The organism is Pseudomonas sp. AC239 (assembly GCF_979258545.1).
Map to the genome: position 1 here is coordinate 3,125,123 of NZ_OZ409864.1, position 57,671 is coordinate 3,182,793.

Genomic DNA, 57,671 nt, shown 5'->3' on the forward strand with positions numbered 1-57,671 from the left:
CATCCTGCACGCCGTATTTGATCGTGCTGACCGCCGCGCCGAGCTTTTCGACGAACATGTCGTAGATGCCTTGCTGCGCGTAGATCCGGCACGCAGCGGTGCAATCCTGACCGGCGTTGTAGAAGCCGAAGGTACGTATACCTTCCACCGCCGCGTCGATATCGGCATCGTCAAAGATGATTACCGGCGCCTTGCCGCCGAGTTCCATGTGCATGCGTTTAACGCTATCGGCGGTGCTGGAAATGATGTTGGCGCCGGTGGCGATCGAACCGGTCAGGGAAACCATGCGCACTTTCGGATGATTCACCAGTGGACTGCCCACCGTAGGACCGCGACCGAATACCAGATTGAGCACGCCGGCCGGGAAGATTTCCGACGCCAGTTCGGCCAGACGCAACGCGGTCAGCGGAGTTTGTTCCGACGGTTTGAGCACCACCGTATTACCGGCAGCCAACGCCGGAGCGATTTTCCAGGCGACCATCATCAGCGGGTAGTTCCACGGTGCGATGGAGGCGATTACACCAACCGGATCGCGGCGAATCATCGAGGTATGCCCGGGCAAGTATTCGCCAGCGGCCGAACCGCCCATGCAACGACTGGCGCCGGCGAAGAAGCGGAACACGTCGGCAATCGCCGGAATCTCGTCGTTGAGCGCGGCGCTGTAGGGTTTGCCGCAGTTGTCGGATTCCAGTTTCGCCAGTTCCTCGCCATGGGCTTCGATGGCGTCGGCGAGTTTGAGCAGCAGCAGCGAGCGGTCTTTCGGAACAGTTTGTGACCACTCGGCGAAGGCGTTGTCGGCGGCACGCACGGCGGCATCGACCTGGGCTTCGCTGGCTTCGTTGATCTCCACCAGTATTTCGCCCCGCGCAGGATTGAGCACCGGCTGCGCCGGGCCTTCGCCGTCGACCAGTTGGCCGTTGATCAAGAGTCTGGTTTGCATGGGTTTGTCCTCTTTACAGCAACTGTTGTTTTCCTGAATAAACCGGGACCCTGTGGGAGCGAGCCTGCTCGCGAAAGCGCTGTGTCAGTCGACATCAACGTTGGATGTGCCGGCCACTTCGCGAGCGGGCTCGCTCCCACAAGGGAAAACGGTGTCTGTCAGATATTTATTTCCCGCCACTCCCCGCCACGCTCTCGCCCCCTCGCGTCAAGTAATACGCGCCGAGAATCGGCAACATCGTCACGATCATCACCAGCATCGCCACGACATTGGTCACCGGCACATCCCGTGGGCGGCTCAACTGATTGAGCAGCCACAACGGCAACGTGCGTTCATGCCCGGCGGTGAATGTGGTGACGATGATTTCATCGAACGACAACGCAAACGCCAGCATGCCACCCGCGAGCAACGCCGAACCGAGGTTCGGCAGGATGATGTAGCGGAAGGTCTGCCAGCCGTCGGCGCCGAGATCCATCGACGCTTCGATCAAACTGTGTGAAGTGCGGCGCAGGCGAGCGATAACGTTGTTGTAGACGATCACCACGCAGAAGGTCGCATGGCCGACGATGATGGTGAACATCCCCGGCTCGATGCCCAGCGACTTGAACGTCGCCAGCAAGGCGATCCCGGTGATGATCCCCGGCAACGCGATCGGCAAAATCAGCATCAGCGATATGCCTTGCTTGCCGAAGAAATCGCGCCGGTACAACGCGGCCGAGGCGAGTGTGCCGAGCACCATGGCGATCAACGTGGCGATGGCTGCGATCTGCAATGACAGCTTGATGGCTTCCAGTACATCCGGCCGGGAAAACGCCACGCTGAACCAGTGCAGCGTGAAGCCCTTCGGCGGAAAACTGAACGCCGCGTCTTCTGTGTTGAAGGCATAGAGGAAGATGATCAGGATCGGGAAATGCAAAAACACCAGCCCGCCCCAGGCTGCGACTCGCAAACCTGTAGAAGCATGCCCTTGGGATGAAGATTCAGAGCGCATCGAAGGCCCCCAGACGTTTGACGATGGCCAGGTAAATCGCAATCAGCACGATCGGCACCAGCGTAAACGCCGCCGCCATTGGCATATTGCCAATCGCCCCTTGCTGCGCGTACACCATGCTGCCAATGAAGTAGCCCGGCGGGCCGACCAGTTGCGGCACGATGAAGTCGCCCAGGGTCAGCGAAAAAGTGAAGATCGAACCCGCCGCAATTCCCGGAATCGACAAAGGCAAGATCACTTGCATAAAGGTCTGACGCGGTTTGGCGCCAAGGTCTGCGGAGGCCTGCAACAGCGACGGCGGCAAACGCTCCAGCGAGGCCTGGATTGGCAGGATCATGAACGGCAGCCAGATGTAGACGAACACCATGAACCGCCCCAGATGCGAGGTCGACAAGGTGCTGCCACCAACTCCGGGAATCCCCAGAACCATCTGCAACAGCGGCTCCAGACCCAGGTGCTGAACGAACCATTGCGCCACGCCGCCCTTGGCCAGCAGCAGCGTCCACGCGTAAGCCTTGACGATGTAACTGGCCCACATCGGCAGCATCACCGCGATGTAGAAAAACGCCTTGGTCTTGCCCGTGGTATAGCGCGCCATGTAGTAGGCGATCGGAAATGCAACGATGGCGCTGGCGATCGAGACGACGATGGCCATGCTCAGCGTGCGCAGGATGATGTCAAAGTTCGACGGCTGGAACAGCGCGGCAAAATTGGCCAGCGTCAGGTCCGGCGTGACCGCCATGGTGAAGTCGTCGAAGGTGTAGAAACCCTGCCACAACAGCATCAGCAACGAGCCCAGATAGATCGCCCCGAACCACAGCAGCGGCGGCACCAGCAACATCGACAGGTACAGGTTGGGCTTGCGATAGAGCAGGTTGGACAACCTGCGCAGCGGTGGCGAAGAAGTCATCGCGAGGGCGCTCATGTCACACCTCGCTCGCCACGTTGTCATGCAGTTCAACCATCGCTTGCCGCGCCCAGCGCGCACTCAGTCGCTGCCCCGTCTGATGTTGCGCGCTGTTGTCGAGCCATTGATTGTTGGCGTGGCTGATGCTCAGGTTCTGGCCGTTTTCCAGCTTCAGTTCATAGCGCGTGGCGCTGCCCTGATACTGGATGTCGTGGAGCAGGCCGCTGACTTCGACTTCATCACCGGCGAGCGGGCCGTCGGCGAAACGCACGTGTTCCGGGCGGATCGAAAACGCTTGCGAATGACCGCTGATGTGCAGCGCCAGATCGCCACGGATCACGTTCGATGTGCCGACGAATTCAGCGACGAAAGTGGTGGTCGGCTTCATGTACAAATTGCGCGGCGTGTCGACCTGTTCGATGCGGCCGTTGTTGAACACGGCGACGCGATCGGACATCGACAGCGCTTCGGTCTGATCATGGGTGACGAAGATGAAAGTGATGCCGAGCTGGCGTTGCAGTTTCTTCAGTTCGCTTTGCATCTGTTCGCGCAGTTTCAGATCCAGCGCACCGAGCGGCTCATCGAGCAACAGCACGCGCGGGCGATTGACCAGAGCGCGGGCGAGGGCGACTCGCTGGCGCTGGCCACCGGACAACTGCACCGGTTTTCGCGCACCGTAACCGCCGAGGGCGACCATGTCCAAGGCTTCTTCAGCACGTTTTTGACGCTCGTTTTTACCGACACCCTTGACCTTCAAACCGTAGGCGACGTTATCGAGCACGTTCATGTGCGGGAACAGCGCGTAGTCTTGAAACACTGTGTTTACGTCACGTTGATACGGCGGCAAACCGGCCGTTTCGGCGCCGTGGATGCGGATCGATCCGGCGCTCGGTTGCTCGAAACCGGCGATCAGGCGCAGGCAAGTGGTTTTGCCCGAGCCCGAGGGGCCGAGCATGGAAAAGAACTCGCCGTCCTCGATGTCGATGGAAATCCGGTCAACGGCCTTCACCTCACCGAACTGCCGAGACACGTTGGTGAACTGGACTGCAAGTGGCATGGTGTGGTGCTCCCCAAAGGCGAGGGCTGTCGCGCCTGCTCGGCCTGACTGCTGGAAAACCTGAATCTTGAAGAGCTTCGCGAGCAGGCTCGCTCCCACAGGAGGAATACAATCCAATGTGGGAGCGAGCCTGCTCGCGAAGAGACTTTAACGGCCGCCCATGATCGCGATGTAATCCTGCGTCCAGCGGCTATACGGCACGAACTTGCCGCCCTCAGCCTGCGGGGTTTTCCAGAAAGCGATCTTGTCGAACTGATCAAAACCATTGGTCTTGCAGCCCTCAGCGCCAAGCAGCTCGCTTCCCTTGCACGCCGCTGGCACCGCCGGCAACGAACCGAACCACGCCGCCACATCACCCTGGACTTTCGGCTTCAGCGACCAGTCCATCCACTTGTACGCGCAGTTCGGGTGCTTGGCCTCGGTGTGCAACATGGTGGTGTCGGCCCAGCCGGTGGCGCCTTCTTTGGGGATAGTCGAGGCAATCGGCTGTTTCTCGTTGATCAGGCCGTTGACCTGATACGGCCAGGCGCTCGATGCGACCACGCCTTCGTTTTTGAAATCGCTCATCTGCACCGTCGTGTCATGCCAGTAGCGGTGGATCAGCGGCTGCTGCGCGCGCAACAGATCGAGCACGGCTTTGTACTGCGCTTCGGTGAGCTGATACGGATCGTCGATGCCCAGCTCCGGCTGGGCGGTCTTCAGATACAACGCTGCGTCGGCGATATAGATCGGCCCGTCATACGCCTGCACACGACCCTTGTTCGGCTTGCCGTCGGGAAAATTCTGCGCGTCGAACAGCACGTTCCAACTGGTCGGCGGTGTCTTGAACACGTTGGTGTTGTACATCAACACGTTCGGACCCCACTGGTATGGAGTGCCGTAAGTCTGGCTGTTGACCACGTACCACGGCGCATCCTTGAGGCGCGGGTCGAGGGTGCTCCAGCTCGGGATCAACGCGGTATTGATCGGTTGCACACGCTTGCCGGCGATCAACCGCAGCGACGCATCGCCGGACGCAGTGACCAGGTCATACCCGCCCTTGGCCATCAGGCTGACCATTTCATCGGAGGTCGCCGCTGTCTTGACGTTGACCTTGCAGCCGGTTTCCTTCTCGAAACCGCTGACCCAGTCGTAGGCCTTGTCGCTCTCGCCACGTTCGATGTAACCCGGCCACGCCACGATATCCAGCTGACCTTCGCCAGCGCCGATAGCCTTCAACGGCTCGGCGGCCTGCAAACTGGCGCTGGCCAGGATGGCCGTGGTGATTGCACTAAGCAGTGCGGTCTTGTGCACAAACATGGTTGATCCCTCTTTTTCATATTATGGTCGGGGCAGTTGTGAACGCGGTGCAGCATGCCGTTGGCGGCTTGTTATCAGCGTAGTCAGAAGGCCGAAGCGGGGCGGGCGATCTCGATTACGGCGGCGGATATTGTTTCGCCCGGCTGAAGTGTAGATGGGTTTTTCCAAGGTCAGCTGCGCACTTCAATCCAGAGCGCGAGCAACATCTCGAAGCACACTCGCGGCGCGGGTTGGGGCACTTTCGAACTAGGCTGAGGGCCTTAGATCCGGATAACCCTTGTTTGGAGACGGAACATGAACACCCGTGGATTGCTCGATCAACTGCTCAAGTCCGGGCAGGAAATGCTGCAGAACAAGGCCGGCGGCGCTTCCAACAAGTCGGCTGCCGGCGGACTTGGCGGCTTGCTCGGTGGCTCGTCAGGCTCCAGCGGCCTCGGCGGCCTGCTCTCCGGCGCGGGTGGCGGCGCATTGGCCGCAGGCGCGATGGGCCTGCTGCTCGGCAATAAAAAGGTCCGCAAGGTCGGCGGCAAAGTCGCCCTCTACGGCGGCCTCGCCGCGCTGGGCGTACTGGCTTACAAGGCCTACGGCAACTACAACGCCCAAAAAGGCAGCGCACCCCAACGCGAACCGCAAACCCTCGACCGCTTGCCACCCGCTCAAGTCGAGCAGCACAGCCAGGCAATCCTCAAAGCCTTGGTCGCCGCCGCCAAAGCCGACGGCCACATCGACGAGCGCGAGCGCGAACTGATCGAAGGCGAATTCACAAAGCTCGACAACGATCAGGAACTGCAACACTGGCTCCACGCCGAACTCAACAAACCCCTCGACCCCACCGACGTCGCCCGCGCGGCGAGTACGCCGGAAATGGCGGCGGAGATGTACATCGCCAGTGTGATGCTGGTGGATGAGGAGAATTTTATGGAGAAGAGCTATCTGGATGAACTGGCACGGCAGTTGAAACTGGAGCCGGAATTGAAGGTGGAGTTGGAGAGGCAGGTACGGTTGGCGGGGGGGTGAAGTTCTGGGGGGAAATCGCAGCGTTGAGTTGCGATTTTCCTGTGTCGTTGAATTGGGGCTTAAACGGAGGCCGAAGTTTGTAATTCCCTTCTGAATCGGGTTCGATTGTAAATTACGAGGTGACCAATTTGTGGGGGGGGTTGTTTGGATCCTAGCGAGAGAGCGATTACATCTATATAAAACGCAGCGCTATAAGTGAGATGCAATGGCGGCTCGGATGTACCGTTAACAGCCTTTTAAATTGTTGGCTTTATGGGGGCGTAGACCATTATTTGGCTTTCACGCCTCGATCATGAATTCTTCAATTTTTTCAATAAATGCACTTTTGCTTTTAGTTCTGAACTCGCCTAAAAAAATTTCGGAGCCTCTGATGGGTTCGCCTCTTTTGTCATATTGGATCGTTAGCATATCAATGACAAAATCTCCGCTGGGGTCCCCTTCAGGCTCGACTCTAGTGTCAAAGCAATGCCCGGTGCTTCGGCGAACTCCTCCAATCAGTACCGAGCTGGAAAACCAGTCGATGGTCTCCGGTGTTAGCTCAACCTCGAACAGATTGTTGATTGTTATAGTCCAGCCGCTTGGCACTCGGATTGGCTGGAGGTGGTATTTGAGTTTCTTTCTCATTTGGTTGTTTTGGATCTCTACGCCTAGGAGCGCTCCGATCTACGCTGCTGACAGTTTCGAGATTGCGCATCGGAAATAAAACAATACGCCGCAAAGTATAGTTTTTTTCATTTCAATTTGTAGTCAAATTTTTCGTCTAATCCTAGAGAAATGTCTTGGGCTTTTGTTCTTTCGAATATAGATATTATTTTCTTATAGGTTTCGCCCATGCTTTCTTCGGAATGTTTTGAGTTTTTCCATATGATTACAGTGGGACGCTGAATGTCTGTGCTGAGCAGGTCCCACAAAGCGTTTAGGTTGTTTCCGAAGTTTTGTGTTACGGAAAAGGCTGAAGCTATCCGCTTATGGAAATCCCGCTCCGTTAAAATTGATAAGCCATCAAGTTCAATAATCATTAGGTGTTCTTTCGCTTTGGTTGGCCTGTCATTTCACGCTCCGTGACATAATGTTGCTGATGTCGACGTCTGCTTCGTACGAAGTTAGGCCATGCGCGGAAATTATCGCCAAATTTTTGTTTTGTTCGCTTTTTTATTCAATCTAGTGGGTAATCGCAAGTCCAAGGAGGAGTGAACAGTTCTGGGTCGATGTGGTTCTTCTCCAGAAAAGCATTGATTTCATCCTCTGTATCCATTGTTTGGAGTTTTGTAATTGTGGTGTCGTTAGCACCAATACTATCCCTAGTTTCCAGTATGTGGATTGATAAAGTGAATTCAATAAAGACATATTTGAAGTCTTTTGAATCCTCTAAAAAGCTGTAATAGCGTTCTCCGGGATGTCTGTCGTCAAAGTTTAGGTGGTATACAGCGTAAATGGCGGCCCACTTTCGAAGCGAACTATCATGCGATGGCAGTTCTTGCGCAATTTCTGTGTAGGATTTTGCTTCCAGTCCCCACCATACTTTTCTAGGTATTATTTTTTGAGAGCTCATTTTTGACCTTCAAATTGGTTTGGCCAGTAGATGCGTATTACTTCACCTTTTACTGGGTGAAGCTGTAAGTGTGGGTTCGCGCCATGGGGGTCACTTGGGTCATGATTTGCCATCGTGACTTTCCTTGTTTGAATATCTGAAACAGGAGTGTCATCCCAATGGTAATATTTTTCAGGGTCTTTGACTTTTCTAAAATGCGTCTTAGCCGTTGCTGAGTTGAATTCTTCAGCGTTTCTATAGCCTTGTCCGACATATTTGCCCAAGAACAATTCTTCAGCTTCCGCTCTGCTATTAACGGTAACAGAAGTAGCACCTCTATCCAGTGCTTCTGAGGCTCGTTTTACTGAGCTATTTGACCAAGGAATTTCTGGTGCTGACGATTCATTGGTATCGACTTTTGCATTTTTAGTGGGTTCCGTTGAATTTCCTTTTCCATCCCCATCTGGCGGACATCCATTCAACCCCAACGGATCCACCCACCCCGTAGGGTTAGGCACGTACTGGTAGCTATTCAACCCACCCGCAAGCTTGATCGGATCCGGCGTCAAGAACCGTCCAGTCCCTGGATTGTAGTAGCGGTGGCGGTTGTAATGTAACCCTGTCTCGGCGTCGAAATACTGACCTTGGAAGCGCAGCGGGTTATCGATTTCGCTGACGTCCAGCGCTGCTAGGTTGCCATAGGCACGGTACTTCGCCGACCACATGATTTCGCCGCTGTAGTCGGTCAGTTCCTGCGGTGTGCCGAGGTGGTCGAGTTGGTAGTAGAACGGGGCCGCTTTTAGCGGGCCTTCGCCGTCGAGCATTGCCAGCGGGCGGAAAGTGCCCGGTTCGTAGATGTAGCTGCGGTAGCGGTTCTCGGCGCTTTCAGCGATGAGGCGTTCGCCTTGCCATAGAAATTCAGTGGTATGGCCGTCGACGGTTTTCTCGATGCGGCGGCCAAAGGCGTCGTATTTGTAGCTTGCGGTGCTGCCACCCGGCAGGCTGACGCCGATCAGGCGGTGCTGGCAGTCGTAGCGGTACTCGGTGACGAGCTTTTGGCCGGTGCCACGGCGTTCGCGGATCAAGTTGCCGTAGGCGTCGTAATCGTAATGGCGGTCGCCTTGCATCAGTAGGCGGTTGCCTTTGACGTTTGCGAGGTTCGCAACGGGCAGGTCATTTTGTCCGAGGAGGTTGCCTGCCGGGTCGTGAGCGAAGCTCTCTGGCATGGCGCCGCGTACGCTGATCAGGCGATCCAGTGGATCGTAGTGATAGCTGCGGTTGCCTTTGCGGCTGTCGTTAATGCCGGCGAGATTCCCGTTGGCATCGTAGTTATAACGACGCTGGAACAGGTGTTTTTCCCGCTGGCTGACGCTATGCGCTTGCAGTCGGCCCTGTTCATCGTATTGGTATTGGCTGAGTAACAAACCTTGCTGACGCTGCTGCTCGCGACCGGCATTGAACTGGTGGCTAGTCAGGCGAGAGCCGTTGAGGTCGATGCTGCTCAGCCGTCCACCGGACAAATGACGGTAATCGAGCGTGCAGCCATCGGGCAGACGGCAGTGGCTGAGCTGACCGACGTTGTCGTGTTCGTAGCGCAAGGTTCCCCAGACTTGGTGTTCCTCGATGAGCGGTCTTGCAGGTCGTATTTTTTGTAGGCGAGCGGCCAATGGTCGTCGTAAGCGCTTTTATAAGCCGGTCCAAAACGTCGTAGTGCAAATGAATATCTTCGAAATTATTAAACGTTATCACTAGCGGGCGGCCAAACTTATCGCATTGGCATTCGGTAGCGAACTCCCTGCTAGTGTTGTCTAACTATTTTTTGATAATAGTCGTTGATGTTATATTTTTTGCGCGTACGGAAATGGGCGGCGCAAATTTGTTTTGTTAGATTTTTTTGAATGGGTATGTATCGCCGGAAATTACCATTGATTTACCTTCTATATGGATGTCTTTTATATTGTTTATAACTAGCTTTAGATTTTCTGAGTTTGGGAATAAATAGTAAAATAGTTCGAAGTATAAGTAGTCTTTGATTAAGTGGGTCGCTAGATTTTCATGGTTTTCCAAAAGCTCGCTGAATGTCGGATAATTGATTTTTGCAAGCGCTGGGATGTCCGCATATCCCTGCTCTGCATCGTCAATCCTGCACTCGGAGATGAATGTATCGGCATAGATCATGAATTCTTCTGGAAAATCGCAGGGGTTGATTATGAGTTCATATGCCTGCGTATCGAGTATGGCAGCCTCGCCAAACCCGAGGCTTCTATAAGTTACGATGTTTGGGTTGACTAAGTTGCCAGAGGATTTAAATATCATGGTGTGGCTCCTGGTGGTATTAACGTGATTGTCCCGTCTTTTCTAAGTGTTATTGAGCCTGACGCTCGGTACTGTTCGCCAGCTCTTTGATCCTGTCCGGATCGAGTTCCAGAGCGTTGGAAGAATTCTTCAGGAGATTTTATTTCTTCAATATTTTGGGTTTTGTTTCCGGGTGTGATTCTGGTTTGTTCAAGCGAAAGAAAGCCTTCCTTGCCCTCGAACTTTTTTTCCAGTCCTTTAACTAGTTTCCCGGCCTTATTCGCGTTTATGTCTCCAAATCCTACATCAAGGTCGCTACCAATATGATTATCACCCCTGACCCTGCTACCACCGATAACGACTGAGGTCCCCTTTTTGTAAGACTCTTCAAGGATTATCTGGGCCTGTTCCTTTGGCAGGCCAGGGAGATGCTCTTGTAAGAATGCAGCTTGTGCCTCAGGCCCTGAAGTCCTCAGGACTGTCTTCTCTGGATATTTATTGAAGACAGATTTTTCGCTCCATTTAGGAGGTTCTGGGCACTGTCCTAGCTTGCAGCTTAAACCCAACGGATCCACCCACCCCGTAGGGTTAGGCACGTACTGGTAGCTATTCAACCCACCCGCAAGCTTGATCGGATCCGGCGTCAAGAACCGTCCAGTTCCCGGATTGTAGTAGCGGTGGCGGTTGTAATGTAAGCCTGTCTCGGCGTCGAAATACTACCCTTGAAAACGCAGCGGATTATCGATTTCGCTGACGTCCAGCGCCGCGAGGTTGCCGTACGCTCGGTACCTCGCGGACCACATGATCTCGCCGCTGTAGTCGGTCAGTTCCTGCGGGGTGCCGAGGTGGTCGAGTTGGTAGCAGAAGGGGGCCGCTTTTAAGGGGCCTTCGCCGTCGAGCATTGCCAACGGGCGGAAGCTGCCTGGTTCGTAGATGTAGCTGCGGTAGCGGTTCTTGGCGCTTTCAGCGATGAGGCGTTCGCCTTGCCAGAGAAATTCAGTGGTGTGGCCGTCGACGGTTTTCTCGATGCGGCGGCCGAAGGCGTCGTATTTGTAGGATGCGATGCTGCCTCCCGGCAGGCTGTCGCCGATCAGGCGATGCTGGCAGTCATAGCGGTATTCGGTGACGAGCTTCTGGCCGGTGCCACGGCGTTCACGAATCAGGTTGCCATAGGCGTCGTAATCGTAGTGGCGATCGCCTTGCATGAGCAGGCGATTGCCTTTGACGTTGGCGAGGTTGGCTGCGGGCTGGTCGTTTTGTCCGAGGAGGTTGCCTGCCGGGTCGTGAGCGAAGCTCTCTGGCATAGCGCCGCGCACGCTGATCAGGCGATCCAGCGGATCGTAGTGATAGCTGCGGTTGCCTTTGCGGCTGTCGTTAATGCCGGCGAGATTCCCGTTGGCATCGTAGTTGTAGCGACGCTGGAACAGGTGTTTGTCCCGTTGGCTAACGCTGTGCGCTTGCAGGCGGCCCTGTTCATCGTTGGTATTGGCTGAGCAGCAAGCCTTGCTGCCGCTCTTGCTCGCGACCGGCGTTGAATTGGTGAGACGTGAGGCGTGAACCTTGAGGCCGATGCTAGTCAGGTGACCGCCAGCTGGCGGTTATACAGTTTTCATTTGATCTGCGTGAATGATTTAGTTTGTATCCCTAAATTCGAAGGGGTTGAAGCCTCTCCGAAGCCAAAGCTTCTGTAGGTAACAGTGTTGAGGTTGGTTTTGTTTTTGATGAAAAATAGCATGCGTAGTTTATTAATGATTGGCTCGTTGTTTTCAATTTTCGCGCATGTATTGCTCTATTTTCTCAATATATTTTTTTTTGCATGTTGTTCGGAATATTTCCAAGGTTTTGGCAGAGTCGCCGATTGGTTCGCCTTTTCGATCGTATTTAATTGTAAGAAACTCTACCACGAACTCGCCCTTTGGGTCTCCCTCAGGTTCTACTCTAGAATCGAAGCAATAGCCTGTGCTTTGTCTTGCACCACCTAATAAAACAGAACTGCTAAACCAGTGCGCGGTTTCCGGTGTTAGTTCTATTTCGTACAAATTATTTATGGTTATTGTCCAGTCGCTAGGCACTCGGAGTGGCTGTAGTTCGAATTCTAGTTTTTTCATTTTGCTTTACCCATGTATTTTTTCACTTGCTGTGGTGATGCCGGAAAGCTGTGGATCACAGGCTTATTTCCTCCATCAGTTAGTTCAATTCTTATCCAGTTTGTAAGTTGTCCCTCGTTGTAGCCCACAGGGTGTTCGGATCTGTAAAACATGAATCGAGTGCCACCGTGGTCGAATACGTTTCCATCTTTTATCGCCCCATATGCAGCTTGTTTTTCGAATCCTTTAACATTGTTTGCGATGTCGGGCAGATAAGAAGCTTCAGGTTGACCACCACGTGATCCATTACCCAAACTCAATTCTCTGGCTTGGTCGGCAGATTTCGCATTCAGATGTTTCGTTTTATGGAAACCTCCTGGCCTCTGCGCGTTATAGACGTCGGATCTTAACTCTTTCCGCGTCTGGTAATCGCTAGTATCAACGCGCTTGGGAGGGCAGTTATTGCTGCTCAACCCCAACGGATCCACCCACCCCGTAGGATTAGGCACGTACTGGTAGCTATTCAACCCACCCGCAAGCTTGATCGGATCGGGCGTCAAGAACCGTCCAGTCCCCGGATTGTAGTAGCGGTGGCGGTTGTAATGTAACCCTGTCTCGGCGTCGTAATACTGACCCTGGAAGCGTAACGGGTTATCGATTTCGCTCACATCCAGCGCCGCGAGGTTGCCGTAGGCGCGGTATTTTGCCGACCACATGATTTCGCCGCTGTAGTCGGTGAGTTCCTGCGGGGTGCCGAGGTGGTCGAGTTGGTAGTAGAAGGGGGCCGCTTTTAAGGGGCCTTCGCCGTCGAGCATTGCCAACGGGCGGAAGCTGCCTGGTTCGTAGATGTAGCTGCGGTAGCGGTTCTTGGCGCTTTCAGCGATGAGGCGTTCGCCTTGCCAGAGAAATTCAGTGGTGTGGCCGTCGACGGTTTTCTCGATGCGGCGGCCGAAGGCGTCGTATTTGTAGGATGCGATGCTGCCTCCCGGCAGGCTGACGCCGATCAGGCGATGCTGGCAGTCATAGCGGTATTCGGTGACGAGCTTCTGGCCGGTGCCACGGCGTTCACGAATCAGGTTGCCATAGGCGTCGTAATCGTAGTGGCGGTCGCCTTGCATGAGCAGGCGATTGCCTTTGACGTTGGCGAGGTTGGCTGCGGGCAGGTCATTTTGTCCGAGGAGATTGCCTGCGGGGTCGTGAGCGAAGCTCTCAGGTATGGCGCCGCGTACGCTGATCAGGCGATCCAGTGGATCGTAGTGATAGCTGCGGTTGCCTTTGCGGCTGTCGTTAATGCCGGCGAGGTTGCCGTTGGCATCGTAGTTGTAGCGACGCTGGAACAGGTGCTTGTCCCGCTGGCTGACGCTGTGCGCTTGCAGGCGGCCCTGTTCATCGTATTGGTATTGGCTGAGCAGTAAGCCTTGTTGGCGTTGTTGCTCGCGACCAGCGTTGAACTGGTGGCTGGTCAGGCGTGAGCCGTTGAGGTCGATGCTGCTCAGGCGTCCACCGGACAAATAACGGTAATCGAGCACGCAGCCGTCCGGCAGACGGCAGTGGCTGAGTTGGCCGACGCTGTCGTATTCGTAGCGCAAGGTGCCCCAGACTTGGTGTTCCTCGATGAGTTGGTCTGCAAGTCATATTTATAGGCGAAAGGCTAACGACCGTCGTCGACGCTGGCTAGTCAACGCGAGCTCGTCGATCCATTAAATTTTTACTTTATTCAATGTATGGTCTAACGCTTTTTCAAGATCGCCCCAGGTTTTTGCCGTTTCGGTGTATATAGGCGATGCCCAATTTTGATTTGCGATTAATGAGATTCTGAAGGCGCCGTGTTCACTGAATTCGGGATACCAACCAATGTCTATTGTTTGCTCGTGCGGGAGTAGCGCTTGCAAAAGGTCCTCCCTTAATTCATCTGTAATGAGCGAAATATCCGATCCGACTAGGCTGGATATTTCGTCAAAAGTTATCTTGCCACCAAGTTTTTTTATGTTTTCAAGATTCATAAATCATTTCTTCTTTTTCGTTAGTTTTCTAAACGATTCTTCTGATATTGGATGTCCATGTATTGTGTTTGCACTTAACTCCACTCGCATGTACTGAGTTTCTTTTCCGTCATTGGCGCCTATGGTTTTTCCCATGTCAATTACTTTCCATGGTTTTCCGTTGTTAACATCTTGACCATTTGCAAACGCGTGCCGCTCTAACGCTTCAATGTCCGTGCCGGGTAGATATTTAGCTGCACCTCCATTAGCGGTCGATTTTACAACAGATGGCCAAGGAGCCTTAGGCGCCACATGTTTATTGCCATGATTTGTCCATTGAACGTCGGGAGGAGGCGGGGCTCCATCGCTTACCCTGGCTTTTCCTTCAGATATTTCAGCGCTTTGCCCCGGAACGCATTTATCTCCGCCTGGACAAGTATTCAACCCTAGGGGATCCACCCACCCCGTAGGATTAGGCACGTACTGGTAGCTATTCAACCCACCCGCAAGCTTGATCGGATCCGGGGTCAAAAACCGTCCAGTCCCCGGATTGTAGTAGCGGTGGCGGTTGTAATGTAAGCCTGTCTCGGCGTCGTAATACTGACCCTGGAAGCGTAACGGGTTATCGATTTCGCTCACATCCAGCGCTGCGAGATTGCCATAGGCGCGGTACTTCGCCGACCACATGATTTCGCCGCTGTAGTCGGTGAGTTCCTGCGGCGTGCCGAGGTGGTCGAGTTGATAGTAGAACGGGGCAGCCTTTAGTGGGCCTTCGCCGTCGAGCATTGCCAACAGGCGGAAACTGCCCGGTTCGTAGATGTAGCTGCGATAACGATTTTCTGCGCTTTCGGCGATGAGGCGTTCGCCTTGCCACAGAAACTCGGTGGTGTAACCGTCGACTGACTTTTCAGTGCGGCGGCCAAAGGCGTCGTATTTATAGGACGCGGTGCTGCCACCCGGCAGGCTGACGCCGATCAGGCGGTGCTGGCAGTCGTAGCGGTACTCGGTGACGAGCTTCTGGCCGGTACCGCGACGCTCTCGGATCAGGTTGCCGTAAGCGTCGTAGTCGTAGTGGCGGTCGCCTTGCATCAGCAGGCGATTGCCTTTGACGTTGGCGAGGTTGGCTGCGGGCAGGTCATTTTGTCCAAGGAGGTTGCCTGCCGGGTCGTGAGCGAAGCTCTCTGGCATGGCGCCGCGTACGCTTATCAGTCGGTCGAGTGGATCGTAGTGATAGCTGCGGTTGCCTTTGCGGCTGTCGTCGATGCCGGCGAGGTTGCCGTTGGCATCGTAGTTGTAGCGACGCTGGAACAGGTGTTTGTCCCGTTGGCTCACGCTATGCGCTTGCAGGCGGCCCTGTTCATCGTATTGGTATTGGCTGAGTAACAGACCTTGCTGGCGCTGTTGTTCGCGACCGGCACTGAACTGGTGACTGGTAAGGCGCGAACCGTTCAGGTCAATGCTGCTCAGGCGTCCACCGGACAAATGACGGTAATCAAGTTTGCTGCCATCAGGAAGGCGGCAGTGCTTGAGCTGGCCAACGCTGTCGTATTCGTAGCGCAGAGTGCCCCAGCCTTGGTGTTCTTCGATGAGTCGGTCTTGCAGATCGTATTTATAGGCGAGCGGCCAGTGGCCGTCGTCGACGTTAACGAGGCGACCAAGTGCGTCGTAGCTGTAGTGAATCTCCTCACCATCGGGTAGCGTTTTTACAAGCAAGCGACCTGCGGCATCACGCAGGTATTCGGTGACCAGTTCACTACCGTCGTCACCGAACTCCGTTTTCTTCAGCAGTTGGCCGTTGAGGTCGTACTCGTAGGCAGTCCGACGACCATCGAAGCCGGTTTCCTGTTGAATCAGGCCGTTGGCGTAGTAATCAAGGTGATAGTGCTCGCCGCGCTCGTTTTCAATTTCAGTGAGCAACAGGCGCGAGTTGTCGTAGCGGTAGCGCAGTTGGCTGCCGTCGGGATTGATGCGGCGGCTGACGAGGTGGAGATTATCGGCGTATTCGTAGCGGGTGATACGGCCAAGTTCGTCGCGTTCAGCAGTGACATTGCCGTAGGCGTTGTAGCTGAATGCGCGAGTGGCGCCGCCGGGCAGCGTAACTTGGGCAAGGCGATTGGCAGCATCCCATTGGTAATGAGTGATCGCGCCGGACTCTTCCTGGCGAGTGATCTGCCTGCCTAGTGCATCGTAACGGTACTTGCGCTGACCGCCGTCCGGAAGGCGTTCTTCAAGCAGTTGACCGAGATTGTTCCAACCGAGTCGAAGCTGAAGTGATAGAACGATGGTCGCTTGCTAGCCTGCGAGAACCAGCTCGGATGGATCGTCAGAAAAAGATGGCCGCGCGCGATAGGCTGTTGGTGATGGCGGGACGCTGCTCACTCGGGAGAGTGAAAACAGTGGAGCGGTTTTCCTGAACGGTTGAGACTTGGATAAGGTTGTTGTAGTTTTTTTCAGGTTTTTTTTGTATTTGAGGTGTTTGATGACTGACTCGTTTGAAGATTTTAGTAAGTTTATAAGTTATGTGTTACGTCACAAACCCGAGTCGATTGGGTTGCTGCTGGATGTCGAGGGGTGGGCAAATGTAGATGAGTTAATAAAAGGTTCAGAGAGGGTTGGGAAGTTATTATGCTATGAAGTTATAAGTAATGTTGTCTTTCATAGTGATAAAAAGCGTTTTGAGATATCCAGCGATGGAGCTTATATTCGAGCAATTCAGGGGCATTCGTCAGAATCGGTGAACCGCAACTACCCTGAAATTCAACCTCCGGATTTTTTGTATCACGGAACGGCTATACGTTTCCTTGATTCTATTTTGAAAAACGGTCTAATACCCGGGGCTAGGCATCATGTTCATTTAACACAAAGTGAAACGTTAGCATGCGATATCGGACGTCGTTACGGTAAATCTGTGGTTTTACGCATTGATAGTCACGAAATGTTTGTAAAAGGGTTCAAATTTTTTAAAGCTGAAAATGATGTTTGGTTAACAAGCTTCGTGCCTCCGCAATTTATTTATTCGCTTGCAGATGCCTAGTTTGCTCATTCTTCCTCCCAAGTAGAATGAGTTTGAATGGCTTCACTCAACCACTCTTTGAAATTCTCATAAGTTCCATGAAGCTCCCAGCCTTCTGAAGCGTAGGCGTGGATTATGAGGACTTCCGGGTTTCCGGATTCATCACGGCCATCGAAGCAGGCTATGTCATCGTTTGCGTTGAACCTCGCAAAGGGGATTAGCTCCCTCTGTGGGTAAAGTTTTTTTAAGGTGTGGTACCAGTAATTTACATCCCCCTCTTCAAAAACAATGAACCACCAAGGTTCAATATCTATGGCAGGTGTTAGGTTGATTGTTTCAATGAAGTCACTTGGATAAGAAAAATGACTTCGGCCTGTGATTTCTAAATAGTTATTCATTCTTTGCCGCTCAATTTTGGTAGTTCGTGAGATCCGTAAGGAGTTTCCTTTCCGAAACGTTTTGGCGACTGCTTTCCAACTCTTAATTCGATCGCCTGGCCCCACGTATCTGGTTTTTTTCCCTTAACAGCAAAGCGTTGTTGTTCTGGCTCAGTTACTGGATCGTTATATCCGCGCTCTCTGGCTTCTACTTTTATACCGGCTTCGCGTGCGGCACGGACCCGGGTGTTATCCATGCTGGTGAGATGGCCGTCCGGCATTCGGACCACATCAATGGGATCACCTTGCCAACCTTTTTCTCTCATGCTCGCGACTAAATTGTCATAGGTGTAATTGTTTCCTGCTCTGTCGACCTTGTTATATGAGACAGAGGTTTGGGAAAATCTTACCTCATTTGGGTCAATGGATCGCACTTTTGGGCACTGCGCAACATTACAGCTTAAGCCTAACGGGTCCACCCACCCCGTAGGGTTAGGCACGTACTGGTAGCTATTCAACCCACCCGCAAGCTTGATCGGATCCGGCGTCAAAAACCGTCCAGTCCCCGGATTGTAGTAGCGGTGGCGGTTGTAATGTAACCCTGTCTCGGCGTCGAAATACTGACCTTGGAAGCGCAGCGGGTTATCGATTTCGCTGACGTCCAGTGCCGCGAGGTTGCCATAGGCGCGGTACTTCGCCGACCACATGATCTCACCGCTGTAATCGGTCAGTTCCTGCGGCGTGCCGAGGTGGTCGAGTTGGTAATAGAACGGGGCCGCTTTTAGCGGGCCTTCGCCGTCGAGCATTGCCAACGGGCGGAAGGTGCCCGGTTCGTAGATGTAACTGCGGTAGCGGTTCTCGGCGCTTTCAGCGATGAGTCGTTCGCCTTGCCACAGAAACTCGGTGGTGTGACCGTCGACTGACTTTTCAATGCGGCGGCCAAAGGCGTCGTATTTGTAGGTTGCTGTGCTGCCGCCCGGCAGGCTGACGCCGATCAGGCGGTGTTGGCAATCGTAGCGGTATTCGGTGACGAGCTTTTGTCCGGTGCCGCGACTTTCACGGATCAGGTTGCCGTAGGCGTCGTAGTCATAGTGGCGGTCGCCTTGCATCAACAGGCGATTGCCTTTGACGTTGGCGAGATTCGCAACGGGCAGGTCATTTTGTCCGAGCAGGTTGCCCGCCGGGTCGTGGGCGAAGCTCTCTGGCATGGCGCCGCGCACGCTGATCAGGCGATCCAGCGGGTCGTAGTGATAGCTGCGGTTGCCTTTGCGGCTGTCGTCGATTCCGGCGAGATTGCCGTTGGCGTCGTAGTTGTAGCGACGCTGGAACAGGTGCTTGTCCCGTTGGCTGACGCTGTGCGCTTGCAGACGTCCCTGTTCATCGTATTGGTATTGGCTAAGCAGCAGACCTTGTTGGCGCTGTTGCTCTCGACCGGCGTTGAACTGATGAGAGGTCAGGCGAGAACCGTTGAGGTCGATGCTGCTGAGTTGCCCGCCAGGCTGGTGGCGGTAATCGAGTTTGCTGCCATCGGGCAAACGGCAGTGCTTGAGCTGGCCAACGCTGTCGTATTCGTAGCGCAGAGTGCCCCAGCCTTGGTGCTCCTCGATAAGTCGGTCTTGCAGATCGTATTTATAGGCGAGCGGCCAATTGCCGTCGTCAACGTTAGCGAGGCGGCCAAGCGCGTCGTAGCTGTAGTGAATCTCTTCGCCGTCGGGTAGCGTTTTTACGAGCAAACGACCTGCGGCGTCACGCTGATATTCGGTGACCAGTTCGCTGCCGTCGTCGCCGAACTCGGTTTTCTTCAGCAGTTGGCCGTTGAGGTCGTACTCGTAGGCAGTCCGACGACCATCGAAGCCGGTTTCCTGTTGAATCAGGCCGTTGGCGTAGTAATCAAGGTGATAGTGCTCGCCGCGCTCGTTTTCAATTTCAGTGAGCAACAGGCGCGAGTTGTCGTAGCGGTAGCGCAGTTGGCTGCCGTCGGGATTGATGCGGCGGCTGACGAGGTGGAGATTATCGGCGTATTCGTAGCGGGTGATACGGCCAAGTTCGTCGCGTTCAGCAGTGACATTGCCGTAGGCGTTGTAGCTGAATGCGCGAGTGGCGCCGCCGGGCAGCGTAACTTGGGCAAGGCGATTGGCAGCATCCCATTGGTAATGAGTGATCGCGCCGGACTCTTCCTGGCGAGTGATCTGCCTGCCTAGTGCATCGTAACGGTACTTGCGCTGACCGCCGTCCGGAAGGCGTTCTTCAAGCAGTTGACCGAGATTGTTCCAACCGAGTTGATGACGGCTGCCGTCCGGGTGACGGATTTCCAACAGACGACCCTGCGGGTCATAGCTGTAATGGGTGGCATTGCCGTCCGGGTCAATCTGCGCAGTGACATCACCCTGTCGGTTGCGTTGATACTTCCAACTGGCTTTGCCGCGACGAACGTCGCTGACGAAGCCGTTGATATATTCGTAAGTTGTAGCTTCGTCTTCTGGGGGGATGACAGCGGTCATCAGTCCGTTGTCGTCGTAGCGGTATTCGGTAACGGCGCCCAATGGGTCCTTTTCCGCGATCAATTGACCCTTGTCGTTATAGGCTTTTTGATGCTCGGCACCATCGGGATCAATTTTGCTGATCAGTCGCGCCTGATCATCGTGGGTGTAGACCTCTTCGCTACCATCGGCGTTGGTAACGGTAACGCTGCCTTTGTCGTCCCAGGCGTATTGCGCTTCCATCTGGGAAAAGTTGGCCCAGTGACGAGTGCAGCGAGACAGTTTGCCTTTGTTTTCCCATTCCCAATAGAACGCCGCGCCGCCTGCCAATTGCCGCTCGAGAATGACGTGCTGCTCGTTGTAGCGATAACGCTCGGCTTCGCCCGCCGCGTTTTTCGCCTCGATCAGGCGATGCTGCGTGTCGTAGCTGTAAGTGACCAGCGTCTGCACCGTGTTCCACGCGGCCTCAAGATTGTCCGCTGGGAGGAACTGTTGATAGTCGACGGCGATGATGTGCTTGCGATCGTAGCGCAGGAGCAGGGCGCGGCCGGCACCGTTGTCGAGACGTTTGATGCGCCCATGGATGTCGCGAGTAACGTGCAAGCGGTTGCCATAGCTATCGCTGATGGCGATCAGGGTCGCGCCTTTGCTGTCGAAGCGGAAGTGATAGAACGATGGTCGCTTGCCAGCCTGCGCGAGAATCAGCTCGGATGGATCGTCACCGAGAAAAATGGCCGCGTGCGACAGGCTGTTGGTGATGGTGGGACGCTGCTCGCTTGGGAGTGGGAAGGGCGTCGAGCGATTTTCATGGTCGGTCCATATGATTTCATCGCCATCGATCTCAAGGCGATGAGCCAAGGCATGGCTCCAGCCATAACCCAGACCGCAATCAATTTCCACTGCGCTGGTTCTGTACAGGCGCGTCCATTCAAACGGCAACAGACCATTGAGTTGACCATCAGTCAGTGTCAGCAGTTCTTCACCGGTGACCATCGACACCGGGCATTTGTCGGTGCTTGTTTTGTCAACAGGCTCTGCACTTTTATCGGCCGGTGTTTTTGCCTGTTTGGACACATCGTCAGCTAATTTGCCCTCCGCAAGTCTGGCGTTTCTCTTGCCATCAAAACGCAACTCGGAAATCCCGTTCCTGACCTTCGCCGTCACCCCTCGGGCCGCCACTGCGGTGTACTTGGCGACATACTCCATAAAGCCGTTGATGATCTTGAACACCGACTTCACGAAGCCGATCACAGCCTTGATGACAAGCTCTCCGTACTTCTTGAGTCGGGCCGCAAGGTAGATGACGCCGGTACCTTCTGCCGCGATGGTCAATACCACGCCGATCACGATGTCGATCGCAATGCCAACGACAATTGCCGTGGTCATCTTCGCTACATCGCCCGCCATCTTCATCGGCGGCAAGCCCGCGAGCCAGATCACCGCACTGCGCACCAGCAAAAACAAAGCCGCTTCGTCACTGGCCAGCAACATGGCCTTTTTCATGATGTCCGGCGAGCTTTTGGCGACTTTGATCAGCTCGTCTGCGCCAGCGCCGAGATCTTTCGCAAACTTTCCTGGGTCCTGGAGGATATCGAGCACAAGGCTGATGCCGTCCCACACACCCTTGATGGCCTCCCAGCCACCTTCAAGAATGCCGTTGCCGATGGCCATGGCTGTGCCGGAGGTCGAAAGATTCGACCATTGCGGTTTGAAGCCCGCCCATTCCTTGCGCAGGAAACCTTCAAGGTCCGCAGTCACGCCGCTGTAAGAACTGAAGAGGGCGTCGATCTGCGCCGGGGTCACTTCGTTATGGACGCGAATTGTGTAGAACTTGCCGGGCACACCGCCGGTCCATGCGGCTTTGCCTTGCGCGTCGAGTTTGACCTTGCTGACAGCACCACCGTCCACGGCCACGATTTCGACTTCGATATCGCCGACGGGAATGTCGTAAACCGATTCGAATTTGCTCTCGATCAGCAACGGACCCTTGAGCGGACATTGAGCCACGTTCGAGGTGAAGTTACCGTCGGTCATGCTCACCGTTTTACTGGTGTTGCCCGCCCTGATGACACGCTCCATGCCCAACAAGGACGGCATGTCCGCGGCACGGCTACCCTTGTCGAGAGCCTGTGCGTACCAGGTTTTTGTTTGTTCCTGATACAGCTTCAGACTGTCCTTGAAGGTGTTCAGTTGGTTGTCAACAAAGGCAACGCGATCCATCAGCCTTGCTCCAGAATCAGGTGGTTTATCAATGCTTCTTTAAGATTTTGCGGCGCATCCGGGCGGCGCACGAAGCGGGTGATTTTCAGCTTCAAATTGTTCTCGGGCCACGCGGTGTAGAGGTCCGGGCGGTCTTCTTCCAGCCATTGCATCAGGTTGCTGACCAGCGTCGCCGGATTGTCCTTGCTCAACCCTTCCAACAACCCCTTCGGCACCTCCCACCACGGCCAGTCCCGCACCTTCGGCACCACCCGCGTGCCCACTTCCAGCGCCTGCCCATTGATCAGATACCGCTCAAACACCGGCAGCACTTCTCCAGCCTTTTCCCCAAGCCCCCGCAAAATCGGATAGATATGCCGCCCATCCCAAAACCGGAAAAACACCTCGGTGCCATCCGGCATTTTTACCTGCGTCAGGCTGCGCAGATGTTCGAACACTTCGTTCGGTTCTGAACGCGACACCGCCAGCCAGCCCCAGTCCAGCGCGTCGGTTTCGGCGATCCATGGCAGGAAGGCGGAGTTGGCTTTGAGTTCGGTGAGGTAGGGCATCACCGGTTGCCAGGTGGAGTAGGGCGTGCCGCCCCAGATCGGGATGAGCTGGGCGGTGGGTTCGGTGAGGTATAGGGTTTTCAGCGCATCGGCGTCGCTGGCGGCGCTGATGATCAGGTACAGGCGCTCGCCGCTTTGCAGCGGCTGTTGCGCCAGCCAGTCCTTGGGGGTGATTCGTTCAGATGGCACAGGCACCTGCCTTGCATTTTTCGCATTCTTCGCAGAACGGCGCGTTACGTTTGAGGGTGTTGATCTGCGCCGGGGTCAGGACTTGGCCAGCCTTGTCTGCATCCGCCTGTTTCAACACGCCGGGCATCAACGGCGCAGCACCAGTCCCACTGCCCGGGCTGCCGCCGGAGTTCATGTTGATCACCGGCCCGCTCATGGTTACGCCGCCGGCATCGATCTTGATGAAGCTGCCGCCGCCGACCAGCGTGAGTTCCGCACCAGCTTCCATCACCACTTTCATGCCGCTGCTCAGGTGGATTTCCTGGCCTGCGTCGATGAACTGGCCCGTGCCGATCTTGATGTGCTGATTCACACCGACGGTGAGGTGGTCGTTGGCGCGGGCTTCGACTTTGCGGTCGGCGTAGACGGTGTGGTGTTCTTCGGCCTTGAATTCGCTGTAGCTGTTTTGCTCGACGGTGTCGTGGCGTTCGTTGCCGACGCGGATTTTCTGGTCATGCTCGATGTTTTCGTCCCAGTCGCGCTGGGCGTGCAGGTAGATCTGTTCCTGGCCTTTTTTGTCTTCGATGCGCAGCTCGTTGTAGCCGCCACCACCCATCGAACTCAGGGTCTTGAAGGTGCTGCGGGTCTTGTTCGCCGGCAGTGGATAGGGGACGGTGTTTTCCTTGTGGTACAGGCAGCCGCTGATCAGTGGCTGATCGGGGTCGCCTTCAAGGAACGTGACGAGCACTTCCATGCCGATGCGCGGGATGGCGATGCCGCCGTACTGGGCGCCGGCCCAGGCGCTGGAGACGCGCAGCCAGCAGCTGGTCTTGTCGTCGGCCTGGCCTTCGCGGTCCCAGTGGAACTGGACTTTGACGCGGCCGTATTCGTCGCAGTGGATTTCTTCGCCTTTCGGGCCGGTGACCACCGCGCTCTGGCTGCCGAGGATGCGCGGTTTCGGGTGGCGCAGGGGCGGGCGGTTGGGCACGTCCCACGGCGTGGCCTGGAAGCGGTTGCGGTAGCCCTGGTGGAAATCGTCTTTCAATGCCGTGGTGTCGCTGGTCACCGACTCCTCGAGCACCTGCGGCTGCTTGCCTTCGTGCAGGACTTCGGTGAGCAGCCAGAGGTCGTTCCATTTGGCTTTCGGGTGTTCGGTCAGGGCGAGGAAATGGCCGCTGACCAGCAGTGGCTGATCACTCTTGCCTTCGGCCAATTGGAAGTCGCTGCGATGGCGTTCGAGGGCGCGGTTGGCCAGGTGCTTGCCGCGCTCGCGGTCGATGAAACGGCCCGGGTAATCGTAGTCTTCGAGGTCGGGCAGGGCGTCGCCACGGTTTTCGCTTTCCAGGGTCAGGCGCGGTTTTTCGAAGTCGTAGTCGCGGCGGGTGGTGCGGCTGGTGCGGGTTTCCAGGCGCAGGTCGAAACGCTTGATCACCGGGTTGCTGGCGACCATGCCGGAGTCTTGCTGATAGGGCACAGGCTTGAGTTTCGGGAACACCGTCTGGTCGTCGCCGAACACCAACTTGTGCGCGTTGGCGCTGTGCTGGAAGTGGAAGTGAATGCCTTCTTCCTCGCACAGGCGCTGGATGAAGTGCAGATCCGACTCATCGTATTGCACGCAGTAGATGCGCTCGGGATAGATCGAGCCGGTCTTGAATTCGTAGGCGTTGCTTTGGATACCGTGCTCTTCCAGCACCATGCCGATGATTTTCGGCACGCTGAGGTTCTGGAAGATGCGCTGGTTGATGCGGTGCGCGAGATACGCCAGTTGCGGACGCAAGGTCACCGAATAACGGGTCAAGCGCTTGCCGGAATCGCCTTGCGCGGCGCGGTAGATCTGGCCATGGATGCCGCTGCCGTCAGGCGACAGCTGCAGAAAGGCCGGTTTGTGCAGCAGGGTTTCGAGGTCCAGCGACGGCTGCTCACTGACCAGTTCCACCTCGAAGACAAAAGGCTGGCTGATGGCTTCCCGGCCGGTGAGAGTAAACACCTGAAAGTCGGCGGAAAGCCCTTCGATGGTCAGGGCAAAGTGGGTTTCATTGGCCGGCGCGAACATCCCTTGTTCCTCGTGCTGTACAGCGGCGCTCGTCGACGACCGCAAAAATGCGGCTCAACGTACGCGAAATTCTGGAGGGGCGTAAACAACATCGACCAGCAGAGCTGGCCGATGCGTGTAACGGTCAGCCGTAATTAAACGACTGGAGCACGCCAGTCATCGGAACCCGAAGTACCGGATACTTCGTGGGTCCAGGTGATTTTGCGGTAGGTGAACTGCACTTCTTCCAGGTGGGTGAAGTGCGCGTTGCCTGGATCCTGGCAGTTGTGCATTTTGTTGTTGATGGCGACGATGATCGCGTCTTCCAGTTTGGTGGTGTAGTAGTGCTCTTGGGTGCCTTGAGCCGAAGTGCGGTACCACTGGATAACGATTTCGCTCATGCGCTCGCCGGAAGTCAGTGCTGCTTGCAGCAGTGGCGAAGCCTTGTCGTAGACCTTGGTGATCACAACTGGCTTGTGAACGCGCTGACCGGTTGGCTGACCGGATTGCGGGTCACGCGGGATGATCACGTCGTGGGTGAAAGCCTGAACCATGACCTGGTCTTCGTGGCCTTCCTGGTAGGTGTTGCCAACGGAGTCGGCGGTGAAAGCGCCGGCAGTGATCAGGCCTTGTTTTTCGCCGGTAACCGACATGTACGCTGGTGTTGCCATGGGGTGCTCTCCTTGCGGATAAAGTTAGGGTGCCCGGAGGCGAAATCGCCCGGTGGGTGACTGAGTGTTATCAAGGAGCGTGCCAGGTTTTGCGCGGTGCCCGGACGGCGGGGGCGCCACGTTGGTTGGTGACCATTCGGGGCGATTTTCAGCGGAAAAGTCGGGAGAAAGTGCGCAAGAAGTTGCGCAGTACTGCGCAACTTCTTGCGCACTTGGCTGCAGGCCTTGCGCCGCTTGAGCTGCAGAGGATTTAGGCCCTGAAATATTACGGGCTACTGCGCAACTTCTTGCGCAGTTGGGGATTTGCCGGGACCGAAGTGTTGGCTTCGCGAGCAGGCTCGCTCCCACAGGGATTCATGTGTTGCCTGGGAGCTGAGTTCATGCGCAAAACCTGTGGGAGCGAGCCTGCTGGCGAAGGCGTCCGTTCAGGCAAATCGTTAGCGACTGATATGCCGCTATCGTGAGCAGGCTCGCTCTCATCAAAAAAACAACCTATTGATTTAAATGGGAAAAATCATGCCGCTTTCACCAGTTCCATCCCCAATTTCCGGGCCTTGTGCAGCAAGGCTCGGAACTGGCGTTCCTGGCTTCTGCTTTCATACGCCTCAATCCCTTGTTCAACGTATGCCTGTCCCTTGGTCAACATGGCATAGATCATTCGCGCGAGCTGGTGGGCTGTTGCCTTGATCGCGCAACTGGTATCCATACGAGACAGGCGTGCCCGGTGACTGGCGCCGATAAAACCCTTTTCATTTCGAGCGTTCGACGCCGCTTGCTTAGGGGCTTGAGCCGCTCGATTGACGCGACCTTGCCAAAGGTCACGGGTATTGTCATTTACGGGGCCTGCGACGGATTATTTCACCGAAACCGTTCATCGGAATCATGTCACAACCTGTCAACTCTGACAGTAGTCAGCTGATCTTCAGCTGGACTCTAATCCTTGTCATCGGTTTGCCCTTACGAGTCAATGCCAAGGAGTGAATGACATGTCTACCGCAAACTCTGCTGCGTCGCCTTTTGCACTCTACCCGGCTCAACTGCTGGGAGCGAAATCAGGGGTTATCATTAACCCACCTCCAGACCCGGGCGTGCCTGCAGTAGGAGCACCCTTGAGCCTGTTCCTTCCAACGGTGAACCAGAATACCAAAAACACCGAGGGGGCGGCGAGGCTCATGATCGATCCCATTCCGAACGGCCCGGACACGGTGGCTGTGCGTCTGTTTGTGAATGGCATCGAGGATGCTGTGAAGAACATTCTGCCGGGCGAAGAAAACGACATTATCTATTTCGACCTGTTCATGAACTCGCTATACGATGGCGTAAATCCGATTCACTACGTTGCTGAGGATGCGGCCGGCCACTGTGCGGAGTCCCGTCCTTTATGGGTGGTGTACTCTTCCACCCTTCCGGGGGGAAACGATGTGCCGGGCAGTGGCGATCATCCGTACTTGATCCTCACGCTGCCCTCACCGGGCGACTGGTTCGATAAAGACGATTTTCCTTTTTATCTCGTTGTGTCCTACCCCAATACAAAACCCTATGACGTGATCACTTTGATACTCAATGGCAAACCGTTCGAGTTCACGGTGCAGCCTGGCGAGGAAACTGGTGATTACGTCATCGAGGTCACTGCGCTAATGATCGCGCAGGCCGGCAACAGGCCGGACTTCAGCTTTGTTTTCACGGTGCGCGATCAATTGGGTAACTTTACCCATCAGCGCAGGCGCTCAGCGCCGAGGCTGGCGAACGTCGATATCAATCGTACGACGGTGCCTGCACCTGATTTGATCGAGAAGGTTGGCGATCCCAGCGATGAGGCGGATCTGGTGCACCTGGAAAAGCTGGAGAGCTTCCTGCATTTCCTCATCCCTATTTTTACCCCGGTGTATCAGGTCGGGGACAGGGTCGTTTCGAATTACACCTGCATGCCAGTCAGTGGTCCAGCCGTGACCTTCAGTAGTGAAGCAGACGTGAGTCGGATTCCTTCTACCCTCGATTTGCCTGTACCGGCCGCAAAGGTGTTGGTGACGGGGTTGATCAGCGCGAAATACAAAGTGATCAGGAATGGCCAGGTTTTCGCGGTCTCGCGAACAACGCAGGCGACTGTTGTCAGCCCGGATTTTATCGATCCCGCCATCAAAGCGATCATTGACGAAGACAATTACCCTGTTCCCAAAAATGGCAGCACGGTTTATCCCGACATTAGAGTGGACGGTTATTGCACCGCGAATCTGAGTGTCGAAATTTTCGATGGAGCCACCAGCTACGGAACGGTAAAAGGTGATGCAAAAGGATATTGGTTCAGGGATATAAGCGGGTTGGCAGTCGGTCTGCACAATATTCGCGTCGTTGCGGTCTACGATCCGAGCCGATCCGTTTCTCATCCATTCTCGGTTCGGGTTCTCGCGCCGCCTGTCATCACGCAAGTGACCCGCGCAAATGGCACACACGTTCCACCGGGAGGGTCGGCGGCGTCATTAGAGTGGCTGACATTCAGCGGAACCTGTGGATCCTTGCCCTATAATCGTTCGGTGCGTTTGGGCACGCATCCCGGGCACGGGGGGTACGGAATCAACATTTCGCCAAACGTCACCACTTGGATACAACAAATAGCGTACCTTGGCCCAGGTCACTTCCACCATGCTCTTTATGATCGGTGGCTTGGCATTACCGAAAAGGGGCCGATATCCAATTATTGGGCCATTGTCTGGGGATGATTGACGACGAGATGTACGCATCTTATCTGTATCCCTCGAGGCGCCCGATGACGCGATCGGGCGTTTTAGCTTCTGTGTAACCGTTCAGGCCGCCTTCGCGGGGCTTGTCCGCGAAGGCGTCTTCAGTCGCGCTAATGCCCCAATGTACCTTTCACGGTCCGTTTCTTCCAAATCATCACTGGCACCTTCCCCGGAGATAGCACAAAGGCCCACCACAGGGGCCATACCGGCTGTTTTGCCGGGGAGAAGAAGTGGGGCGCAACCCTTTTTAGATACAGTCCTGCCCTCGGCTATACTCCGCAGCATTTGAAATGCCCCACCCCGAGGACTGACTGTGAAGAACTGGACGTTGCGCCAACGCATTTTGGCGAGCTTTGCGGTGATTATCGCCATCATGCTGTTGATGGTGGTGCTGTCCTACTCGCGGTTGCTGAAGATCGAGGCCAGTGAGAACAGCGTGCGCGACGATGCCATCCCCGGCGTCTATTACAGCTCGATGATTCGCGGCGCATGGGTCGACAGTTATTTGCAGACCCAAAAACTGCTCGGCCTCAAGGAAGGCCAGGGCGTTTCCAGTGAAGACGCTGCCGACTACAAGGCGTTCGAGGCGCGTCTGCAAGAACATATGGCCAGCTATCGCAAGACCATGGCCACCGATGAAGACCGTTCCGAATTCGCCCTGTTCGAGAAGTACCACGATACCTACATGCAGATTCAGGATGCCGTGCTGGACCTGCACAAGCGCAATCTGGAAGCCGATGCCATCAAGCTGTTCAACGAGAAGCTGACCCCGGCGTGGTACACCGGACGCATGAAGCTCAACGACATCATTGGCGAGAACAAAGTTGTTGCCGATACCGCCATGGCCAACATCGACGACGCGGTGGCAACGGCCAAAGTCAGCATGGTCATTTCCCTGCTGGTTGCGGTGCTGGCCGCCGGCCTCTGCGGTCTGCTGTTGATGCGCGCAATCATGGCGCCGATGAATCGCATCGTGACCATCCTCGACATCATGCGCACCGGCGATCTGAGTTCGCGCCTGAACCTTGATCGCAAGGACGAGTTCGGCGCGGTCGAAACCGGCTTCAACGACATGATGACCGAGCTGACGTCGCTGGTATCCCAGGCCCAGCGCTCCTCGGTGCAGGTGACCACCTCGGTGACCGAGATCGCCGCCACGTCCAAGCAGCAACAAGCCACCGCCACCGAAACCGCAGCGACCACCACCGAAATCGGCGCAACCTCTCGCGAAATCGCCGCGACCTCGCGGGATCTGGTGCGCACCATGACCGAAGTGTCCACCGCTGCCGATCAGGCCTCGGTGCTCGCCGGCTCCGGCCAGCAAGGCCTGGCGCGCATGGAAGACACCATGCACTCGGTCATGGGCGCGGCGGATCTGGTCAACGCCAAACTGGCGATCCTCAACGAGAAGGCCGGCAACATCAATCAGGTGGTGGTGACCATCGTCAAGGTGGCCGACCAGACCAACCTGCTGTCGCTCAACGCAGCGATCGAAGCCGAGAAGGCCGGCGAGTACGGTCGCGGTTTTGCCGTGGTCGCCACCGAAGTCCGGCGTCTGGCCGATCAGACCGCCGTGGCCACTTACGACATCGAACAGATGGTTCGCGAGATCCAGTCGGCGGTGTCGGCCGGGGTGATGGGCATGGACAAGTTTTCCGAAGAAGTACGCCGGGGCATGTCGGAAGTGCAGCAGGTCGGCGAGCAGTTGTCGCAGATCATCCATCAAGTGCAAGCGCTGGCGCCTCGGGTGTTGATGGTCAACGAGGGCATGCAGGCCCAGGCCACCGGCGCCGAGCAGATCAACCATGCGCTGGTGCAGTTGGGCGATGCCAGCAGCCAGACCGTCGAATCGCTGCGTCAGGCCAGTTTCGCCATCGACGAACTGAGCCAGGTGGCCGTCGGCCTGCGCAGCGGCGTTTCGCGATTCAAAGTCTGATGAGCGAAATCATCGCCAAACGTGGCGCTGCGCCAGTGGCGAAGCAAGCGCTGTTTCTGCTGTTTCGCATCGGCAGCGAACGCTACGCCCTGCGTGCCACCGAAGTGGCCGAAGTGCTGCCGCGCCTGCCGCTGAAACCGATTGCCCGGGCACCGCATTGGGTGGCCGGGGTGTTCGCCTATCGCGGGGCGGTGGTGCCGGTGATTGATCTCAGCGCGCTGACGTTTGGGCAGCCCGCCGAGGCGCGGACCAGCACGCGCCTGGTGCTGGTCAATTATCAGCCGGATCCAGCGCAAGCAGCGCAATGGCTCGGGCTGATTCTCGAGCAGGCCACCGACACGCTGCGCTGCCATTCGCAAGATTTCCAGCCTTACGGCCTCGACAACCGCGAGGCGCCGTACCTCGGTCCGGTGCGCGAAGATGCGCAGGGATTGCTGCAATGGGTGCGGGTCAATGACTTGCTCGATGACGCCGTGCGCAGTGTGCTGTTCCCCGACCCGCCGCGTGATCCGGCGCAGTTAGAGGCGCAGCCATGAGTGGTGATCAGCGCTTTTTCGATTTTCTCAAAGAACGCATTGGCCTTGATGTCGCGTCGGTGGGCGCGGCGATCATCGAGCGTGCCGTACGCCAGCGCACCACGTTGTCCCAGGCTGCCCATGCCGACGAATATTGGCAGCTGTTGCAAGGCTCGCGGGATGAACAGCAGGCGCTGATCGAAGCGGTGATCGTCCCGGAGACGTGGTTTTTCCGCTACCCGGAATCCTTCGCGACGCTGGGCAAACTGGCGCGAGGTCGGCTTAAAGAACTCAATAATATGCGCGCGCTGCGCATCCTCAGCCTGCCGTGCTCTACCGGCGAAGAACCCTACTCGATTGCCATGGCCTTGCTTGATGCCGGATTGCAGCCGCATCAATTCAAGGTCGACGGCATGGACATCAGTCCGCTGTCGGTGGAAAAGGCGCGGCGTGCGTTGTATGGCAGGAATTCGTTTCGCGGTCAGGATCTGGAATTCCGCGAACGACACTTTTTTGCCGAGCAGGACGGCCACCGGGTCAACGAATACGTTCGCGAACAGGTGCGCTGGCAAGTCGGCAATGTCCTCGATCCGACGCTGTTGGCGAGCGAGCCTGCCTTCGATTTCGTGTTCTGCCGCAACCTGCTGATCTACTTCGACCAGCCGACGCAAAAGCAGGTGTTCGAAGTGCTCAAGCGCCTGACTCATGTCGACGGCGTGCTGTTTATCGGCCCGGCGGAGGGCAGTCTGCTCGGGCGTTTGGGCATGCGTTCGATCGGCATCCCGCAGTCGTTCGCTTTCAGCCGTCACAGCGAGCCGCACCCCGAACCGTTGCCAACGCCCAAACCAGTCGCCGTGCCGGTCAGCCAACCACTGCGCAGCGCGGCGTCGCCAGCGCCAGTGCGCAATCGGCCGTTCGCTGCCGTGACGCCTTTGCCGGTGACGAAAAAAACTGCCAATCCCGACGCCGCGACATTGTTGGCGCAGATTGCCGCACTGGCCAACGAAGGCAAAAGCGCCGAGGCCCGTGCCGCATGCGAAGACTATCTGCGCAGCCATGAACCGGTGGCGCAGGTGTTCTATTGGCTCGGCCTGCTCAGCGATGTCGCCGGCCTGAGCCTCGAGGCCCAGAGTTTCTATCGCAAGGCCTTGTACCTCGAACCGCAACATCCCGAAGCGCTGATGCACCTGGCCGCGTTGCTGCAGGCTCAGGGCGACACGGCGGGTGCCCGACGATTGCAGGAGCGCGCCGCCCGCAGCGGGCGCACCGCCGACAGTGAGCGTAAACGATGAGCGCGTCCGACACCTTGAACGTTACCCACGAAGACGCCCGCGCCATCGACGATTGCTGGAACCGCATCGGCATTCATGGCGACAAGTCCTGCCCGCTGCTGGAAGAGCACATCCATTGCCGCAACTGCTCGGTATATTCCGCCGCAGCCACGCGCCTGCTCGACCGCTATTCGTTGCAGCAGGACCAGCGCGAAGCGGTGGTCAGCAAAGTCGAAACCGATGTCAAAACCCGCTCGCTGCTGATGTTCCGCCTCGGCGAGGAATGGCTCGGCCTGGCCACGCGCACGCTTGTCGAAGTTGCGCCGTTGCAGGTGATACATTCGCTGCCGCACCAGCGCTCGCGGGCCTTGCTCGGCGTGGCCAATGTCCGTGGCGCGCTGGTCGCGTGCCTGTCGCTGGTGGAACTGCTCGACCTCGGCGCCAGCGTCGCGCCGGCGGGCGGCGGGCGAGTCATGCCGCGCATGCTGATCATCGCCGCCCATGGCGGGCCGGTAGTGGTGCCGGTGGATGAAGTTGACGGTATTCATGCCATCGACGAACGCATCCTCGATGCCGCATCGCAGTCCGGTGCGCAAGCCAGTGCCAAATACACCCGTGGCGTTCTGCAATATCGCGGTCGCAGCCTGCGCTGGCTGGACGAAGAACAGCTGTTGTCCGCCGTGACCCGGAGCCTGACATGACCCCCGAGCAAATGCGCGATGCCTCCCTGCTCGAGCTGTTCAGCCTCGAAGCCGAGGCCCAGACCCAAGTGCTCAGCGCCGGGCTGCTGGCGCTGGAGCGCAATCCGACCCAGGCCGATCAGTTGGAGTCGTGCATGCGCGCGGCGCACTCGCTCAAAGGTGCGGCGCGCATTGTTGGTATCGACAGCGGCGTCAGCGTCGCCCACGTCATGGAAGATTGCCTGGTCAGCGCCCAGGAAGGGCGTTTGTTGCTGCGTCCCGAGCACATCGACGCGTTGTTGCAGGGCACCGACCTGCTGATGCGCATCGCCACGCCGGCCAACGCGCCGCGACCTGCGGACATTGAGGCCTACGTGACGCTGATGGGGCGTTTGCTCGATCCGTCGGCGCCAGCCGCTGTGGTTGCCACGCCGCCGATGGCCGAGTTGCAGATCGAGCCCGCGCCAACAGCGACAGCGCCGATCATGGACGAGCCCGCCGAGCCGACCCCGCGTAAAAACAAACGCACCACCGAGGGCGGCGAGCGCGTCTTGCGCGTCACCGCCGAGCGCCTGAACAGCCTGCTCGATCTATCGAGCAAATCGCTGGTGGAAACCCAGCGTCTCAAGCCGCATCTGGCGACCATGCAGCGTCTCAAGCGCATGCAGAACAACGGTCTGCGCGCGCTGGAAAATCTCAATGTGCACCTGAAGGAGCATGCGCTGAGCCTGGAAGCGCTCGAGTCGCTGGAAGATGCGCGACGTTTGCTCGCCGAGTCGCAGCAACTACTCAGCGAGAAAAACGCCGAACTCGACGAATTCGCCTGGCACGCCAGTCAGCGCGCGCAAGTGCTCTATGACACCGCGCTGGCCTGTCGCATGCGCCCGTTCGCCGATGTGTTGAGCGGGCAGGCGCGCATGGTTCGCGACCTCGGGCGCAGCCTTGGCAAACAAGTGCGCCTGGAGATCGAAGGCGAGAAAACCCAGGTCGACCGCGATGTGCTGGAAAAGCTCGAAGCACCGCTGACTCATCTGCTGCGCAACGCCGTTGATCACGGCATCGAAACCCCGGAACAACGCCTGCTCAAGGGCAAGCCGGAAGAGGGCCTGATCCGCCTGCGCGCCTCCCATCAAGCCGGTTTGCTGGTGCTGGAATTGAGCGATGACGGCAATGGCGTCGATCTGGAAAAAGTCCGCCGCAGCATCGTCGAACGGCAGTTATCCCCAGCCGAAACCGCAGCGCAATTGAGCGACGAAGAACTGCTGACGTTCTTGTTTCTGCCGGGATTCAGCCTGCGCGACAAGGTTACCGAAGTGTCCGGGCGTGGCGTTGGCCTGGACGCTGTTCAGCACATGGTCCGCCAATTGCGTGGGGCTGTGGTGCTGGAGCAGACGGCGAGCGAGGGCAGCCGTTTCCATCTGGAGGTGCCGTTGACGCTTTCGGTGGTGCGCAGTCTGGTGGTGGAAGTCGGTGAAGAGGCCTATGCGTTCCCGCTGGCGCACATCGAACGCATGTGCGATCTGGCTCCCGAAGACATCGTGCAGGTCGAGGGGCGTCAGCATTTCTGGCATGAAGGCCAGCACGTCGGGCTGGTCGCGGCCAGCCAGTTGCTCAATCGCCCGGCCAGTCAGAATGATGGCGCTACCCTGAAAGTCGTGGTGATCCGCGAGCGCGAGGCGATTTACGGGGTGGCGGTCGAGCGCTTCGTGGGTGAGCGCACGCTGGTGGTGTTGCCGCTGGACGAGCGTCTGGGCAAGGTTCAGGACATCTCCGCCGGGGCCTTGCTCGATGACGGCTCGGTGGTGCTGATCGTCGATGTCGAAGACATGCTGCGTTCGGTGGACAAACTGCTCAATACCGGGCGTCTGGAGCGCATTGCCCGCCACGGCAATCAAGCTGCCGAAGCGGCGCGCAAACGAGTCTTGGTGGTCGACGATTCGCTGACCGTGCGCGAGCTGCAACGCAAACTGCTGCTAAATCGTGGCTATGACGTCGCGGTGGCAGTGGACGGCATGGATGGCTGGAATGCGCTGCGTTCGGAGAACTTCGATCTGCTGATCACCGACATCGACATGCCGCGCATGGACGGCATCGAGCTGGTCACCCTGCTGCGCCGCGACAACCGTCTGCAATCGCTGCCGGTGATGGTCGTATCGTACAAGGATCGCGAAGAAGACCGCCGCCGTGGACTGGATGCCGGCGCCGACTATTATCTAGCCAAAGCCAGTTTTCATGACGACGCCCTGCTCGATGCAGTGGTCGAGCTCATCGGAGGAGCGCGGGCATGAGGATCGCAATCGTCAACGACATGCCCCTGGCGGTGGAGGCCCTGCGCCGAGCGCTGGCGTTCGAGCCGGCGCATCAGGTGATCTGGGTCGCCAGCAACGGCGCCGAGGCGGTGCAACGCTGCGCCGAGTGCACACCAGACCTGATTCTGATGGATCTGATCATGCCGATCATGGACGGCGTCGAAGCCACGCGGCGGATCATGGCCGAGACGCCGTGCGCGATTGTCATCGTCACCGTGGATCGTCAACAGAACGTGCACCGCGTGTTCGAGGCCATGGGTCACGGCGCACTGGACGTGGTCGACACGCCAGCGATCGGCGCCGGCAATGCCCAGGAAGCGGCGGCGCCGTTGTTGCGCAAGATCCTCAACATCGGCTGGCTGATCGGCGACAAGGCGCCACGTGCGCGCCCGGCGCCGAGTTCGCCGCGCAGTTCGCCGTCACGTCAGCGGCTGGTGGCGATCGGTTCGTCTGCAGGTGGGCCAGCGGCGCTGGAAGTGTTGCTCAAAGGCCTGCCGAAGGATTTTTCCGCCGCGATCGTGCTGGTGCAGCATGTCGATCAGGTGTTCGCCGCCGGCATGGCCGAATGGCTGGCCAGTGCCAGCGGCCTCGATGTGCGTCTGGCCCGTGAAGGCGAGCCGCCGCAAAGTGGCGCGGTGCTGCTGGCCGGGACCAATCACCATATTCGCCTGTTGAAAAACGGCACGCTGGCCTACACCGCCGAACCGGTCAACGAGATCTATCGCCCCTCGATCGACGTGTTTTTCGAGAGTGTCGCCAGTTACTGGAACGGTGACGCCGTCGGGGTTTTATTGACCGGGATGGGGCGCGATGGCGCGCAAGGGCTTAAGCTCATGCGCCAGCAGGGTTATTTGACCATTGCGCAGGATCAGCACAGCAGTGCGGTGTACGGCATGCCCAAGGCTGCCGCGGCGATCGATGCCGCGGTGGAAATCCGTCCGCTGGAAAAGATAGCGCCACGATTGCTGGAGATTTTCCCCAAATGAACAGGTTGATCGGCAATCCAGGCTCCCGCAGTACTCAGGTGACCGCTCATGAATGATTTACAGATCGACGACATTAAAACCGACGAGAACGCTGCCATGGTGTTGTTGGTGGATGATCAGGCGATGATCGGCGAAGCGGTGCGCCGTGGGCTGTCGAATCAGGAAAACATCGACTTCCACTTCTGCTCCGACCCGCAGCAGGCCATCGCCCAGGCGGTGCGGATCAAGCCGACGGTGATCCTCCAGGACCTGGTGATGCCCGGCCTCGATGGCCTGAGCCTGGTGCGCGAATACCGCAATCACCCGGCGACCAAGGACATCCCGATCATCGTCCTCTCGACCAAGGAAGACCCGCTGATCAAGAGCGCGGCGTTTTCCGCGGGCGCCAACGATTATCTGGTGAAACTGCCGGATACCATCGAACTGGTCGCGCGGATCCGCTACCACTCGCGTTCCTACATGACATTGCTCCAGCGCGACGCGGCGTACCGAGCGTTGCGGGTCAGCCAGCAGCAATTGCTCGACACCAATCTGGTGCTGCAACGGCTGATGAACTCCGATGGCCTGACCGGGCTGTCTAACCGCCGTCACTTCGACGAGTACCTGGAACTGGAGTGGCGCCGTTCGCTGCGCGATCAGACGCAGCTGTCATTGCTGATGATCGACGTCGATTACTTCAAGTCGTACAACGACAGTTTCGGCCACGTGGAAGGCGATGAAGCGTTGCGCAAGGTTGCTGCAGCCATCCGTGACGCCAGCGCGCGACCGTCGGATCTGCCGGCGCGTTATGGCGGCGAGGAGTTTGTGCTGGTGCTGCCGAACACCTCGCCGGGCGGCGCGCGGCTGTTGGCCGAGAAGCTGCGCCAGACTGTGGCGGCGTTGAAGATTCCCCATAACACGCCGACCGAAGGCTCCAGTCTGACCATCAGCATTGGTCTGGCGACCATGGTGCCCCAGGCGGGCAGTGATTGCCGGCTGCTGATTTCGGCGGCGGATCGCGGGTTGTATCTGGCCAAGAACAATGGGCGCAATCAGGTCGGGATCGAATAACTTTCCTGACGATGCAATCCACCTGTGGGAGCGAGCCTGCTCGCGAAAGCGGTTGTGCACTCGACATTGCCGGCGGCTGGCAGGTCGCCTTCGCGAGCAGGCTCGCTCCCACAGGAGATCGCGTCAGGTCAGTGTCGGGTGAATCACCCCCCACACCCGCCAGACGGGCTGCCGCGACAGCCTGTTTACGTTATACTCGCCGGCTTTCAAAAGTTCGCCAACGAGTGCTGCCCGTCATGGAAATCAACCCGATCCTGAACACCATCAAGGACCTGTCCGAGCGCTCCGAAACTATTCGGGGGTATCTTTGACTACGATCAAAAGCATGAGCGTCTGACCGAGGTCAATCGCGAGCTTGAAGATCCGAGTGTCTGGAACAAACCTGAATACGCCCAGGAGCTGGGCCGCGAGCGTGCCGCGCTGGCGCAGATCGTCGACACCCTCGACGAACTGAACGGCGGTCTGGCCGATTGCCGCGACCTGCTGGACATGGCCGTCGAAGAAAACGACGAAGGCGCAGTGGGCGATGTCGTCGCCGAGCTGGCCCGTCTCGAGGAAAATCTGGCCAAGCTGGAATTCCGCCGCATGTTCAGCCATGAAATGGACCCGAACAACGCCTACCTGGACATCCAGGCCGGTTCCGGTGGTACCGAAGCGCAGGACTGGGCCAACATCCTGCTGCGCATGTACCTGCGCTGGGCTGACAAACGCGGTTTCGACGCGACCATCATGGAACTGTCCGCCGGTGAAGTCGCCGGGATCAAGGGCGCGACCGTGCACATCAAGGGCGAATACGCCTTTGGCTGGCTGCGTACCGAGATCGGCGTGCACCGTCTGGTGCGCAAGAGCCCGTTCGACTCCGGCAACCGTCGTCACACCTCGTTCTCCGCGGTTTTCGTCTCGCCAGAGATCGATGACAAGGTGGAAATCGAAATCAACCCGGCAGACCTGCGGATCGACACCTATCGTTCTTCCGGTGCCGGTGGTCAGCACGTAAACACCACCGACTCGGCCGTACGTATCACCCACGTACCGACCAACACCGTGGTCAGCTGCCAGAACGAGCGTTCCCAGCACGCCAACAAGGACACCGCGATGAAAATGCTGCGGGCCAAGTTGTACGAGCAGGAAATGCAGAAGCGCAACGCCGCCTCGCAAGCGCTGGAAGACACCAAGTCGGACATCGGCTGGGGTCACCAGATTCGCTCTTACGTGCTCGATGCGTCGCGGATCAAGGATCTGCGTACCAACATCGAACGCAGCGATTGCGACAAGGTGCTCGACGGCGACATCGACGAGTATCTGGAAGCCAGCCTGAAATCCGGCCTGTAACACCCTCTGTGGGAGCGGGCTCGCCCGCGATCCCCAGCCGAAGGCTGGGGGCAACGAACCTGATGGAATACTTAAAGACATGAGCGACCTACAACTCGACCCGCAAGCCCTGCAACAGGAAGAAAACTCCCTGATCGCCCTGCGCAAGGAAAAGCTTGCTGCCGAGCGCGCCAAGGGCAATGCCTTCCCGAACGACTTCCGCCGCGACAACTACTGCGATGCCTTGCAGAAACAGTACGCGGACAAGACCAAGGAAGAGCTGGCAGAGGCTGCAATCCCGGTCAAGGTTGCCGGTCGCATCATGCTCAACCGTGGCTCGTTCATGGTGATCCAGGACATGACCGGGCGCATTCAGGTCTACATCAACCGCAAGACGCTGTCGGAAGAAACCCTGGCCGCGGTGAAAACCTGGGACATGGGCGACATCATTGCCGCCGAAGGCACCCTGGCGCGTTCCGGCAAGGGCGACCTGTACGTTGAAATGACCAACGTGCGCCTGCTGACCAAGTCGCTGCGTCCGCTGCCGGACAAGCACCACGGCCTGACCGACACCGAACAGCGCTACCGCCAGCGCTACGTTGACCTGATCGTCAACGAAGACGTGCGCCAGACCTTCCGCGTGCGTTCGCAAGTGATCGCGCACATCCGCAGCTTCCTGATGAAGCGCGACTTCCTCGAAGTCGAAACGCCGATGTTGCAGACCATTCCTGGCGGCGCTGCGGCCAAGCCGTTCGAAACCCACCACAACGCGCTGGACCTGCCGATGTTCCTGCGTATCGCCCCTGAGCTGTATCTGAAGCGTCTGGTGGTTGGCGGTTTCGAAAAGGTGTTCGAGATCAACCGCAACTTCCGCAACGAAGGCGTTTCGACTCGCCACAACCCTGAATTCACCATGTTGGAGTTCTATCAGGCGTACGCCGATTACGAAGACAACATGGACCTGACCGAAGAACTGTTCCGCGAGCTGGCGCAACTGGTGCTGGGCAGCACCGACGTGCCGTACGGCGACAAAGTGTTCCACTTCGGCGAGCCATTCGTGCGTCTGTCGGTGTTCGACTCGATCCTCAAGTACAACCCTGAGTTGACTGCCGATGATCTGAACGACATCGACAAGGCTCGCGCCATCGCCAAGAAGGCCGGCGCCAAGGTGCTGGGCTTCGAAGGTCTGGGCAAATTGCAGGTGATGATTTTCGAAGAGCTGGTCGAGCACAAGCTGGAGCAGCCGCACTTCATCACTCAGTACCCGTTCGAAGTGTCGCCGCTGGCCCGTCGCAACGACGAGAACCCGAACGTCACCGACCGCTTCGAGCTGTTCATCGGTGGTCGTGAAATCGCCAACGCCTACTCCGAGTTGAACGACGCCGAAGACCAGGCCGAACGCTTCATGGCGCAGGTGGCCGACAAGGACGCCGGTGACGACGAAGCCATGCACTACGACGCCGACTTCGTCCGTGCGCTGGAGTACGGCATGCCGCCAACCGCCGGCGAAGGTATCGGCATCGATCGTCTGGTGATGTTGCTGACCAACTCGCCGTCGATCCGCGATGTGATTCTGTTCCCGCACATGCGACCGCAAGCGTAAACGTTTCAGTTAAAAAGCCGCCTAAAACAGGCGGCTTTTTATTGCCTGTCTGGTACAAATGTATCAATTGGTTAATTTGGCATTAGTAGAGGAAGTGCTGTCGTGATGGGTGCATTAGCTCAAGAAGGTGCAGCGGGTATCGCCACTGCGGTCGCTGAAAGTGTTCAGTACCAGGGCCGCAAGGCCAGCCGACAGGGCAGTGAGCAGCGTCGCCAGGACATTCTCGACGCCGCGATGCGCATTGTCGTGCGCGACGGCGTGCGTGCCGTGCGCCATCGTGCGGTCGCGGCGGAGGCCGGCGTGCCGCTGTCGGCGACCACGTATTACTTCAAGGACATCGATGACCTGCTCACCGATACCTTCGCCCAATACGTTGAACGCAGCGCGGCGTACATGGCCAAGTTGTGGATCAATAACGAAGGCCTGTTGCGCGAGATGGTGGTCAGCGCCGACGGCAGTCCGGAGTCGCGCTCACAACTGGCCGATGACATTGCGCGATTGATGGCCGATTACGTGCATCGGCAACTGATCAACCGCCGCGAGCACCTGATGGCCGAACAGGCGTTCCGCCAGGAAGCGCTGCTCAACCCGCGTCTGGCGATTCTGGTGCGCTCCCATCAGCAGATTCTGTTGCAGGGCACTTGCCAGTTGTTCCAAGTACTGGGCTCGCGTGAACCGCAGCAGGATGCCAAGGTGTTGACGGCGATTATCGGGCGGATGGAATATCAGGGCCTGCTCAACGACGCCGAGCCATTGGCCGAAGAGGACATGCTCGGAATTCTGACGCGGTATATGCACCTGGTGCTGGCATCGGTCTAGCATTCGACGCTAAACCCTGTGGGAGCGAGCCTGCTCGCGAAAGCGCTCTGATATTCAACATCTGCGTTGTCTGACACAGTGCATTCGCGAGCAGGCTCGCTCCCACAAAGGCCTCAGCGCCTATGATTGGCTACGTCACGTTTTCTACAGGAGTTTCGGGTGGACGATTACCAGCAGACGATACGCATGTTGTCCGATCGCATTGTGCTGGCGCAGACGCCGATCCGCGTGCTCGATGCGGTCAAGTGGGACGACAATGTGCGCAAGGGCTTCCTCAAGGCCAAGGGCAAGGAAATGCCGGCGGTGGATCGCGACTACTACCTCAACCGCCCGCTGTCGTTCGATTCGAGCCAGGTCAAACTGGAATTCCAGAACATCGAGCGCGACATCACCCGCCAGCTCGGCCAGTTCAACCCGGTCGGGCAGATCATGCGCCGCATGTGCAAGGAATACCGCATGGTGGTGCGCATGCTCGAAGCGCGCGGCACCGAGGACTTCGGGCTGATCTCGCAGGAGCTGTACGGCGCGGCGTCCGATGCTTTCCATGCCGGTGACCCGACCCTCGCCGACCTCGGCCTGATGATGTCCGACTACCTGAATAACATCGACGGACGTGGCGACCTCAAGGACGAGCCGAAAATCCTTACCGCGAAAGACGCGGTACACCTGCTGCAGACCCGCCTGAACAAGGTGTTCGGCGAGGCCGAAGAAACCATTCGCGTGTTCGAGTCCGACGGTATCGTCGCCGACGCCGCAGCGGGCGCCGACTACATCAAGATTCGCACCGACGCGCTGTTCAACGACCGCGACGTGCGCGCCCTGGAAGTCCACGAAGGCCTGGTGCATGTCGGCACCACGCTCAACGGTCTGAACCAGCCGATCTGCACGTTCCTGTCCAAAGGCCCGCCCTCGTCGACGGTGACCCAGGAAGGCCTGGCGATCCTGATGGAAATTATCACCTTCGCTTCTTACCCGAGTCGCCTGCGCAAACTGACCAACCGCACCCGTGCGATTCATATGGTCGAGGAGGGCGCCGACTTTTTGCAGATCTACGAATTCTTCCGTGAGCAAGGTTTCGAAATGGCCGAAAGCTACGGCAATGCCAGCCGGGTGTTCCGTGGATCGACGCCGACCGGTCTGCCATTCACCAAAGACTTGTCCTACCTCAAGGGCTTCATCATGGTTTACAACTACATTCAGTTGGCCGTGCGCAAAGGCAAGCTCGAGCAGATTCCGCTGTTGTTCTGTGGCAAGACCACCCTGGAAGACATGCGTACCCTGCGCCAACTGGTGGATGAGGGGCTAGTGGTGCCGCCGAAGTATCTGCCGGATCAGTTCCGTGACTTGAATGCGTTGTCGGCGTGGATGTGTTTCTCCAACTTCCTCAACCATTTGAGCCTGGACCGGATTGAGGCGGACTACTCCAATATCCTTTAACCCCAACCCGTATATCCCCTGTGGGAGCGGGCTTGCTCGCGAAAGCGGTCTGACATTCAAAAAAGGTGTCGACTGACACACCGCCTTCGCGAGCAAGCCCGCTCCCACATTTGATCTGCGTTGGTCTCACGTTTTTGCGAGGTTTCACCGGATGAGAATCCTCGGCATCCTTTGCCTGCTCTTGAACCTTGGCGGTTGCAGTTCGCTGCTGTTCTACCCTGAACCGGGCCAGATCTTCACCCCGGACAAAGCCAAACTCGAATACCGCACCGTCACGCTGGTCACCGCGGATGGCTTGAAACTCAACGCCTGGTGGCTGCCGGCCAAACCTGGGGTCGAGGTCAAAGGCACGGTCCTGCATCTGCACGGCAACGGCGGCAATCTGCCGATGCATCTGGGCGGCAGCTGGTGGTTGCCGAAGAACGGCTATCAGGTCTTGTTGGTCGACTATCGCGGCTACGGTTTGTCCGAGGGCAAGCCGAGCCTGCCGGCGATCTATCAGGACATCGACGCGGCGTTCGCCTGGCTCGACAACGCGCCCGAGGTCAAAGGCAAACCGCTGGTGCTGCTCGGGCAGAGTCTGGGCGGCGCGATGTCGGTGCATTGGCTGGCGCAGCATCCCGAGCGACAAAAACAACTCAAGGCCCTGGTGCTGGATGGCGTGCCGGCCAGTTATCGCAGTGTCGGCCAATTCGCCCTCAGCACTTCGTGGCTGACCTGGCCATTGCAAGTGCCGCTGTCGTGGCTGGTGCCGGACGGCGACAGCGCGATCAACTCGATGGCGCAGCTGACGGGCGTGCCCAAGCTGATTTTCCACAGCATCGACGATCCGCTGGTGCCGATGGCCAACGGCATTCGCCTGTATCAGGCAGCGCCGCCGCCGCGCGTGTTGCAGCTGACCCGTGGCGGTCATGTGCAGACCTTCGGCGATCCGGTGTGGCGGCAGGTCATGCTGCGCTATCTCGACGATCCGGAACACTTCGACGGCCTGCGCCGCCTCGGCGAAATCCCCAACTATCCGCCGCCCCCGAATTCTGCAGATGAGAACCCGCAATGACTGAAGAACGTAATGCCATCCCGCTGATCATCACCGGTATCTGCAGCATCCTCGGCACCGTCGGGGCGCTGTGGTACTACGGCTACCTGCACTTTGCCAAGCCGGAGGATGCGCTGCTGCTCAATGAATTCACCATGCTCAAGACCGTGCCCGGCGAAGACTACAAAGTCTCGCTGACCCCCGCGCCGCAAGTGGCGCAGTGCATTGATGGCGTGCTGGTGTTGTTTGATACCGAGCAGAAAGGGTTGACCGGGGTGTTGGTCAATGCGCAGAAGAAAGCGGTGCGTTGCATGGGTGAAGAGACCCCGCAGAAGCTTGAGCAGTAACCCCATCAAATGTGGGAGCGAGCCTGCTCGCGAATACGGTTTCACCTTCAACATTGATGTGTATGACACTCCGCTTTCGCGAGCAGGCTCGCTCCCACAAGGAATTTCTGGTCGCGCATGAAAAAGCCCCGCCTGATCAAGTCAGGCGGGGCTTTTGCGTTACCAGGTGAAGCTTAGTTCGAGCTCACCGAAGAACGCGGTGCTACTGGCTGGTTGTCGTTGGAAATGGTCACTTCCACACGACGGTTCATCGCACGGCCCGAGACGCTGCCGTTATCCGCTACCGGGTATTCCTTGCCATAACCCTGAGCGACGATGCGCGATGGATCGACGCCCATCTTGATCAGAGCCATCTGCACGGAAGTCGCGCGGCGCTCGGACAGCGACTGGTTGTAGCTCGCGGTACCGGTGCTGTCGGTGTAACCCTCGACGATCACTTTGCGATCCGGGTTTTCCTGGAGGAATTGCGCCAGTTTGTTGATGTTCACCAGACCGCTGGATTTCAGATCAGCCTTGTTGGTGGCGAACAGCACGTCACCGAAAGTAACCAGCGTGCCGCGATCGGTCTGCTTGGCATTGAGGCTGTCCTGCAGCTGTTTGATCTGCTGGTCACGGGCATCCAGGCGAGCCTGAGCTCGTTGGGCTGCGGCGTTTTTCAGGTTGTTTTCAGCGGTGCGCAGAGCGATGGTCTGCTTGGCCACTTCCACACGCTGGTTGGTCAGGTAAGCCAGTTGGTCAACCTTGGCGGCGTCTTCTTTATCCAGATAAGCCTTGTCGGCCTTGTCCAGGTAATCGCTGGCGTCTTTGGTTTCCAGTGCTGCGACTTTGCTGGCCTGTGGGTTGGCCTGCAGGCCGGCATAGTTGGTGCGCGCCTGTTCCAGGTTCGGGTTAGGCGGGGTGGAGCAGGCAGCCAGGGCAACGCTTGCGGCCAGAAGAGCGGGAATCATCAGTTGCTTACGCATAATTTGTCGTCCTTTCTATCGGTAAGAGTTTCAGCTTTGCGGTCGGGATGCGCGCTTACTGCACGGTGCGCTGGCTTTCCTGACGCAGTTCCTGAACACCTTTCTGGGAATCCTTCACAGCCTGTTCGGCCTTGGCGGCCTGAGCCTTGCGTTCAGCGACGCGAGCGTCCCACTCGGCCTGTTCGGACAGGCGACGGGCTTCGTCATACTTCTTGTCGTGCATGGCGATTTCAGCTTGTTTCAGTTTGTCCTGAGCCTGCTTCATTTCCACCGCGGCGAACTCGGTACCGCCAGCGCTGACGGCGCTGTTTACGGCCGATTGGGTCACGGCGTACTGCTCGGTCGGTGGGTTACCGGCGCAACCGGCCAGTACGAAGCTGGTGCCGATGGCCAGAGCGGCCAGTTTCAGACCGCGCAGGTGGGAAAACGAGGTTTGGGTTTTCATGGTCTTCAACTCCATTAGGCATCTCCTGAAAATACAACTGAATCCATCCTGGCAGAGGAGCCGAAAGCATCGCTTGTTGACGCGAATTGAAACGCTCGTTCCAGGCGTGGTTACCTGTTCCGACCGGCGGCATTTTTGAAAAGTTCAGAAAAGATGGCCTATCGCCAAAAATTAAATTGACCGTTTGGACAAGGCTCTGGGACGGGAACTTTGGCGATTTGAAGCGGTACGCGCGGGTGAGTTTTAAGGTGATATCAGGGATGATCAGCACCCTGTGGGAGCTGGCTTGCCAGCGATGAGGCCATCATGCTCAGCACATCTTTGACTGAACTGCCGCCATCGCGGGCAAGCCCGCCCCCACATTTTTCTCGGTGTCAGGAATCAGTGCTTCTGTTTGTTCTCAGTCGAGGACAAATCATGCAAATGCCGTCGCGACAACGCCAGAAAACGCGGCGTCGGGCCGACATCCTCGTACAGCGGATCACCTTCTTCATCCGTCGCCACCACCGTCGAACCCTTCACATACGGCAGGCTCGCTTCGAACTCCTCAAGCGCAGCGCCGATCAGTTCGCCGAGCAGTTCTTCGGGATGGCGCTTGGGATACATCTCGGCAATCGCCGCCAGCCTGGCGGCGGATTCCACATCCAGATGAATCGTGTAGCCAGTATCGGTCAGGCGACCTTTGGCGTTTTCTTCCCAATGCTGGGCGAGTTCACGAATTTTCATGATGACCTCATTTAGCGGCTGCGGATGGCAGGCCTGGGTGAATGGCCGGCAGCGCCGGCAGCGGGCCGTCGTACGGCTTACTGTTGAGACTGGCTTTCGCGCGCAAGGTTTAACTCGATTCGTCGCCTGCTTGTAAGAAGCGGCGCAGAGCGGCACTCTCTGGCAAAGCATTCATTTCTGCGCTGTCCCCGATTACCGCTGGAGAACTGCTGATGACCGATATTGATGCACGCTTGCGCGAAGACGTTCACCTGCTCGGAGAGCTGTTGGGCAACACCATTCGAGACCAGTACGGCGAGGCGTTCCTCGACAAGATCGAGCAGATCCGCAAGGGTGCCAAGGCCGACCGGCGCGGTTCGATGGACGCCGAACTGAGCGCCAGCCTCAATCAATTGAGCGAAGACGAATTGCTCCCGGTCGCCCGGGCCTTCAACCAGTTTCTCAACCTGGCCAATATTGCCGAGCAATATCAGTTGATCCATCGCCGCGAGGAGTCACAACCGGCGCCGTTCGAATCGCGGGTATTGCCGGAACTGCTCGCGCGCCTGCGCAGCGAAGGCCACAGCGCCGAATCTCTGGCCCGGCAACTGGCGCGCCTGGAAATCGAACTGGTGCTGACCGCGCACCCGACCGAAGTGGCGCGACGCACGTTGATCCAGAAGTACGACGCGATCGCCGCGCAACTGGCCGCGCAGGATCATCGCGACCTGACGAGCGCCGAGCGCGAGCAGATCCAGACCAGGTTGCAGCGCTTGATCGCCGAAGCCTGGCACACCGAAGAAATTCGCCGCACCCGCCCGACGCCGGTCGATGAAGCCAAATGGGGCTTTGCGGTGATCGAGCATTCTTTGTGGCAGGCGATCCCCAACCATATGCGCAAGGCCGATCAGGCGCTGTTCGCCGCCACGGGCCTGCGCTTGCCGCTGGAAGCCGCGCCGATCCGCTTCGCCTCATGGATGGGCGGCGACCGTGACGGCAACCCCAATGTCACCGCCGCCGTCACTCGCGAAGTCTTGCTGCTGGCGCGCTGGATGGCCGCTGATTTGTATCTGCGCGATGTCGATCACCTTGCTGCCGAATTGTCGATGCAGCAGGCCAGCGACGCGCTGAAGGCCAAGGCCGGCGACAGCGCCGAACCCTATCGCGCGGTGCTCAAGCAATTGCGCGAACGTCTGCGTGCGACGCGCAATTGGGCGCACGCTGCATTGACCGCGCCGACCCCGGCGCCCGCCGATGTGCTGCACGACAATCGCGACCTGCTTGAGCCTTTGCAGCTGTGTTTCAACTCGCTGCACGAGTGCGGCATGGGCGTTATCGCTGACGGGCCGTTGCTCGATTGCCTGCGCCGCGCGGTGACGTTCGGCCTGTTTCTGGTGCGCCTCGATGTGCGTCAGGATTCGACCCGGCACAGCTCGGCAATGACCGAAATCACCGATTACCTCGGCCTCGGCCGCTATGAGGAATGGGACGAAGAACGGCGCATCAATTTCCTCACCGAAGAATTGAGCAACCGCCGTCCGCTGCTGCCCGCGCATTTCAAACCGTCGGCCGACACCGCTGAAGTGCTCAATACCTGCAAGGAAATCGCCGCCGCACCCGCTGCATCGCTGGGTTCTTACGTGATCTCCATGGCTGGCGCCGCCTCTGATGTGCTCGCGGTGCAACTGCTGCTCAAAGAGTCTGGTGTCCTGCGGCCAATGCGCGTGGTGCCGCTGTTCGAAACCCTCGCCGACCTCGACAACGCCGGACCGGTGATGGAGCGTCTGCTGTTGTTGCCGGGCTATCGCGCGCGCCTGCACGGCCCGCAGGAAGTGATGATCGGCTATTCCGACTCGGCCAAGGATGCCGGCACCACTGCTGCGGCTTGGGCGCAATATCGCGCGCAGGAACGCCTGGTGGAAATCTGCCGCGAACAGCAAGTCGAACTGCTGCTGTTCCACGGTCGCGGCGGTACCGTTGGCCGTGGCGGCGGTCCGGCGCACGCGGCAATTCTGTCGCAACCGCCGGGTTCGGTGGCGGGGCGTTTCCGTACCACCGAGCAGGGCGAAATGATTCGTTTCAAATTCGGCCTGCCGGACATCGCCGAGCAAAACCTCAATCTGTATCTGGCCGCCGTGCTCGAGGCGACCTTGTTGCCGCCACCGCCGCCGACGCCTGAATGGCGGCATCTGATGGACGAATTGGCGGCGGACGGTGTCAGCGCTTACCGCCAGGTCGTGCGGGAAAATCCGCAATTCGTTGAGTACTTCCGTCAGTCGACCCCGGAGCAGGAATTGGGACGTCTGCCTCTGGGCAGTCGCCCGGCCAAGCGCCGCGCCGGCGGTATCGAAAGCCTGCGGGCGATCCCGTGGATTTTCGGCTGGACCCAGACGCGGCTGATGCTGCCGGCCTGGCTGGGCTGGGAGACCGCACTGAGCAAGGCGCTCGAGCGCGGCGAGGGCGAATTGCTTGGGCAGATGCGCGAACAGTGGCCGTTCTTCCGCACCCGCATCGACATGCTGGAAATGGTGCTGGCCAAGGCCGACGCGGATATCGCGCAGTCCTACGATGAACGTTTGGTCGAGGCGAACCTGCTGCCGTTGGGCGCGCAGTTACGCGACCTATTGTCGCAGGCCTGCTCCGTGGTGCTTGGTCTGACCGGGCAGTCGCAGCTGCTGGCGCACAGCCCGGACACCCTCGAATTCATCCGCCTGCGCAACACCTACCTCGACCCGCTGCATCTATTGCAGGCCGAACTGTTGGCGCGTTCGCGGCAGCAGGAAGTCGAGCAGGGCAGCCCGGTGGAACAGGCGCTGCTGGTGTCTGTGGCGGGGATTGCCGCCGGATTGCGCAATACCGGCTAAGGTTGCTGAGCAGTTCAGGCGGCATTCGCGATGAGAGTCGGATGTCGCCACCCTTGGCGTAGGAAAGTGCCGCGAGGCGACAGTTAATGTTGGGGTTGCGACTTGGGTTACCGCGTCGCAAGGTCACGGCGGGCGTCGGTTTCTCCGACTTTTGGCGTCTTGTGTGGGCGCAGCCTGCTGTGTATCTTGATCAGCCTTTGGCCGTTTGTGCGGCCACGACCCGTATTTTCAGGATCCGCCGGTTACGAGCGAATCCTTTGTTTTGTAAAGCTTTTATATAAAAAATTGAGGAGCACATCGATGCGCGTCATTCTGCTGGGAGCTCCCGGGGCCGGTAAAGGTACTCAGGCAAAGTTCATCACCGAGAAATTCGGCATTCCGCAAATCTCCACCGGCGACATGCTGCGTGCGGCGGTCAAGGCTGGCACTCCACTGGGCGTGCAAGCCAAGAGCATCATGGATGCCGGCGGCCTGGTGTCGGATGACCTGATCATCGCGCTGGTCAAGGACCGCATCGCTCAACCTGATTGCGCCAACGGTTTCCTGTTCGACGGCTTCCCGCGCACGATTCCGCAGGCTGAAGCACTGGTCACTGCCGGTGTCGAGCTGGACGCAGTGGTGGAAATCGCTGTTGAAGACGAAGAAATCGTCCAGCGCATCGCCGGTCGTCGTGTTCACGAAGCCAGCGGCCGCGTGTACCACATCGTCTACAACCCGCCGAAACTGGCTGGCAAGGACGACATCACCGGCGAAGAACTGGTGCAGCGCAAGGACGACACTGAAGAAACCGTGCGTCATCGCCTGTCGGTCTACCATTCGCAGACCAAGCCGCTGGTGGAGTTCTATCAGAACCTTTCCGCCAAGAACGGCGGCAAGCCCAAGTACAGCCACATTCCGGGCGTGGGTTCGGTCGATGCAATCACCGCCAAGGTGCTGGCCGCGCTGAGCTGAAAAGTCTGATCGGCTGCATCATCCACGGCCCGCTTGCGGGCCGTAGTTGTTTATACTGACGCACTTTTTTCCCCACCCCTGTTTTGGAAACATCGATGAGCACCTTGCTGGCCCTGGACACCGCGACTGAAGCTTGCTCCGTTGCCTTGCTGCATGACGGCAAGGTCACGAGCCATTACGAGGTGATCCCGCGTTTGCACGCGCAGAAGCTGCTGCCGATGATTCAGCAATTGCTCGCCGATGCCGGCACCACGCTGCAAGCGGTCGACGCGATTGCCTTCGGCCGTGGCCCGGGCGCGTTTACCGGTGTGCGCATTGCCATTGGTGTCGTGCAGGGTTTGGCCTTTGCGCTGGATCGACCGGTGTTGCCAGTGTCCAACCTTGCCGTGCTGGCGCAGCGTGCCTTTCGTGAGCATGGCGTAAGCCAGGTCGCGGCCGCCATCGATGCCCGGATGGATGAAGTGTATTGGGGCTGCTACCGCGAGACGGCGGGGGAGATGCGCCTGGTCGGCGCCGAAGCGGTGCTGCCGCCGGAGGTGGCTGCGCTACCGGCCGATGCCGACGGCGGCTGGTTCGGTGCCGGAACCGGTTGGGGCTACGCCGAGCGCATTGCCGTCAATCTGAGCGGCTCCGATGCGGGCATGCTGCCCCACGCCGAAGACTTGCTGACGCTCGCGCGTTTCGCCTGGGAACGCGGCGAGGCGATCCCGGCGGACGACGCACAGCCCGTCTACCTGCGCGATAAAGTCGCCACCCCCAAAGCCCGCTGACAGACACTTTCTCCTGTGGGAGCGAGCCTGCTCGCGAAGGCTTCTGGTCAGTCAATGCATATGTTGAATGTGCTGGACTCGTCGGGAGCGGGCCCGCTCCCACAGGTTCATTGGTCACATACAAATATCGCCAATCGTCAGTTTCTTCCCCCTCCCTTAAAACCTTTTGCGCTTTCTGTGTTCTAGTTATCACTCGGCGGTTTGCTAAGTCGGTCAAGTGCCGCTAAATTGCCATCATCGATACCGAGCATGACATTATGCGTATAGACGGCGTTTCCACTCAGTCCTACCCCATCAAGCGCAAGCCGCGTAAAGGCAATGCGGCGCTGGATGAATCCGTCGACATCATCGACGGCGAGCTGGAATTCCCGAGCGAAGAGCAGATGGCCGCCCGTGCAGCCCAAGCCACCGCGCAACGCCTGAGCAACCTGCCTGCCCGCCAACAAGACATGATCTACCACCGCGCGATGAAGAAAAGCGTAGCCATGGCCCTGGCCAGCTACCTGAGCACAGCCGGTTTTGTTGATTGGGATGCGGACGTGCTGGGCCTCGATCTGTATATCTGAATATCTGATGAATTTGCCTTACTACCTCGGATGCCCGTCCTGGAGCGAAAATGCCTGGCGCGAGTATCTGTATCCGGTAGACGCAAAAACCTCCGACTTTCTCGCTCTCTACTGCCAGGTGTTCAACGCCGTCGAAGGCAACACCACCTTCTACGCCAGCCCATCGCCAGCCACTGTGCAGCGCTGGGCCGAGATCATGCCGGCGCACTTTCGCTTCACTGCCAAATTCCCCGGCGACATCAGCCACAGTGGCGACTTGCGCGAGCAACTGACCGCTGCCGAAACCTTCCTGCAATTACTCAAGCCGTTAGGCGAACGTGTTTCGCCGCTGTGGCTGCAACTGTCGAAAAGCTTCACGCCGCAGCGTCTGCCGGAACTGGCGGCATTTATCGATGCGCTGGATTGCCCGCTCGCGGTCGAGGTGCGCAATGAACGGTTCTTCGCCAAGGGCGAGAGCGAGCGTCTGCTCAATCGTCTGTTGCTGGATCGCGGTGTCGAGCGCATCTGTCTCGACCCGCGCGCGCTGTTCAGTTGCCTGTCGACCGAGTCCTCGGTGATCCACGCACAATCGAAAAAGCCGCGTGTACCGACGCGTCCCGCGGCGTTTACCCAGTTTCCGCAGGTGCGCTTCATCGGCCATCCCGAACTTGAGGCCAACGATGCGTTTCTCATGCCGTGGGTGGCGAAGATTGCTGAATGGATCGAAGAGGGGCGCACGCCTTACATCTTCCTGCACACCGCCGACAACCTGTTGGCAGCGAAACTCGCGCAACGTTTTCACGCCCAGCTGGTGCAACGTTTGCCTGGCTTGCCCACGCTGCCTGAGCTATACAGAGAACCCGCCGTCGAGCAGCTTGGCTTGCTCTGAGGCGGTTTTTTTCTGCCCGGGAGCTCGTCGATGAACGTCGAAGTCAGTCAACAGCAACTCCTCAAAGCCCAAGCCTTCAAGGCCCTGCATGATCGCCAGGGAATCTTCGTCATCCCCAATCCGTGGGACGCCGGCTCGGCGAAAATGCTCGCCAGTCTCGGCTATCAGGCCTTGGCCACCACCAGCGCCGGTTACGCGTTTTCCCAGGGCAAGGCTGATGGCGCGTTGAGTCTCGACGAGACCCTGGCCAATGTCCGGGCGATTGTCGCAGCGACGGATCTGCCGGTGGCGGTGGACCTGGAAAACGGCTTTGCCGATGATCCGCACGAGTCTGCGCAGAGTCTTCTGCGCGCCGCCGAAGCGGGCGCGGTGGGCGGGTCGATCGAAGACGCGACAGGGCGCCCGGACGCACCGATCTATTGCTTCGAACACGCCGTGGCGCGGATTGAAGCCGCTGTCGCGGCGGTGCGCACGCTGCCGTTTCCCTTCATCCTCACCGCTCGAGCGGAAAACTACCTGCACGGCAACCATGACCTCGACGACACCGTTCGCCGTTTGCAGGCATTTGCCGAAGCGGGTGCCGACGTCCTCTATGCACCGGGTTTGCGCAGCGCCGAGGAAGTACGCGCAGTGGTGCAAGCGGTGGCGCCAAAACCGGTCAATGTGTTGATGTCTGGCGGTTTGAAACTGACCGTGCAGCAACTTGAGGAAATGGGCGTACGCCGCATCAGCACCGGCTCGGCACTGGCGCTGGCGGCGTTCGGCGAGTTCTTCCGCGCGGCTGAAGAAATCCAGCAATCCGGCACCTTTGGCTTCACGTCACAGTCGATGCCGTACGCCAGGGCCAATCAATTCTTCAAGGACTGAGCATGGGACGTTGGCTGTTCTGGGGGCTGTTGCTCGCGATGGGTGGTGCAGCGGTAAGTGTCTGGCGCGGCTGGCTGGAGGTGCCGCCACAGTGGAACCCGTGGGCGCCATTGGACATAAAAAACGCGCCCAACTGGCTGACCGGTTACAAACTCATACGCCTGCGCAGTGATCCTGAATTGTGCGCACAGGCATTGAGCAGCTCGGATTTGCGCTACAGCCGTCAGGCCGACAGTCCCGGGGCCAAGTGTCCGCTGATCGGCGCTCTGCGGGTGCAGGGCGGTGAAGTGGCACTGAGCAGCAGTTTCATCGCCAGTTGCCCGCTGGCGGTGGCCTACGCGATGTTTGAACACCACACCCTGCAACCGGCGGCGCAATCGGTTTACCGCCAGAAGATCGCGCGGGTCGATCACTTGGGCAGCTTTGCCTGTCGCAATGTCTACAACCGTGAGAACGGTGCGCTCAGTCGACACGCCAGTGCCGACGCGCTGGACATCGCCGGTTTCCGCCTGGCTGACGGACGCACGATCAGCGTGCTCAGGGATTGGCCGAAGCAAAATCAGGACGCGGAGTTTCTGCGTCAGCTGCGTGACGGCGCCTGTGAGTCATTCAGTGTGGTGTTGAGCCCGGATTACAACGCCGCTCATCGCAATCACTTTCATGTCGATGTCGGGCGCTGGAGCGTGTGTCGCTGAGAATCAGGCGGCGAGGCGCAGGTTCTGCAATACGATCGGGCGCGCCCAGCCGTTATCGAAGTCCAGAGCTTTCTGTTGTTCGACGATTTCTTCCGGCGGGAACGGCGGATAAGGCTTTTGCAGCAAGTCCAGGTCGAACTCGGCGATCGGCAGATACAGTGGACGTTTCTGCGGAGCAGGGCCTGGCTCCGGCAGTGGCTGGCCATTGTTGATCACAATCGGGCGTACCCAGCTGCTGTCGAAATCCTGTTGCTCTTGCTGAGCCTTGAGTTCTTCCGGCGGGAACGGAGGGAACGGCTTGTCCAGCAGCTCCATTTCAAACTCGGCGATCGGCAGGAACAGTGGCTCTGGCGGGCGAACCTGGGTTTCGACCACGTCGCACTCACGCTGGCTGACGATGTGCGCGTGCAACTCGCTGCCAACGGTCGGTTCTTCCGGGCTGCTCAGGTCAACCGGTGGAAACGTGCCGCAGGCCGGCACCACTTCACTCGTCTGTTCGGCCAGGGCCTGGGCAAAGAAATCCTGCCACAGGTGACTGACGCCGCTCAGTGCTTGAGTGTTATGACGGCTGAAGTCGCCGTGGGGCGAAACGTAGCCAATCGATGTGGGAAGAATGCCTGACATTTTTTTCGGTTGACGCTCAGCTCTGGCAAAATGCGCGTTGAATGGTTTATCGGCGGTTTTTGTCGATCCTTAACTTTTTTGAGCGTTTTTTCATGATCGAGTCACCCGCGGCCTGCCGCATCCATGTCCGGGCCCTCGCCCCAGCGTTTCAAACGCAAGCCGCACACTGGGCCGAACGTCTCGGCCTGCCGCTCGGCGAGGCGGACGGCGAGTTCGCCTTGCAGGTCGGCGAGCAGGGCTTGCAGTTGCAGCAGCTCGGCCCGGATGCCCCGGGCCCGGTGCGGGTCGATTTTGTCGAGGGCGGCGCGGCGCATCGTCGTTTGTATGGCGGCGGCAGCGGGCAGATGATCGCTAAAGCGGTCGGCATCGCCCAAGGCGTGCGCCCGCGGGTGCTGGATGCCACGGCAGGCCTGGGCAAGGACGCGTTTGTGTTGGCCAGTCTCGGTTGTGAAATGAGCCTGATCGAGCGTCAGCCGCTGATCGGCGCACTGCTTGAGGACGGCCTGGCCCGAGCGGCAGAAGATTTCGATGTAGCGCCAATCGTTGCGCGGATGAAGTTGCTCAAGGGCAATTCCATCGAAGTGATGCGCAGTTGGGAAGGGGAGCCGCCGCAGGTGATCTACCTCGACCCGATGTTCCCGCATCGTGAGAAAACCGCGCTGGTGAAAAAGGAAATGCGCCTGTTCCGCCCGCTGGTCGGCGATGACCCGGATGCCCCTGCTTTGCTTGAAGCCGCGCTGGCGTTGGCCACGCACCGGGTGGTGGTCAAGCGACCGCGCAAGGCACCCTGCATCGAAGGGCCGAAACCGAGCCATGCGCTGGATGGCAAATCGAGCCGGTATGACATTTATCCGAAGAAAGCGCTGAAGCCTTAGGGGCAGCTGCAAGCTTCGAGCTGCAAGTTACAAGTGAAAGCCAAAGCCAAAGCCAAAGCGAGGTTGCCTTTGCTTTTGCTTTTGCTTTTGCTTGCAGCTTGAGGCTTGCCGCTCGAAGCTGCTTATCTCCGATATGCCCGCATAAACAACCCCACCACCTCGCGCACATGCCGCTCCGCTGCCTCTCCGGTCAGCGGCTCGCCGCAGCCGTACAACAAACGAAAATTTCCCGCGCCTTTGATCAGGCAGAAGAAGTGCTCGGCGGCGTTGCGTGGCTGATCGATGCTCAGCGCGCCGGTTGCATGGATTTTCGCCAGGAGACCTTCCATGCCGTTGACCACGCGCTCTGGGCCGGCCTCGAAGAAGATCAGCGACAGCTTCGGGTCCTGACTGCCCAGCGCCATGATCAAACGATGCAGGTTTACCGATTCATCGCTATTGATCAGTTGGTGGAAGCCTCGGGCAATGTTCAGCAATACATTTTCCACCGCGATGCCGTCCGGCAATTCGAAGAACAGCGGCGGTAATTGTTCCTCGCATTTCGCGACGACAGCAGCGGAGAACAGCGTCTCCTTGTCGTTGAAATGACTGTAGACCGTCAGCTTCGACACGCCGGCCTCGCTAGCCACCGCGTCCATGCTGGTGTTGGCGTAGCCATGGCAGAGAAACAGGGTTTTTGCCGCATCCAGGATCGCCTGGCGCTTGGCCAGATCCTTGGGACGACCCGGACCGTTTGGAGCTGAAAGATTGTTCGACATTCTTCGCTTTTAATACTGGACTGGTGAGTTTGCTATTAATACCATACCCGCCAGTATAAATATTCCAAGCCTCATTCGCGAAAGGTCCGTCACCATGTTCCGCCATGCGTTGTCCTTTGCCGTGCCAGTCAGTCTGGCGTTCCTGTTATCGGCGTGCGGTCAGGAAGAGGTGACCAAAGTCACCGTGCGACCGGCCATGGTGGTACAGCCCGAGCCTTCGGCGCAGGCGATGGAAAGTTATCCGGGCGAGGTGCGAGCCCGTTATGAGCCTGATCTGGCGTTCCGCATCGGCGGCAAAGTCAGCCGACGACTGGTCGACGAAGGCCAGCGCGTCAAGGCCGATCAGCCATTGGCCGAACTCGATCCGCAGGATGTGCGCCTGCAACTGGAAGCCACCCGCGCGCAGGTTGCTGCCGCCGAGGCCAATCTGAACCTGGTGCGCGCTGAGCGCGATCGCTACAAAACCCTGATGGAGCGGCAGATGGTCAGCCGCTCGGCCTACGACAATGCGGAAAATCTATATCGCTCCGGCGAAGCGCGCCTTAAACAAATCAAAGCCGAATTCAACGTTTCGACCAACCAGGCCAGTTACGCGGTGCTGCGTGCGCCACAGGACGGTGTGGTGGCCAAGCGTTCGGTCGAAGTCGGCCAAGTGGTCGCTGCCGGGCAAACCGTGTTCACCCTCGCCACCGATGGTGAGCGCGAAGTATTGATCAGTCTGCCGGAGCAAGGCTTCGGCCGCTTCAAGGTTGGTCAGCCGGTTACCGTGGAGTTGTGGGCACAGCAGAATCAACGGTTCGCCGGGCAGATCCGCGAGTTGTCGCCGTCCGCCGACCCGCGTTCACGCACTTTTGCCGCGCGCATCTCGTTCACCAGCGGCAAAGTCCCGGCCGAATTGGGGCAAAGCGCCCGGGTGTTCGTGCAGTCGGCCGACAGTGTCTCGTTGTCCATACCGCTTTCCGCGCTGACCGCTGAAAACGGCGCGACCTACGTCTGGGTAGTCAACGGCAACAACATGTTGAAGAAAACCCCGGTGCGGGTCGGTCCGTTCGGCGAGAAAAGCGTGGCGGTGCTCGAAGGCCTGAATGCCAGCGACTGGGTTGTAGCTGCCGGCGTTCACGTCTTGCTCGACGGCCAGCAGGTGCGACCAGTGGATCGCTCCAACCGTGTGGTCAATCTGGCGAACAAGGAGTAAGCCCCGATGCGCTTCAACCTCTCCGAATGGGCGTTGCGTAATCGCCAGATCGTACTGTTCCTGATGCTTTTGCTCGCCGTTGTCGGCGCGTTGTCCTACACCAAACTCGGCCAGAGTGAAGACCCGCCGTTCACCTTCAAGGCGATGGTCATTCAGACCCGCTGGCCCGGTGCGACCGCGCAGGAGGTCTCGCGCCAGGTCACCGAACGCATCGAAAAAAAGCTGATGGAAACCGGCGAGTACGAACGCATCATGTCGTTCTCTCGCCCCGGTGAATCCCAGGTCACTTTCATTGCTCGCGATTCGATGCACTCCAAGGACATCCCCGACCTCTGGTATCAGTTGCGCAAGAAGGTCGGCGATATCCGCCAGACCTTGCCGCCGGGAATCCAGGGGCCGTTCTTCAACGACGAGTTCGGCACCACCTTCGGCAATATCTATGCGCTCACCGGCGATGGTTTTGACTACGCCGTGCTCAAGGATTACGCCGACCGCATCCAGATCCAGCTGCAGCGGGTCAAGGACGTTGGCAAGGTCGAACTGCTCGGCCTGCAGGACGAGAAAATCTGGGTCGAGCTGTCCAACGTCAAACTCGCCACCCTCGGCTTGCCGCTGGCGGCGGTGCAGCAGGCGCTGGAGGAACAGAACGCGGTGTCCACGGCGGGGTTCTTCGAGACCGGCAGCGAGCGCTTGCAGTTACGCGTTTCGGGGAATTTTCAGACAGTCGATGAGATAAAAAGCTTTCCGATCCGCGTCGCCGACCGCACCTTCCGCATCTCCGATATCGCCGATGTGCGTCGCGGTTTCAGCGATCCACCGGCGCCGCGCATGCGTTTCATGGGCGACGATGCGATCGGTCTGGCCGTGGCAATG

General features: G+C 58.3%; 47 protein-coding genes and 5 pseudogenes (2 of these 52 running past the window's edge). 26 read left to right on the forward strand and 26 right to left on the reverse strand.

Annotated features, from left to right (window positions below):
• From ACZ0AZ_RS14055 to ydcS, 5 genes are all read right to left on the reverse strand, one after another.
• Nucleotides 1-940 carry the 5' portion of a gamma-aminobutyraldehyde dehydrogenase gene (locus ACZ0AZ_RS14055; protein ID WP_463537571.1) on the reverse strand. It extends 485 nt beyond the left edge of the window, so only the first 940 of its 1,425 coding nucleotides appear in the window; the start codon lies at nt 938-940; its stop codon lies off the left edge, out of view.
• A 166-nt stretch (nt 941-1,106) separates the two neighbouring features.
• Nucleotides 1,107-1,931 (reverse strand): ABC transporter permease, encoded by an 825-nt coding sequence (locus tag ACZ0AZ_RS14060; protein WP_129999839.1) that lies wholly within the window; start codon nt 1,929-1,931, stop codon nt 1,107-1,109.
• Nucleotides 1,921-2,841 carry an ABC transporter permease gene (locus tag ACZ0AZ_RS14065; RefSeq protein ID WP_463538782.1) on the reverse strand — a complete coding sequence of 307 codons (921 nt, stop codon included), beginning with the start codon at nt 2,839-2,841 and terminating at the stop codon, nt 1,921-1,923. The genes ACZ0AZ_RS14060 and ACZ0AZ_RS14065 overlap by 11 nt, the downstream gene beginning before the upstream one ends.
• A 16-nt stretch (nt 2,842-2,857) precedes the next feature.
• Nucleotides 2,858-3,895, reverse strand: coding sequence for an ABC transporter ATP-binding protein (locus ACZ0AZ_RS14070; protein WP_129999837.1), 1,038 nt, complete (start codon nt 3,893-3,895; stop codon nt 2,858-2,860).
• Between the two features lie 147 nt (nt 3,896-4,042).
• Nucleotides 4,043-5,194 (reverse strand): putative ABC transporter substrate-binding protein YdcS, encoded by a 1,152-nt coding sequence (gene ydcS / locus ACZ0AZ_RS14075; RefSeq protein ID WP_129999836.1) that lies wholly within the window; start codon nt 5,192-5,194, stop codon nt 4,043-4,045.
• Nucleotides 5,195-5,488: 294 nt separating this feature from the next.
• Here ydcS and ACZ0AZ_RS14080 point away from each other — a divergent pair, with 294 nt between their 5' ends.
• Complete coding sequence (locus tag ACZ0AZ_RS14080; protein ID WP_463570821.1) at nt 5,489-6,211, forward strand: tellurite resistance TerB family protein; 723 nt, start codon at nt 5,489-5,491, stop codon at nt 6,209-6,211.
• A 279-nt stretch (nt 6,212-6,490) separates the two neighbouring features.
• Here ACZ0AZ_RS14080 and ACZ0AZ_RS14085 read toward each other — a convergent pair whose 3' ends face one another.
• The 10 genes and pseudogenes from ACZ0AZ_RS14085 to ACZ0AZ_RS14130 form a co-directional block, all read right to left on the reverse strand.
• Complete coding sequence (locus ACZ0AZ_RS14085) at nt 6,491-6,835, reverse strand: hypothetical protein (protein ID WP_463537573.1); 345 nt, start codon at nt 6,833-6,835, stop codon at nt 6,491-6,493.
• Nucleotides 6,836-6,942: 107 nt separating this feature from the next.
• Complete coding sequence (locus tag ACZ0AZ_RS14090; protein WP_463537574.1) at nt 6,943-7,230, reverse strand: barstar family protein; 288 nt, start codon at nt 7,228-7,230, stop codon at nt 6,943-6,945.
• A gap of 137 nt (nt 7,231-7,367) precedes the next feature.
• Nucleotides 7,368-7,763 (reverse strand): hypothetical protein, encoded by a 396-nt coding sequence (locus ACZ0AZ_RS14095; protein WP_463537575.1) that lies wholly within the window; start codon nt 7,761-7,763, stop codon nt 7,368-7,370.
• A 407-nt stretch (nt 7,764-8,170) separates the two neighbouring features.
• Nucleotides 8,171-9,536, reverse strand: a pseudogene (locus ACZ0AZ_RS14100) (RHS repeat domain-containing protein); the annotation flags it as partial.
• Between the two features lie 90 nt (nt 9,537-9,626).
• Nucleotides 9,627-10,058, reverse strand: coding sequence for a hypothetical protein (locus ACZ0AZ_RS14105; protein ID WP_129999830.1), 432 nt, complete (start codon nt 10,056-10,058; stop codon nt 9,627-9,629).
• Nucleotides 10,055-11,626 (reverse strand): annotated as a pseudogene (locus ACZ0AZ_RS14110) (RHS repeat-associated core domain-containing protein); the annotation flags it as partial. The pseudogene ACZ0AZ_RS14110 and the gene ACZ0AZ_RS14105, both read right to left, overlap by 4 nt.
• Before the next feature lie 177 nt (nt 11,627-11,803).
• A complete protein-coding gene (locus ACZ0AZ_RS14115; RefSeq protein WP_129999829.1) occupies nt 11,804-12,145 on the reverse strand; it encodes a hypothetical protein in 342 nt (113 codons plus the stop codon).
• 431 nt (nt 12,146-12,576) lie between these two features.
• Nucleotides 12,577-13,802, reverse strand: a pseudogene (locus ACZ0AZ_RS14120) (RHS repeat domain-containing protein); the annotation flags it as partial.
• Nucleotides 13,803-13,824: 22 nt separating this feature from the next.
• On the reverse strand, nt 13,825-14,127 hold the full coding sequence (locus ACZ0AZ_RS14125) for a hypothetical protein (protein WP_129999828.1): 303 nt from the start codon (nt 14,125-14,127) through the stop codon (nt 13,825-13,827).
• Nucleotides 14,128-14,130: 3 nt separating this feature from the next.
• A pseudogene (locus ACZ0AZ_RS14130) lies at nt 14,131-16,368 on the reverse strand (RHS repeat-associated core domain-containing protein); the annotation flags it as partial.
• A gap of 217 nt (nt 16,369-16,585) precedes the next feature.
• On the opposite strand from ACZ0AZ_RS14130, the gene ACZ0AZ_RS14135 reads away from it, so the two are divergent.
• A complete protein-coding gene (locus ACZ0AZ_RS14135; RefSeq protein ID WP_205884348.1) occupies nt 16,586-17,140 on the forward strand; it encodes an RNA 2'-phosphotransferase in 555 nt (184 codons plus the stop codon).
• A gap of 5 nt (nt 17,141-17,145) precedes the next feature.
• On the opposite strand, the gene ACZ0AZ_RS14140 is transcribed toward ACZ0AZ_RS14135, so the two are convergent.
• The 6 genes and pseudogenes from ACZ0AZ_RS14140 to ACZ0AZ_RS14165 form a co-directional block, all read right to left on the reverse strand.
• Nucleotides 17,146-17,517 (reverse strand): SMI1/KNR4 family protein, encoded by a 372-nt coding sequence (locus ACZ0AZ_RS14140; protein ID WP_039764143.1) that lies wholly within the window; start codon nt 17,515-17,517, stop codon nt 17,146-17,148.
• Entirely contained in the window at nt 17,514-22,196 is a 4,683-nt protein-coding gene (locus ACZ0AZ_RS14145; protein WP_129999827.1) for an RHS repeat-associated core domain-containing protein, read from the reverse strand. Before ACZ0AZ_RS14145 ends, ACZ0AZ_RS14140 begins: the two co-directional genes overlap by 4 nt.
• Nucleotides 22,196-22,933, reverse strand: coding sequence for a DUF4123 domain-containing protein (locus ACZ0AZ_RS14150; protein ID WP_129999826.1), 738 nt, complete (start codon nt 22,931-22,933; stop codon nt 22,196-22,198). Before ACZ0AZ_RS14150 ends, ACZ0AZ_RS14145 begins: the two co-directional genes overlap by 1 nt.
• On the reverse strand, nt 22,923-24,965 hold the full coding sequence (locus ACZ0AZ_RS14155; protein WP_463537577.1) for a type VI secretion system Vgr family protein: 2,043 nt from the start codon (nt 24,963-24,965) through the stop codon (nt 22,923-22,925). Before ACZ0AZ_RS14155 ends, ACZ0AZ_RS14150 begins: the two co-directional genes overlap by 11 nt.
• A 134-nt stretch (nt 24,966-25,099) precedes the next feature.
• Nucleotides 25,100-25,615 (reverse strand): Hcp family type VI secretion system effector, encoded by a 516-nt coding sequence (locus ACZ0AZ_RS14160; RefSeq protein WP_007949952.1) that lies wholly within the window; start codon nt 25,613-25,615, stop codon nt 25,100-25,102.
• 514 nt (nt 25,616-26,129) lie between these two features.
• Nucleotides 26,130-26,417, reverse strand: a pseudogene (locus ACZ0AZ_RS14165) (IS110 family transposase); the annotation flags it as partial.
• A gap of 184 nt (nt 26,418-26,601) precedes the next feature.
• Between ACZ0AZ_RS14165 and ACZ0AZ_RS14170 the strand changes: the two are divergent.
• The 14 genes from ACZ0AZ_RS14170 to ACZ0AZ_RS14235 all read left to right on the forward strand — a co-directional run bounded on the left by ACZ0AZ_RS14170 (nt 26,602) and on the right by ACZ0AZ_RS14235 (nt 43,653).
• On the forward strand, nt 26,602-28,332 hold the full coding sequence (locus tag ACZ0AZ_RS14170; RefSeq protein WP_463570818.1) for a hypothetical protein: 1,731 nt from the start codon (nt 26,602-26,604) through the stop codon (nt 28,330-28,332).
• A gap of 334 nt (nt 28,333-28,666) precedes the next feature.
• Nucleotides 28,667-30,289: a methyl-accepting chemotaxis protein gene (locus ACZ0AZ_RS14175; protein WP_133334930.1), complete on the forward strand. Its 1,623-nt coding sequence runs from the start codon at nt 28,667-28,669 to the stop codon at nt 30,287-30,289.
• On the forward strand, nt 30,289-30,825 hold the full coding sequence (locus ACZ0AZ_RS14180; RefSeq protein WP_130000187.1) for a chemotaxis protein CheW: 537 nt from the start codon (nt 30,289-30,291) through the stop codon (nt 30,823-30,825). The genes ACZ0AZ_RS14175 and ACZ0AZ_RS14180 overlap by 1 nt, the downstream gene beginning before the upstream one ends.
• Complete coding sequence (locus ACZ0AZ_RS14185) at nt 30,822-32,096, forward strand: CheR family methyltransferase (protein WP_130000188.1); 1,275 nt, start codon at nt 30,822-30,824, stop codon at nt 32,094-32,096. Before ACZ0AZ_RS14180 ends, ACZ0AZ_RS14185 begins: the two co-directional genes overlap by 4 nt.
• Nucleotides 32,093-32,776 carry a chemotaxis protein CheW gene (locus ACZ0AZ_RS14190; protein WP_463537580.1) on the forward strand — a complete coding sequence of 228 codons (684 nt, stop codon included), beginning with the start codon at nt 32,093-32,095 and terminating at the stop codon, nt 32,774-32,776. The genes ACZ0AZ_RS14185 and ACZ0AZ_RS14190 overlap by 4 nt, the downstream gene beginning before the upstream one ends.
• A complete protein-coding gene (locus tag ACZ0AZ_RS14195; RefSeq protein WP_130000190.1) occupies nt 32,773-35,043 on the forward strand; it encodes a hybrid sensor histidine kinase/response regulator in 2,271 nt (756 codons plus the stop codon). Before ACZ0AZ_RS14190 ends, ACZ0AZ_RS14195 begins: the two co-directional genes overlap by 4 nt.
• Nucleotides 35,040-36,050, forward strand: coding sequence for a chemotaxis response regulator protein-glutamate methylesterase (gene cheB, locus ACZ0AZ_RS14200; RefSeq protein ID WP_122505651.1), 1,011 nt, complete (start codon nt 35,040-35,042; stop codon nt 36,048-36,050). The genes ACZ0AZ_RS14195 and cheB overlap by 4 nt, the downstream gene beginning before the upstream one ends.
• 48 nt (nt 36,051-36,098) lie before the next feature.
• On the forward strand, nt 36,099-37,100 hold the full coding sequence (locus ACZ0AZ_RS14205) for a response regulator (protein WP_415763538.1): 1,002 nt from the start codon (nt 36,099-36,101) through the stop codon (nt 37,098-37,100).
• Between the two features lie 236 nt (nt 37,101-37,336).
• A protein-coding gene (gene prfB / locus ACZ0AZ_RS14210; protein WP_099758102.1) for a peptide chain release factor 2 occupies nt 37,337-38,432 on the forward strand; the annotation gives its coding sequence in 2 pieces (ribosomal slippage) (nt 37,337-37,408 and nt 37,410-38,432; 1,095 coding nt in all).
• A gap of 79 nt (nt 38,433-38,511) precedes the next feature.
• A complete protein-coding gene (gene lysS / locus ACZ0AZ_RS14215; protein ID WP_463537581.1) occupies nt 38,512-40,014 on the forward strand; it encodes a lysine--tRNA ligase in 1,503 nt (500 codons plus the stop codon).
• A 105-nt stretch (nt 40,015-40,119) separates the two neighbouring features.
• Nucleotides 40,120-40,833, forward strand: coding sequence for a TetR/AcrR family transcriptional regulator (locus ACZ0AZ_RS14220; RefSeq protein WP_016771505.1), 714 nt, complete (start codon nt 40,120-40,122; stop codon nt 40,831-40,833).
• 186 nt (nt 40,834-41,019) lie between these two features.
• Nucleotides 41,020-42,270: a flavohemoglobin expression-modulating QEGLA motif protein gene (locus ACZ0AZ_RS14225; RefSeq protein WP_166554750.1), complete on the forward strand. Its 1,251-nt coding sequence runs from the start codon at nt 41,020-41,022 to the stop codon at nt 42,268-42,270.
• Nucleotides 42,271-42,421: 151 nt separating this feature from the next.
• Complete coding sequence (locus tag ACZ0AZ_RS14230; protein ID WP_463537582.1) at nt 42,422-43,327, forward strand: alpha/beta hydrolase; 906 nt, start codon at nt 42,422-42,424, stop codon at nt 43,325-43,327.
• On the forward strand, nt 43,324-43,653 hold the full coding sequence (locus tag ACZ0AZ_RS14235; protein ID WP_039762415.1) for a hypothetical protein: 330 nt from the start codon (nt 43,324-43,326) through the stop codon (nt 43,651-43,653). Before ACZ0AZ_RS14230 ends, ACZ0AZ_RS14235 begins: the two co-directional genes overlap by 4 nt.
• A 173-nt stretch (nt 43,654-43,826) precedes the next feature.
• Here ACZ0AZ_RS14235 and ACZ0AZ_RS14240 read toward each other — a convergent pair whose 3' ends face one another.
• The 3 genes from ACZ0AZ_RS14240 to ACZ0AZ_RS14250 all read right to left on the reverse strand — a co-directional run bounded on the left by ACZ0AZ_RS14240 (nt 43,827) and on the right by ACZ0AZ_RS14250 (nt 45,786).
• On the reverse strand, nt 43,827-44,615 hold the full coding sequence (locus ACZ0AZ_RS14240; RefSeq protein WP_024011746.1) for a lipotoxin F family OmpA-related protein LptF: 789 nt from the start codon (nt 44,613-44,615) through the stop codon (nt 43,827-43,829).
• A gap of 55 nt (nt 44,616-44,670) precedes the next feature.
• On the reverse strand, nt 44,671-45,075 hold the full coding sequence (locus ACZ0AZ_RS14245) for a DUF4398 domain-containing protein (RefSeq protein WP_024011747.1): 405 nt from the start codon (nt 45,073-45,075) through the stop codon (nt 44,671-44,673).
• Between the two features lie 366 nt (nt 45,076-45,441).
• Nucleotides 45,442-45,786, reverse strand: a complete 345-nt coding sequence (locus ACZ0AZ_RS14250; RefSeq protein ID WP_065615306.1) for a pilin assembly protein — start codon at nt 45,784-45,786, stop codon at nt 45,442-45,444.
• A 212-nt stretch (nt 45,787-45,998) separates the two neighbouring features.
• On the opposite strand from ACZ0AZ_RS14250, the gene ppc reads away from it, so the two are divergent.
• The 7 genes from ppc to ACZ0AZ_RS14285 all read left to right on the forward strand — a co-directional run bounded on the left by ppc (nt 45,999) and on the right by ACZ0AZ_RS14285 (nt 53,346).
• Complete coding sequence (gene ppc / locus ACZ0AZ_RS14255) at nt 45,999-48,629, forward strand: phosphoenolpyruvate carboxylase (RefSeq protein ID WP_310406708.1); 2,631 nt, start codon at nt 45,999-46,001, stop codon at nt 48,627-48,629.
• Between the two features lie 300 nt (nt 48,630-48,929).
• The gene (gene adk, locus ACZ0AZ_RS14260; protein ID WP_039762420.1) at nt 48,930-49,580 is read left to right on the forward strand and encodes an adenylate kinase; all 651 of its coding nucleotides are present in this window, start codon (nt 48,930-48,932) and stop codon (nt 49,578-49,580) included.
• A gap of 95 nt (nt 49,581-49,675) precedes the next feature.
• Complete coding sequence (gene tsaB, locus ACZ0AZ_RS14265) at nt 49,676-50,350, forward strand: tRNA (adenosine(37)-N6)-threonylcarbamoyltransferase complex dimerization subunit type 1 TsaB (protein WP_463537583.1); 675 nt, start codon at nt 49,676-49,678, stop codon at nt 50,348-50,350.
• Nucleotides 50,351-50,607: 257 nt separating this feature from the next.
• Nucleotides 50,608-50,916, forward strand: a complete 309-nt coding sequence (locus ACZ0AZ_RS14270) for a hypothetical protein (protein ID WP_042606956.1) — start codon at nt 50,608-50,610, stop codon at nt 50,914-50,916.
• A 7-nt stretch (nt 50,917-50,923) separates the two neighbouring features.
• Complete coding sequence (locus tag ACZ0AZ_RS14275) at nt 50,924-51,784, forward strand: DUF72 domain-containing protein (RefSeq protein WP_463537584.1); 861 nt, start codon at nt 50,924-50,926, stop codon at nt 51,782-51,784.
• Nucleotides 51,785-51,814: 30 nt separating this feature from the next.
• Entirely contained in the window at nt 51,815-52,651 is an 837-nt protein-coding gene (locus tag ACZ0AZ_RS14280; protein WP_463537585.1) for an isocitrate lyase/PEP mutase family protein, read from the forward strand.
• A 2-nt stretch (nt 52,652-52,653) separates the two neighbouring features.
• Nucleotides 52,654-53,346, forward strand: a complete 693-nt coding sequence (locus ACZ0AZ_RS14285) for an extensin-like domain-containing protein (protein ID WP_463537586.1) — start codon at nt 52,654-52,656, stop codon at nt 53,344-53,346.
• A gap of 3 nt (nt 53,347-53,349) precedes the next feature.
• Here ACZ0AZ_RS14285 and ACZ0AZ_RS14290 read toward each other — a convergent pair whose 3' ends face one another.
• Nucleotides 53,350-53,970 (reverse strand): energy transducer TonB, encoded by a 621-nt coding sequence (locus ACZ0AZ_RS14290; protein WP_463537587.1) that lies wholly within the window; start codon nt 53,968-53,970, stop codon nt 53,350-53,352.
• 92 nt (nt 53,971-54,062) lie between these two features.
• On the opposite strand from ACZ0AZ_RS14290, the gene ACZ0AZ_RS14295 reads away from it, so the two are divergent.
• On the forward strand, nt 54,063-54,845 hold the full coding sequence (locus ACZ0AZ_RS14295; RefSeq protein WP_463537588.1) for a class I SAM-dependent methyltransferase: 783 nt from the start codon (nt 54,063-54,065) through the stop codon (nt 54,843-54,845).
• 122 nt (nt 54,846-54,967) lie between these two features.
• On the opposite strand, the gene ACZ0AZ_RS14300 is transcribed toward ACZ0AZ_RS14295, so the two are convergent.
• A complete protein-coding gene (locus ACZ0AZ_RS14300) occupies nt 54,968-55,603 on the reverse strand; it encodes a TetR/AcrR family transcriptional regulator (RefSeq protein WP_463537589.1) in 636 nt (211 codons plus the stop codon).
• A 94-nt stretch (nt 55,604-55,697) separates the two neighbouring features.
• On the opposite strand from ACZ0AZ_RS14300, the gene ACZ0AZ_RS14305 reads away from it, so the two are divergent.
• On the forward strand, nt 55,698-56,798 hold the full coding sequence (locus ACZ0AZ_RS14305) for an efflux RND transporter periplasmic adaptor subunit (RefSeq protein WP_130000200.1): 1,101 nt from the start codon (nt 55,698-55,700) through the stop codon (nt 56,796-56,798).
• 6 nt (nt 56,799-56,804) lie between these two features.
• Nucleotides 56,805-57,671, forward strand: the 5' portion of a protein-coding gene (locus ACZ0AZ_RS14310; RefSeq protein ID WP_463537590.1) for an efflux RND transporter permease subunit. 2,202 nt of this gene lie beyond the right edge of the window; 867 of the gene's 3,069 nt are visible here — the first part of the coding sequence; the start codon lies at nt 56,805-56,807; the stop codon falls past the right edge of the window.

Coding starts and splice junctions, on each gene's coding strand:
- ACZ0AZ_RS14060 (WP_129999839.1), bottom strand. CDS start 1,931: ATGCGCTCTGAATCTTCATCCCAAGGGCATGCTTCTACAGGTTTGCGA.
- ACZ0AZ_RS14065 (WP_463538782.1), bottom strand. CDS start 2,841: ATGACTTCTTCGCCACCGCTGCGCAGGTTGTCCAACCTGCTCTATCGC.
- ACZ0AZ_RS14070 (WP_129999837.1), bottom strand. CDS start 3,895: ATGCCACTTGCAGTCCAGTTCACCAACGTGTCTCGGCAGTTCGGTGAG.
- ydcS (WP_129999836.1), bottom strand. CDS start 5,194: ATGTTTGTGCACAAGACCGCACTGCTTAGTGCAATCACCACGGCCATC.
- ACZ0AZ_RS14080 (WP_463570821.1), top strand. CDS start 5,489: ATGAACACCCGTGGATTGCTCGATCAACTGCTCAAGTCCGGGCAGGAA.
- ACZ0AZ_RS14085 (WP_463537573.1), bottom strand. CDS start 6,835: ATGAGAAAGAAACTCAAATACCACCTCCAGCCAATCCGAGTGCCAAGC.
- ACZ0AZ_RS14090 (WP_463537574.1), bottom strand. CDS start 7,230: ATGATTATTGAACTTGATGGCTTATCAATTTTAACGGAGCGGGATTTC.
- ACZ0AZ_RS14095 (WP_463537575.1), bottom strand. CDS start 7,763: ATGAGCTCTCAAAAAATAATACCTAGAAAAGTATGGTGGGGACTGGAA.
- ACZ0AZ_RS14105 (WP_129999830.1), bottom strand. CDS start 10,058: ATGATATTTAAATCCTCTGGCAACTTAGTCAACCCAAACATCGTAACT.
- ACZ0AZ_RS14115 (WP_129999829.1), bottom strand. CDS start 12,145: ATGAAAAAACTAGAATTCGAACTACAGCCACTCCGAGTGCCTAGCGAC.
- ACZ0AZ_RS14125 (WP_129999828.1), bottom strand. CDS start 14,127: ATGAATCTTGAAAACATAAAAAAACTTGGTGGCAAGATAACTTTTGAC.
- ACZ0AZ_RS14135 (WP_205884348.1), top strand. CDS start 16,586: ATGACTGACTCGTTTGAAGATTTTAGTAAGTTTATAAGTTATGTGTTA.
- ACZ0AZ_RS14140 (WP_039764143.1), bottom strand. CDS start 17,517: ATGAATAACTATTTAGAAATCACAGGCCGAAGTCATTTTTCTTATCCA.
- ACZ0AZ_RS14145 (WP_129999827.1), bottom strand. CDS start 22,196: ATGGATCGCGTTGCCTTTGTTGACAACCAACTGAACACCTTCAAGGAC.
- ACZ0AZ_RS14155 (WP_463537577.1), bottom strand. CDS start 24,965: ATGTTCGCGCCGGCCAATGAAACCCACTTTGCCCTGACCATCGAAGGG.
- ACZ0AZ_RS14160 (WP_007949952.1), bottom strand. CDS start 25,615: ATGGCAACACCAGCGTACATGTCGGTTACCGGCGAAAAACAAGGCCTG.
- ACZ0AZ_RS14170 (WP_463570818.1), top strand. CDS start 26,602: ATGTCTACCGCAAACTCTGCTGCGTCGCCTTTTGCACTCTACCCGGCT.
- ACZ0AZ_RS14180 (WP_130000187.1), top strand. CDS start 30,289: ATGAGCGAAATCATCGCCAAACGTGGCGCTGCGCCAGTGGCGAAGCAA.
- ACZ0AZ_RS14185 (WP_130000188.1), top strand. CDS start 30,822: ATGAGTGGTGATCAGCGCTTTTTCGATTTTCTCAAAGAACGCATTGGC.
- ACZ0AZ_RS14190 (WP_463537580.1), top strand. CDS start 32,093: ATGAGCGCGTCCGACACCTTGAACGTTACCCACGAAGACGCCCGCGCC.
- ACZ0AZ_RS14195 (WP_130000190.1), top strand. CDS start 32,773: ATGACCCCCGAGCAAATGCGCGATGCCTCCCTGCTCGAGCTGTTCAGC.
- cheB (WP_122505651.1), top strand. CDS start 35,040: ATGAGGATCGCAATCGTCAACGACATGCCCCTGGCGGTGGAGGCCCTG.
- ACZ0AZ_RS14205 (WP_415763538.1), top strand. CDS start 36,099: ATGAATGATTTACAGATCGACGACATTAAAACCGACGAGAACGCTGCC.
- lysS (WP_463537581.1), top strand. CDS start 38,512: ATGAGCGACCTACAACTCGACCCGCAAGCCCTGCAACAGGAAGAAAAC.
- ACZ0AZ_RS14220 (WP_016771505.1), top strand. CDS start 40,120: ATGGGTGCATTAGCTCAAGAAGGTGCAGCGGGTATCGCCACTGCGGTC.
- ACZ0AZ_RS14225 (WP_166554750.1), top strand. CDS start 41,020: ATGTTGTCCGATCGCATTGTGCTGGCGCAGACGCCGATCCGCGTGCTC.
- ACZ0AZ_RS14230 (WP_463537582.1), top strand. CDS start 42,422: ATGAGAATCCTCGGCATCCTTTGCCTGCTCTTGAACCTTGGCGGTTGC.
- ACZ0AZ_RS14235 (WP_039762415.1), top strand. CDS start 43,324: ATGACTGAAGAACGTAATGCCATCCCGCTGATCATCACCGGTATCTGC.
- ACZ0AZ_RS14240 (WP_024011746.1), bottom strand. CDS start 44,615: ATGCGTAAGCAACTGATGATTCCCGCTCTTCTGGCCGCAAGCGTTGCC.
- ACZ0AZ_RS14245 (WP_024011747.1), bottom strand. CDS start 45,075: ATGGAGTTGAAGACCATGAAAACCCAAACCTCGTTTTCCCACCTGCGC.
- ACZ0AZ_RS14250 (WP_065615306.1), bottom strand. CDS start 45,786: ATGAAAATTCGTGAACTCGCCCAGCATTGGGAAGAAAACGCCAAAGGT.
- ppc (WP_310406708.1), top strand. CDS start 45,999: ATGACCGATATTGATGCACGCTTGCGCGAAGACGTTCACCTGCTCGGA.
- adk (WP_039762420.1), top strand. CDS start 48,930: ATGCGCGTCATTCTGCTGGGAGCTCCCGGGGCCGGTAAAGGTACTCAG.
- tsaB (WP_463537583.1), top strand. CDS start 49,676: ATGAGCACCTTGCTGGCCCTGGACACCGCGACTGAAGCTTGCTCCGTT.
- ACZ0AZ_RS14270 (WP_042606956.1), top strand. CDS start 50,608: ATGCGTATAGACGGCGTTTCCACTCAGTCCTACCCCATCAAGCGCAAG.
- ACZ0AZ_RS14275 (WP_463537584.1), top strand. CDS start 50,924: ATGAATTTGCCTTACTACCTCGGATGCCCGTCCTGGAGCGAAAATGCC.
- ACZ0AZ_RS14280 (WP_463537585.1), top strand. CDS start 51,815: ATGAACGTCGAAGTCAGTCAACAGCAACTCCTCAAAGCCCAAGCCTTC.
- ACZ0AZ_RS14285 (WP_463537586.1), top strand. CDS start 52,654: ATGGGACGTTGGCTGTTCTGGGGGCTGTTGCTCGCGATGGGTGGTGCA.
- ACZ0AZ_RS14290 (WP_463537587.1), bottom strand. CDS start 53,970: ATGTCAGGCATTCTTCCCACATCGATTGGCTACGTTTCGCCCCACGGC.
- ACZ0AZ_RS14295 (WP_463537588.1), top strand. CDS start 54,063: ATGATCGAGTCACCCGCGGCCTGCCGCATCCATGTCCGGGCCCTCGCC.
- ACZ0AZ_RS14300 (WP_463537589.1), bottom strand. CDS start 55,603: ATGTCGAACAATCTTTCAGCTCCAAACGGTCCGGGTCGTCCCAAGGAT.
- ACZ0AZ_RS14305 (WP_130000200.1), top strand. CDS start 55,698: ATGTTCCGCCATGCGTTGTCCTTTGCCGTGCCAGTCAGTCTGGCGTTC.